The 56176-nt window shown below is 62.4% G+C and carries 56 protein-coding genes and 4 pseudogenes (2 of these 60 running past the window's edge); 25 read left to right on the forward strand and 35 right to left on the reverse strand.

The window, feature by feature from the left end:
• The 7 genes and pseudogenes from ABVQ20_RS30220 to ABVQ20_RS30250 form a co-directional block, all read right to left on the reverse strand.
• Nucleotides 1-289, reverse strand: the beginning of a protein-coding gene (locus tag ABVQ20_RS30220; protein WP_354463342.1) for a cytochrome P450. It extends 1055 nt beyond the left edge of the window; only the first 289 of its 1344 coding nucleotides appear in the window; the start codon lies at nt 287-289; its stop codon lies off the left edge, out of view.
• 8 nt (nt 290-297) lie between these two features.
• Entirely contained in the window at nt 298-1143 is an 846-nt protein-coding gene (locus tag ABVQ20_RS30225) for an SDR family oxidoreductase (protein ID WP_354463343.1), read from the reverse strand.
• Complete coding sequence (locus tag ABVQ20_RS30230; protein ID WP_354463344.1) at nt 1130-1438, reverse strand: ferredoxin; 309 nt, start codon at nt 1436-1438, stop codon at nt 1130-1132. Before ABVQ20_RS30230 ends, ABVQ20_RS30225 begins: the two co-directional genes overlap by 14 nt.
• Nucleotide 1439: 1 nt before the next feature.
• A complete protein-coding gene (locus ABVQ20_RS30235) occupies nt 1440-2729 on the reverse strand; it encodes a cytochrome P450 (protein ID WP_354463345.1) in 1290 nt (429 codons plus the stop codon).
• 94 nt (nt 2730-2823) lie between these two features.
• Nucleotides 2824-4026, reverse strand: a complete 1203-nt coding sequence (locus ABVQ20_RS30240) for a cytochrome P450 (protein WP_354463346.1) — start codon at nt 4024-4026, stop codon at nt 2824-2826.
• 98 nt (nt 4027-4124) lie between these two features.
• Nucleotides 4125-5501 (reverse strand): annotated as a pseudogene (locus ABVQ20_RS30245) (M16 family metallopeptidase).
• 4 nt (nt 5502-5505) lie between these two features.
• Complete coding sequence (locus ABVQ20_RS30250) at nt 5506-6861, reverse strand: M16 family metallopeptidase (RefSeq protein WP_354463348.1); 1356 nt, start codon at nt 6859-6861, stop codon at nt 5506-5508.
• Between the two features lie 1122 nt (nt 6862-7983).
• Between ABVQ20_RS30250 and repC the strand changes: the two are divergent.
• Together repC and ABVQ20_RS30260 are read left to right on the forward strand one after the other, a co-directional pair.
• Nucleotides 7984-8274 (forward strand): annotated as a pseudogene (repC, locus tag ABVQ20_RS30255) (replication initiation protein RepC); the annotation flags it as partial.
• Between the two features lie 189 nt (nt 8275-8463).
• Complete coding sequence (locus tag ABVQ20_RS30260; protein ID WP_354463468.1) at nt 8464-8652, forward strand: cold-shock protein; 189 nt, start codon at nt 8464-8466, stop codon at nt 8650-8652.
• A 32-nt stretch (nt 8653-8684) separates the two neighbouring features.
• Here the strand turns inward: ABVQ20_RS30260 and ABVQ20_RS30265 are convergent, their stop codons facing one another.
• Nucleotides 8685-8903, reverse strand: coding sequence for a hypothetical protein (locus ABVQ20_RS30265; protein ID WP_354463349.1), 219 nt, complete (start codon nt 8901-8903; stop codon nt 8685-8687).
• A gap of 287 nt (nt 8904-9190) precedes the next feature.
• Here ABVQ20_RS30265 and ABVQ20_RS30270 point away from each other — a divergent pair.
• Together ABVQ20_RS30270 and ABVQ20_RS30275 are read left to right on the forward strand one after the other, a co-directional pair.
• Nucleotides 9191-9441, forward strand: a pseudogene (locus tag ABVQ20_RS30270) (hypothetical protein); the annotation flags it as partial.
• A gap of 214 nt (nt 9442-9655) precedes the next feature.
• A complete protein-coding gene (locus ABVQ20_RS30275) occupies nt 9656-9940 on the forward strand; it encodes a Y4lK-related protein (RefSeq protein ID WP_354463350.1) in 285 nt (94 codons plus the stop codon).
• A gap of 72 nt (nt 9941-10012) precedes the next feature.
• On the opposite strand, the gene ABVQ20_RS30280 is transcribed toward ABVQ20_RS30275, so the two are convergent.
• The 4 genes from ABVQ20_RS30280 to ABVQ20_RS30295 form a co-directional block, all read right to left on the reverse strand.
• The gene (locus ABVQ20_RS30280; protein ID WP_354463351.1) at nt 10013-10681 is read right to left on the reverse strand and encodes a hypothetical protein; all 669 of its coding nucleotides are present in this window, start codon (nt 10679-10681) and stop codon (nt 10013-10015) included.
• A gap of 799 nt (nt 10682-11480) precedes the next feature.
• A complete protein-coding gene (gene groL / locus ABVQ20_RS30285; RefSeq protein ID WP_354463352.1) occupies nt 11481-13136 on the reverse strand; it encodes a chaperonin GroEL in 1656 nt (551 codons plus the stop codon).
• 65 nt (nt 13137-13201) lie between these two features.
• Nucleotides 13202-13498, reverse strand: coding sequence for a co-chaperone GroES (gene groES, locus ABVQ20_RS30290; RefSeq protein ID WP_006203049.1), 297 nt, complete (start codon nt 13496-13498; stop codon nt 13202-13204).
• 324 nt (nt 13499-13822) lie between these two features.
• The gene (locus ABVQ20_RS30295) at nt 13823-15019 is read right to left on the reverse strand and encodes a DUF1173 domain-containing protein (protein WP_354463353.1); all 1197 of its coding nucleotides are present in this window, start codon (nt 15017-15019) and stop codon (nt 13823-13825) included.
• Nucleotides 15020-15387: 368 nt separating this feature from the next.
• On the opposite strand from ABVQ20_RS30295, the gene ABVQ20_RS30300 reads away from it, so the two are divergent.
• The 14 genes from ABVQ20_RS30300 (at nt 15388) to ABVQ20_RS30365 (ending at nt 31053) form a co-directional block, all read left to right on the forward strand.
• Entirely contained in the window at nt 15388-16584 is a 1197-nt protein-coding gene (locus tag ABVQ20_RS30300; protein ID WP_354463354.1) for a DUF932 domain-containing protein, read from the forward strand.
• 180 nt (nt 16585-16764) lie between these two features.
• A complete protein-coding gene (locus ABVQ20_RS30305) occupies nt 16765-17142 on the forward strand; it encodes a DUF2958 domain-containing protein (RefSeq protein ID WP_354463469.1) in 378 nt (125 codons plus the stop codon).
• A 174-nt stretch (nt 17143-17316) separates the two neighbouring features.
• Nucleotides 17317-17868 (forward strand): hypothetical protein, encoded by a 552-nt coding sequence (locus ABVQ20_RS30310; protein WP_354463355.1) that lies wholly within the window; start codon nt 17317-17319, stop codon nt 17866-17868.
• A gap of 2 nt (nt 17869-17870) precedes the next feature.
• Nucleotides 17871-20024 (forward strand): ParB/RepB/Spo0J family partition protein, encoded by a 2154-nt coding sequence (locus ABVQ20_RS30315; RefSeq protein ID WP_354463356.1) that lies wholly within the window; start codon nt 17871-17873, stop codon nt 20022-20024.
• Nucleotides 20025-20097: 73 nt separating this feature from the next.
• The gene (locus ABVQ20_RS40695) at nt 20098-20574 is read left to right on the forward strand and encodes a UCP036055 family protein (RefSeq protein WP_494337957.1); all 477 of its coding nucleotides are present in this window, start codon (nt 20098-20100) and stop codon (nt 20572-20574) included.
• An 85-nt stretch (nt 20575-20659) separates the two neighbouring features.
• Nucleotides 20660-21052 carry a hypothetical protein gene (locus ABVQ20_RS30325; RefSeq protein WP_354463358.1) on the forward strand — a complete coding sequence of 131 codons (393 nt, stop codon included), beginning with the start codon at nt 20660-20662 and terminating at the stop codon, nt 21050-21052.
• A gap of 90 nt (nt 21053-21142) precedes the next feature.
• Entirely contained in the window at nt 21143-21775 is a 633-nt protein-coding gene (locus ABVQ20_RS30330; protein ID WP_354463359.1) for a DUF1419 domain-containing protein, read from the forward strand.
• A 216-nt stretch (nt 21776-21991) separates the two neighbouring features.
• A complete protein-coding gene (locus ABVQ20_RS30335) occupies nt 21992-26530 on the forward strand; it encodes a strawberry notch-like NTP hydrolase domain-containing protein (protein ID WP_354463360.1) in 4539 nt (1512 codons plus the stop codon).
• A 12-nt stretch (nt 26531-26542) separates the two neighbouring features.
• Nucleotides 26543-27613 carry a DUF7146 domain-containing protein gene (locus ABVQ20_RS30340; RefSeq protein ID WP_354463361.1) on the forward strand — a complete coding sequence of 357 codons (1071 nt, stop codon included), beginning with the start codon at nt 26543-26545 and terminating at the stop codon, nt 27611-27613.
• Nucleotides 27614-27858: 245 nt separating this feature from the next.
• Nucleotides 27859-28800 (forward strand): DUF2493 domain-containing protein, encoded by a 942-nt coding sequence (locus ABVQ20_RS30345; RefSeq protein ID WP_354463362.1) that lies wholly within the window; start codon nt 27859-27861, stop codon nt 28798-28800.
• Between the two features lie 296 nt (nt 28801-29096).
• Nucleotides 29097-29234 (forward strand): hypothetical protein, encoded by a 138-nt coding sequence (locus tag ABVQ20_RS30350; RefSeq protein ID WP_354463363.1) that lies wholly within the window; start codon nt 29097-29099, stop codon nt 29232-29234.
• Nucleotides 29235-29384: 150 nt separating this feature from the next.
• Entirely contained in the window at nt 29385-29630 is a 246-nt protein-coding gene (locus tag ABVQ20_RS30355; protein WP_354463364.1) for a hypothetical protein, read from the forward strand.
• Nucleotides 29631-30340: 710 nt separating this feature from the next.
• Entirely contained in the window at nt 30341-30664 is a 324-nt protein-coding gene (locus ABVQ20_RS30360) for a DUF736 domain-containing protein (protein WP_354463365.1), read from the forward strand.
• Nucleotides 30665-30723: 59 nt separating this feature from the next.
• Nucleotides 30724-31053, forward strand: a complete 330-nt coding sequence (locus ABVQ20_RS30365) for a hypothetical protein (protein WP_354463366.1) — start codon at nt 30724-30726, stop codon at nt 31051-31053.
• A gap of 182 nt (nt 31054-31235) precedes the next feature.
• Here the strand turns inward: ABVQ20_RS30365 and ABVQ20_RS30370 are convergent, their stop codons facing one another.
• The 3 genes from ABVQ20_RS30370 to ABVQ20_RS30380 form a co-directional block, all read right to left on the reverse strand.
• Nucleotides 31236-31511, reverse strand: a complete 276-nt coding sequence (locus tag ABVQ20_RS30370; RefSeq protein ID WP_354463367.1) for a WGR domain-containing protein — start codon at nt 31509-31511, stop codon at nt 31236-31238.
• A 214-nt stretch (nt 31512-31725) separates the two neighbouring features.
• Nucleotides 31726-32067, reverse strand: coding sequence for a hypothetical protein (locus ABVQ20_RS30375; RefSeq protein ID WP_354463368.1), 342 nt, complete (start codon nt 32065-32067; stop codon nt 31726-31728).
• Nucleotides 32064-32801, reverse strand: coding sequence for a ParA family protein (locus ABVQ20_RS30380; RefSeq protein ID WP_354463470.1), 738 nt, complete (start codon nt 32799-32801; stop codon nt 32064-32066). Before ABVQ20_RS30380 ends, ABVQ20_RS30375 begins: the two co-directional genes overlap by 4 nt.
• Nucleotides 32802-33084: 283 nt before the next feature.
• On the opposite strand from ABVQ20_RS30380, the gene ABVQ20_RS30385 reads away from it, so the two are divergent.
• On the forward strand, nt 33085-33495 hold the full coding sequence (locus ABVQ20_RS30385; RefSeq protein WP_354463369.1) for a hypothetical protein: 411 nt from the start codon (nt 33085-33087) through the stop codon (nt 33493-33495).
• Nucleotides 33492-35762: a relaxase/mobilization nuclease domain-containing protein gene (locus ABVQ20_RS30390; protein ID WP_354463370.1), complete on the forward strand. Its 2271-nt coding sequence runs from the start codon at nt 33492-33494 to the stop codon at nt 35760-35762. The genes ABVQ20_RS30385 and ABVQ20_RS30390 overlap by 4 nt, the downstream gene beginning before the upstream one ends.
• Before the next feature lie 133 nt (nt 35763-35895).
• Here ABVQ20_RS30390 and ABVQ20_RS30395 read toward each other — a convergent pair whose 3' ends face one another.
• The 15 genes and pseudogenes from ABVQ20_RS30395 to ABVQ20_RS30465 all read right to left on the reverse strand — a co-directional run bounded on the left by ABVQ20_RS30395 (nt 35896) and on the right by ABVQ20_RS30465 (nt 49800).
• Nucleotides 35896-36177, reverse strand: coding sequence for a helix-turn-helix domain-containing protein (locus tag ABVQ20_RS30395; protein WP_123170493.1), 282 nt, complete (start codon nt 36175-36177; stop codon nt 35896-35898).
• A pseudogene (locus tag ABVQ20_RS30400) lies at nt 36174-36496 on the reverse strand (type II toxin-antitoxin system RelE/ParE family toxin). The gene ABVQ20_RS30395 and the pseudogene ABVQ20_RS30400 overlap by 4 nt, the downstream one beginning before the upstream one ends.
• 263 nt (nt 36497-36759) lie before the next feature.
• Nucleotides 36760-39093 (reverse strand): type IV secretory system conjugative DNA transfer family protein, encoded by a 2334-nt coding sequence (locus tag ABVQ20_RS30405; RefSeq protein ID WP_354463371.1) that lies wholly within the window; start codon nt 39091-39093, stop codon nt 36760-36762.
• The gene (virB11, locus tag ABVQ20_RS30410) at nt 39071-40117 is read right to left on the reverse strand and encodes a P-type DNA transfer ATPase VirB11 (RefSeq protein ID WP_354463372.1); all 1047 of its coding nucleotides are present in this window, start codon (nt 40115-40117) and stop codon (nt 39071-39073) included. Before virB11 ends, ABVQ20_RS30405 begins: the two co-directional genes overlap by 23 nt.
• Nucleotides 40083-41348 (reverse strand): type IV secretion system protein VirB10, encoded by a 1266-nt coding sequence (virB10, locus tag ABVQ20_RS30415; protein WP_354463373.1) that lies wholly within the window; start codon nt 41346-41348, stop codon nt 40083-40085. Before virB10 ends, virB11 begins: the two co-directional genes overlap by 35 nt.
• 76 nt (nt 41349-41424) lie before the next feature.
• Nucleotides 41425-42261 carry a P-type conjugative transfer protein VirB9 gene (gene virB9 / locus ABVQ20_RS30420; RefSeq protein ID WP_354463374.1) on the reverse strand — a complete coding sequence of 279 codons (837 nt, stop codon included), beginning with the start codon at nt 42259-42261 and terminating at the stop codon, nt 41425-41427.
• Nucleotides 42258-42989, reverse strand: coding sequence for a VirB8 family type IV secretion system protein (locus tag ABVQ20_RS30425; protein WP_354463375.1), 732 nt, complete (start codon nt 42987-42989; stop codon nt 42258-42260). Before ABVQ20_RS30425 ends, virB9 begins: the two co-directional genes overlap by 4 nt.
• A gap of 13 nt (nt 42990-43002) precedes the next feature.
• Nucleotides 43003-43965: a TrbL/VirB6 family protein gene (locus ABVQ20_RS30430; RefSeq protein WP_354463376.1), complete on the reverse strand. Its 963-nt coding sequence runs from the start codon at nt 43963-43965 to the stop codon at nt 43003-43005.
• Nucleotides 43966-44069: 104 nt separating this feature from the next.
• Nucleotides 44070-44195 (reverse strand): hypothetical protein, encoded by a 126-nt coding sequence (locus ABVQ20_RS30435; protein ID WP_354463377.1) that lies wholly within the window; start codon nt 44193-44195, stop codon nt 44070-44072.
• A gap of 104 nt (nt 44196-44299) precedes the next feature.
• A complete protein-coding gene (locus tag ABVQ20_RS30440) occupies nt 44300-45013 on the reverse strand; it encodes a type IV secretion system protein (protein ID WP_354463378.1) in 714 nt (237 codons plus the stop codon).
• An 11-nt stretch (nt 45014-45024) separates the two neighbouring features.
• Nucleotides 45025-45906, reverse strand: a complete 882-nt coding sequence (locus ABVQ20_RS30445) for a hypothetical protein (RefSeq protein ID WP_354463379.1) — start codon at nt 45904-45906, stop codon at nt 45025-45027.
• The gene (locus ABVQ20_RS30450; protein ID WP_354463380.1) at nt 45903-48314 is read right to left on the reverse strand and encodes a VirB4 family type IV secretion/conjugal transfer ATPase; all 2412 of its coding nucleotides are present in this window, start codon (nt 48312-48314) and stop codon (nt 45903-45905) included. Before ABVQ20_RS30450 ends, ABVQ20_RS30445 begins: the two co-directional genes overlap by 4 nt.
• A 2-nt stretch (nt 48315-48316) precedes the next feature.
• Entirely contained in the window at nt 48317-48625 is a 309-nt protein-coding gene (locus tag ABVQ20_RS30455) for a VirB3 family type IV secretion system protein (RefSeq protein ID WP_354463381.1), read from the reverse strand.
• A 5-nt stretch (nt 48626-48630) separates the two neighbouring features.
• Entirely contained in the window at nt 48631-48939 is a 309-nt protein-coding gene (locus ABVQ20_RS30460) for a TrbC/VirB2 family type IV secretion system protein (protein WP_354463382.1), read from the reverse strand.
• A 12-nt stretch (nt 48940-48951) separates the two neighbouring features.
• Nucleotides 48952-49800, reverse strand: coding sequence for a lytic transglycosylase domain-containing protein (locus tag ABVQ20_RS30465; protein WP_354463383.1), 849 nt, complete (start codon nt 49798-49800; stop codon nt 48952-48954).
• A 56-nt stretch (nt 49801-49856) separates the two neighbouring features.
• On the opposite strand from ABVQ20_RS30465, the gene ABVQ20_RS30470 reads away from it, so the two are divergent.
• Both ABVQ20_RS30470 and ABVQ20_RS30475 read left to right on the forward strand, forming a co-directional pair.
• Nucleotides 49857-50429 (forward strand): hypothetical protein, encoded by a 573-nt coding sequence (locus tag ABVQ20_RS30470; protein WP_354463384.1) that lies wholly within the window; start codon nt 49857-49859, stop codon nt 50427-50429.
• Complete coding sequence (locus ABVQ20_RS30475) at nt 50429-51028, forward strand: thermonuclease family protein (RefSeq protein ID WP_354463385.1); 600 nt, start codon at nt 50429-50431, stop codon at nt 51026-51028. Before ABVQ20_RS30470 ends, ABVQ20_RS30475 begins: the two co-directional genes overlap by 1 nt.
• On the opposite strand, the gene ABVQ20_RS30480 is transcribed toward ABVQ20_RS30475, so the two are convergent.
• Together ABVQ20_RS30480 and ABVQ20_RS30485 are read right to left on the reverse strand one after the other, a co-directional pair.
• Nucleotides 50985-51269 (reverse strand): hypothetical protein, encoded by a 285-nt coding sequence (locus tag ABVQ20_RS30480; RefSeq protein ID WP_354463386.1) that lies wholly within the window; start codon nt 51267-51269, stop codon nt 50985-50987. The genes ABVQ20_RS30475 and ABVQ20_RS30480 overlap by 44 nt on opposite strands.
• Before the next feature lie 533 nt (nt 51270-51802).
• On the reverse strand, nt 51803-52144 hold the full coding sequence (locus tag ABVQ20_RS30485; protein WP_354463387.1) for a hypothetical protein: 342 nt from the start codon (nt 52142-52144) through the stop codon (nt 51803-51805).
• A gap of 543 nt (nt 52145-52687) precedes the next feature.
• Between ABVQ20_RS30485 and ABVQ20_RS30490 the strand changes: the two genes are divergently transcribed.
• Both ABVQ20_RS30490 and ABVQ20_RS30495 read left to right on the forward strand, forming a co-directional pair.
• Entirely contained in the window at nt 52688-53143 is a 456-nt protein-coding gene (locus ABVQ20_RS30490; RefSeq protein ID WP_354463388.1) for a helix-turn-helix domain-containing protein, read from the forward strand.
• Nucleotides 53144-53288: 145 nt separating this feature from the next.
• Nucleotides 53289-53621: a hypothetical protein gene (locus tag ABVQ20_RS30495; protein ID WP_354463389.1), complete on the forward strand. Its 333-nt coding sequence runs from the start codon at nt 53289-53291 to the stop codon at nt 53619-53621.
• A gap of 43 nt (nt 53622-53664) precedes the next feature.
• Here ABVQ20_RS30495 and ABVQ20_RS30500 read toward each other — a convergent pair whose 3' ends face one another.
• The 3 genes from ABVQ20_RS30500 to ABVQ20_RS30510 are packed head-to-tail and all read right to left on the reverse strand — an operon-like array spanning nt 53665 to nt 55721.
• A complete protein-coding gene (locus ABVQ20_RS30500) occupies nt 53665-54375 on the reverse strand; it encodes a hypothetical protein (protein ID WP_354463390.1) in 711 nt (236 codons plus the stop codon).
• 10 nt (nt 54376-54385) lie between these two features.
• Complete coding sequence (locus tag ABVQ20_RS30505) at nt 54386-55072, reverse strand: hypothetical protein (protein WP_354463391.1); 687 nt, start codon at nt 55070-55072, stop codon at nt 54386-54388.
• Between the two features lie 58 nt (nt 55073-55130).
• A complete protein-coding gene (locus ABVQ20_RS30510; RefSeq protein WP_354463392.1) occupies nt 55131-55721 on the reverse strand; it encodes a hypothetical protein in 591 nt (196 codons plus the stop codon).
• A 67-nt stretch (nt 55722-55788) separates the two neighbouring features.
• Here ABVQ20_RS30510 and ABVQ20_RS30515 point away from each other — a divergent pair, with 67 nt between their 5' ends.
• On the forward strand, nt 55789-56176 hold the 5' end (the start) of the coding sequence (locus tag ABVQ20_RS30515) for an acyltransferase family protein (RefSeq protein WP_354463393.1). The gene runs 683 nt beyond the window's last position; the window shows 388 of its 1071 coding nt (coding positions 1-388); the start codon lies at nt 55789-55791; the stop codon falls past the right edge of the window.

The raw sequence follows: 56176 nt of genomic DNA on the forward strand, positions 1-56176 counted from the left end.
ACGTTCCGCCAAGCAATTCAGGTGCGATCTCTTCGATCAGCGCCGAGGACACGTCCTTGTGCCGGAGCAGTGCGAACGCATCCGGATCCACGCAGGTCATCAGGTGTCCGGCAGGGCCGAAATTTAGCCAGAAGTGACTGCCCAGCGTCCGTTCCGCGTGCCGCAGCAGGCGCGGCAGGTCGCAGACGATGGCGGGAAGATGCCCAACCATGGGGAAAGCACCAGGCATGACCGGGATGTCGTGCCGCAGCCGGTGCCGACGGTCCAGCGGGTTGAGCAGCATGTCCATCAGCTCCATCAGCAGTGCGGCGCCGCGGCCGCTTCGGCGGTGTCGCCGGCAGGCCGCGCGGCGCGGCTGTTGCCACCGTCGGCGTACGTCGGCACATGCGCCAGCATGCCGCCGTCGATGCACACGACCTGGCCGGTGATGAACGCAGCATCGTCGGAAAGCAGGAACGCCACCAGCGCGGCCACGTCCTCGGGGCGGCCGACGCGCGGCAGGAGCTGCTGCCGGCGCAGATGCCGCTGCATGCACTCGTCCAGCTTGGCGAGGAGACGCTCGGTCATGATGAGACCCGGCGCAACCGCGTTGCAGCGGATCTGCGCATGACCGTACTGGGTGGCGAGCGAGGCCGACAGCATGTTCATCGCCGCCTTCGACGCGGCGTAGGACGTCTGCGCGGTGTCACCGCTGAGCCCCTGGCACGACGACATGTTGACGATCGCGCCACCGCCGCGGGCGATCATCCGTGGGATGGCCTGCCGGCAGCAGAGCAGCGTGCCGCGCAGATTGGTCGCCATGGTCTGATCCCAGACCGCCAGGTCCAGGTCGAGGATCGCGCGGTCGCGTGGGGTCAGATGCATGGCGCTCGCGTTGTTCACCAGCAGGTCGACCCCACCGAAGTGCCGCTCCGCCGACTCGAACAGCGCTGCCACCGCCTGCGCATCGGCGATGTCCATGGCCAGGGCCAACGCGTGGCCCGCTTCGGCCGCGATCCGCGCGGTGCAGGCGATGGCCGCCGAGCCATCAATGTCGGCCACCACCACTCTGCCGCCCTCGCGCGCGATGGCGAGGGCGCATGCCTTGCCGATGCCGGCGCCGGCGCCGGTCACCACGGCCACCTTGCCTTCAAACCGTCCCATCGTGTCCCCCTGGATTGCGTTGGTCCTTCGCGGCATGCCGCTCGGCATCCGCCGGAGAACGCGCAGGGTCGGCGCTGGCGCGCTCGTCATCGCCAGCGTCGCTTTCGATGACCCGAATGGCGGCGACCGGGCACTGGCTGGCCGCGAGCCGCACTGCGGCGTGCAGCGCCTGCGGGACGGTCGCCACGCACACTTCGGCCACGCCGTCCGGTTCGCGCTGGCGAAAGGTGCCCGGCAGCGTCAGCACGCACTGCCCGGTGGTTCCGCACAGATCCTGGTCGACCACGACGCGCATCTCAGCCCCCTTGCGCATGCAACCGCACCGGCAGCGCGCGGAACGTCCTAAGGAACGCGGAGGGCTCCCGGGTCGGCTGCTCGGCCAATGCCAGCGTGGGGAAGCGCGCCTGGATCCGCGGCAGGCTTTCGGCCAACTGCACCCGGGCCAGTTGCGCACCGAGGCAGAAGTGGATGCCGTGGCCGAAGCTCAGCATGATCTTCCCGTCGGTCGACATACCAGGACTGGTGCCGTAGAACCGCGCGGGATCGAAGCGGTCGGGATCGGCGAAGGCGTCCGGGTCGCGATTGCCGGCCGCGACCAGCACGCGCACGTCCGCGTTCTTCGGGATCACCACGCCGCCCAGTTCGATGTCGCGCTGGGCGATACGCGGAATGGAGCTGAACATAACGGGCGCGTCGCAGCGCAGGACTTCTTCGACGAATGCCTTCACCCCCACGGCGTCTCCCTGCAGCCAGTGCCGCTGTTCGGGATACGCCAGCATCGCCAGGACCGCATGGTCGATGGTCGCAGCAGTGGTGGCGAAGCCGCCCAGCAGCATGCCCCACAGCATGCTGATCAACTCCTCATCCGACAGCGTGTCGGCATCGTCGTCGTGTGCGCCGACCAGCATCGACACGATGTCCTGGCGGGGATCGGTGCGCTTGCGCGGTATGAGGTCGCCGAGGTAGGCCTGCACCCTGGCGCTGGCCGCGTCCGCCGCGGCGAGCTGGGGATCGTCGACGTGCGGGCGCAGGCCTTCCAGAATGGCGCCGATGCCGACGGCGAGCCCGAACATGTCGTCCTGAGGCATGCCGAACAGTTCGGCGAAGACCAGCATGGGCAAGGCCAGCGCGAATTCCCGATGCAGGTCCACCGCCTCCCCACGCTCCAGCGCGGGCGCCATGCCGTCCAGGCGCGCTGCGACGATGCGCGCGATGCTCGGCCGCAGGTTGTCGATCTGGTGCATGGTGAAATCGCGCGAGATCAGCCGGCGCAGACGCGTATGCGTCGGTGGATCCTTCATCGCTAGCGTGGACGCCAGCAGATTGAGTGACAGGCTGGTCGCCACACGCGGGAAATAGCGCGCCAGTTCGCCCGGCGCCGGTCCCCGAAACGCATCGCCCGTGGCCTTGAGCGCCCAGTAGATGTCGGCGTGGCGACTCAACAGAAAGAGGCCCGATGCCGCGCGATGCACCGGATCGTGCTCGCGCAACCACCGCATGAACGGATACGGGTCGTGGAGGCACGCTGGCGACGCCAGTTCGGCGAAGGCGTCCCGGTATGCTGCCGTCGTTTCTTGCACGTCCATCTTGGTTACCTCTTGGCTGGCTGATCTGACCGGCGCGCGTCAGGCGCGCCGGCAAATTGCACAGAAGATCGCAATTCCCGGCTGCGTCCGCGCATCACCAGAGCACCGGGAACTCCTCGAACCCGCCAGTGATGATCTCCTTGCGCAACTTCAAGTCTTCGGGCGCCACGGCCAGGCGCAGCGCGGGAAAGCGCTGAAAGATCGAACCGAACACCACCTTGAGTTCCAGCCTGGCCAGTGCCAGGCCGATGCAGTAGTGCGGCCCGTAGGAGAACGCCAGGTGCGGGTTTTCGTCGCGTCCGATGTCGAAGATTTCCGGGTCGTCGAAGTGGCGCGGATCGAACGACGTCGCCGGCAGGCCGACCAGCACCTTGCTCTCCGCGGGAATATGCACGCCTGCGATGGTCACGTCGGTCCTCGGATAGCGCATGATGCCGTCCCAGCCCGCGCCCGGCGGGTACATGCGCAGGATTTCCTCCACCGCCTTGTCCACCAGGGATGGATCGCCGACCAGGCGTTCGCGCTGTTGCGGATGGCGGAACATGGCCAGCAGGCCGAATTCGATCTGCGCGGCGGTGCTCTCGTGCCCCGCCACCAGCATGCCCGCCGCCAGGCCGATCGCCTCTTCCTCGGTCGCCTTGCCGTGGTCGACCGCCGCGAGCAGATCCGTCAGCAGGTTGTCGCCCGGATCCTGGCGCTTGTCCCGCATCTTGCCGCGAATGTAGGCGCGCAGTTCTTCCCAGGCCAGGCGCGACGCGCTGCGCGGACCGCTTTCATGCTGGTGCGTCATCACCTCGTCGGACAGCCCGGCGAAAAAGGCGTGATCCTCGTAGAGCACGCCCATCAGCGCGCTGATGACCATGGCCGGAAGCGGAAAGGAGAGGTGGCGCCGCAGGTCGGCGGGCTGGGGCTGGGCCGCCAGTGTCTCGAACAACTGCGCGGCGATCGCCTCGACCTGCTGCGCGAGCAGCTCCACCCTGCGGTTGCTGAAGGCCGGCGCCACGATCGTGCGTAGCCGGGCATGCTCGCCCCCCTCGTGCGAGACCAGCCACCCCGGCGAACCGAGCATCACCGAATCCGGGGTGAATGCCGCCGGCGGCATTCCGGCGGGCCGGAACGCCGCGTCGGACAGCACCGCCTTGGCCTCGTCGTAGCCTGTCACCCACCAGCCTTCGTGCCCGGACGGGAAGCGCACGCGGTGGATCGGACCGTTGGCGCGTAGCGCCAACATCTCGGGCGAGGGCTCGATGTGATCGACGCGCCACATCGGCAGCGTCGGCAAGGGTTGTTCGGACATGGTGGCACTTCACTCTCTAAGCGATGGAAGCCAAACGACAATCACGAGCCCGAACAGAACCGGTGGGCCGCCCGAACGGAGGCAAATGGGTCCTGGGCTCATCCTTTGCCCCCCAGCGGCGGGCCGACGACCATAATGGCGGGCTCGGCCGAAAGCAGCTTCTTCGCCGCTGCCTTCACCTGGTCGAGCGTCACCTGATCGATGAGGTCCGCGCGGCGCTGGATGTAGTCGATGCCGAGCTTGTCGAGCTGCCACTCGACGAGCGTGGCTGCACTCGAGCTGGAGGAACCCAGATTGCGGATGGCATAGGCGCCGATCAGATATTTCTTGCTCGCCTCGAGCTCGGACTCGGTCGGACCTTCTTCCGCCATCTGCTTCACCACCTTGCGCACCAGGCTGAGCGTCCCGGCGGCCCTGTCCGAACGCGTCGCCGTGGTGACGACGAGCGCGTTGGAATGCTGGTGGTCGACCAAGCTGGAATAGGCGCCATAGGTCCAGCCGCGCTTTTCGCGCACCTCCTCCCACAGGCGCGACGTGACGGGCGAGCCGCCGAGGATTTCGTTCAGCAGCTCCGCCGCGTAGAAATCTGGCGCGCTACGCTTCACGCCGGGATAAGCGAGTTGCAGCAAGGTCTGCGGAAGGTCGTAGTTCACCTCCACCTGTTGGCCGAGCTTGAGATCGACATCGGCGACGGGGGCGAGGGTCTGCTTCTGAGGCAAATCGCCGAACAGCTGGTCAAGCTTTTTACTCAGCGTCTTCGCATCGATGTCGCCGACCACCGCCACATGCAGGCCGTCGCGAGCGAAAATGGCCTTGTGGAAGGCGCCGAGATCGGCCGGCGTTATGCCGGCGAGGCTCTTTTTGGTACCTTCGCCCGGCCTCGAATAGGGATGCGTGCCGTAGATCGCGCGCAGCCATTTGCGCTGGGCGATCGACTCGGGGTCGCGCTCATTGGCGATGATACCGGAGAGGACCTGGGCGCGGATGCGATCGATCGGCTCCTGGCCGAAGCGCGGCCTGTTGACAGCGAGCCGAAGCAAATCGAAAGCGGCGTTCTGCTGTTCGGACAGCATGCGCATCGAGCCATAAATGCGGTCACGCTGGGCCTTAAAACTCATCTCGGCGCCGGCATCCTCGAGTTTCACCTGGAAGGCATCGCTGTCGAGATCGCCGGCGCCCTCGGCGAACAAGCCGGTCATCAGACTGGCGAGCCCCTCCTTGCCGACCGGGTCCTGCGTGGTGCCGCCGTCGAAGACGAAGCGGCTGGCGATGATCGGCACTGTATGGTCCTCCACCAGCCAGGCGTTGATGCCGTTTTCAGATCTCAACTCCTGGATGTTCAGGCGTTCAGCGCCGGCTAGAAGCGAAAGAGAATGGTGAGGAGAAGGGTCCCCAGCGGGGTGGCGGGGCGCGCTGCCCTCGCTTCTCCAAGGGGAGCGCGCCTGTGCAAACAAGCCACGGCGTTGGTGCGTCATCACATCACTTCTCCGTCTTGGGCAAGAGATAGCCGGTGGTCGAATGGTCAGGCAGGAGATAGCGGGCGGCGACCGCCTTCACCTGATCGGCGGTGGCCTTGCGGATGCGGTCCGGCCATTCCTCGACGTCCTGCACCTTGCCGCCGGTGGTAAGCGCGGAGCCATACAAATTTGCCATGTGGCCCTGCTTGTCGCGGGCGAAGATCACCGAGCGGACACGGCGGTCTTTGGCCTTGTCCAGCTCGTCATCGGTCACACCGTCCTTGGCGATGCGGGCGACTTCGGCATCGGCCGCGGCTTCTAGGTCGGCGAGCTTGGCATCGCCGCGCGGCGAGCCGTAGATGGCGAAGTTGGTGGCATCCAGCATGGTGCCCTGGAAATTCGCGCCGGCCTCCGCGGCAATGCCCTGCTTCACCAATAGCTGCTGGTAGAGCCGGCTGCGGTTGCCGCCGCCGAGGATATCGGCCAGGAGGTCGAGCGCCTCGGCCTCGCCACGTTCGGCCGTATGATAGGACGGCACCACCCATTGCGTCGAGAAGCTCGGGACCGACACGCGCGCGTCGGTCAGTGTCACCGTACGCTTGGTGTTCTGCTCCGGCTCGGCCGAGCGGATGCGCGGCGGCAGGGCCGGACCGCGCGCGACCTTTGCATAGGTCTTCTCGGCGAGCGCCTTCACCGTCTCCGGCTCGACGTCGCCAGCCACCACCAGCACGGCATTATTGGGCGTGTAATATTTGTCGTAGAAGGCCTTGGCGTCCGTGCGGTTTAGCTTCTCCATCTCCTGCATCCAGCCGATAACCGGGATGCGGTAGGGCTGGTTCTGCCAGAGTGTGGCGTCGACCTCCTCTTCCAGAACCGCCCGCGGATTGTTGTCGATGCGCGAGCGTCGCTCCTCCATGATCACGTCGCGCTCGGTCTCGATATCATCGTCGGTGAGGATGAGGTTGAACATGCGATCGGCCTCGAAGCTCATCATCTGCTCCAACGCCGAAGGCGCCACCGTCTCATAGAAGGCGGTGTAGTCGTAATCGGTGAAGGCATTGTGCGAGCCGCCGATGGCGGAGACGGCGCGGCCGAGCTCGCCGGCGGCATGGTTGGTCGTCGCCGCCTTGAACATCAGATGCTCCAAGAAATGGGCGATGCCAGATTTGCCCGGTGGCTCGTCGGCGCTGCCGATCTTGTACCACACCATGTGGGTGACGATCGGCGCACGGTGATCGGGGATAACGACCACCTCCATGCCGTTGTCGAGCTGGAAATCCGCCACCTCGCCGTCATCGGTGACGGCCAGAGCCGGAGCGGTCGACACCAGGGTGGTCGCAGCAGGCATGCTGCGCAGCCCGTCAGACAAAAGTTTCATCGATGGCTCCGGTTGTGGTGGTGGACGAGGGGCAAGGTTCGCGGCAAAGTGAGTTGTTCCTCACTTTGAAGACGCTGCGGCCCCGTCTCCCCCGATCGTGGGATAGGTGGATCGGGGCAGCGCCGAGCCGGATGAGCAACCGTCGTCATGTTGCCGGGCCTCACTCGAGCGTCACCCTTGGATGGATCGGAAGACCAGCGGCGCCGGTAGCTTTAGCTGAGGCGATCATGGAACAATTTCTCCATAGTCCGTGACGTGTCTGCGGATGACCGCGCATGTACCGTGCCAAATGAGAAAACCGTTTTGGCAATGTGATAAATCGGGCTCTGCTATGTTGCGTATCCGACATTGTCGGACATTGGACAGCGCCGAACGCGAAGCGCTTGCGGCTTGGGACGATATCTTGCCCGTGCGGAAGACGATCGAGCGTGCTGCCGCGGCGGGGGATAATATGCGCCTCGAACCGGCCGCGGCACTGAGAGGGTTGGAATGGAGTGGCGAAGCTGGTGAAGACCTGGAGACGATGGTGGTTACCGCGGAACGCTTCCTCGACAAGCAGGCCAGGGTCGCAACGAGCAGAGGAGTCAGGAGCGTGGTTGGCCGGAAGGGGAGCCGGCCGCCGGGCGACTCGCAGTGGAAGGGTGCTGCACCGCACACTCGGTATCGTGTGTGAAGAACGCATTGTCAGTGTTGGCCAGATTGAGCCGTGATGCTCTCGTAGAGGTTGCCCCCGTGGTTTTCGTCAGTGCAGATCGGGCGGAATTAGCAGCGCCAAAGGTTCGAGCGATTTTTAGATGCCAGCGTTTCTGCTTGCGTAATGACTTCGACAAAGGCGCATCCGTTTTTCGCATCCGTGAGATTGAGCGAGCGCCCATCGCCCAGCTCCCGTGCCGGGTCGTGTAGTCGCGAAAGAAGGCGGGTTAAAGCGCCGCGACGTTGATCCCGCAAATCCGGATCTTCCGTACTCCCGGCCCTCAACACTGACAGCTACGGTACGAGGCAGTGGGCGCCCCATAGGAAATCAAGGGTCTTGCTGACGCACACGGGAATGCGGTCGGCGGGGCCGCCGATACCATCGCAATGCTCGAGCGCCATGGTCAGCGCGCCGCGCGTGACCTTGGGCCATGGCTGGCTGACGCCATCGTCGCCGGTAGGCTCGGGTGGCCGCGCGCGGTCCCTTTGCTCGGCGCCTATCTGGGTGTCTCACCATCAGCGTATGAGGAGGCTTGCCATGTAATGGGCCAGGAAGTCGCCGCGATCGTGATTGCCTGCATCCTGCAGCGCGCTCAGCACATCAACTCGGCAGGCGATTGTCTGCGGGTGCTGACCGACAAGGCGAGGGCAGGGCAGTTCTCTGTCGGACCGATGCTGATGGCCGCGCTGAAAGCCAACGGGGCGACGGCGAGAATGACGGATGACCATCTTGGCGGAGCGATCTCGACCAAGCCGGCCGTTTTTATGAGTTTCGAGGAGGTTCTGGACGGACCAAGGCGTCCAGAACCTGGCTTCATCGCGAAGTTGCGGAGTGAGGCTTGGGTTTTGAACCGGGATGCCGGCGATCTTGGCGCGCTTGGCCGCCGCTTGTCGGCAAGGAATGCGCATATGGCGACTGGGACGGTGAGGTGGATCAACGCCTCCAAAGGCTTTGGCTCTATTCAGCCGGACAATGGCGGGCAGGACGTTTTCGTTCACATCTCGGCCGTGGAGCGAGCTGGCCTGAAGATCAATTTCGAGATCGAGCAGGAGCGACGAACCGGCAAATCGTCAGCTGGGAACTTAAGTAAAGCGTAAAGGCGAGCTTGATTCGACCTAGGTAAAATTTTCTAAGCTGGCGGCATTTCGAAGATCATTGACAAGCCTCGATTCGCCGCCATCTCGACGATCAGTTGTTCGATCGCCTGATCAGAGACGATCGACTGCGTCAGAGTCCGAACCTGCTTGACGAGATCATGGACCGGCAAAGGACCAACATCCGTGTCATCGAGCAGTTTGCCGATCTCGATCACCACATCCGCATCGATATCGCGTGGCAGGTCTCGCATGTGCTTCTCCTCGATGATAGGTAACATCGCGCCGTTTTACCTGGCTGTCGAGTGCGACAGACGAAACGCCTGCGTAACGGGAAAAGAGGTATTGATGCAAGTCGCGCCATCAACCGGTGATATATTGATGAAAATATGTCTGCCTCGCCTCGACTGTCGGCCGCAAGGCGAGATATGCGTGCATGTCTGAGATGACGACGTGCCGCCACTGACATCAACAGACCGACCGTTCATGGCTATTTTTATCCCTCCGCGACGCGAAGCTTCGCCTCCAGAGGAATGGACGACTGGAGCCCGATGACACTGTTGCAGAAGAACTTGAGAGAGCGGCCGATCGCATAACGGATATCCCGTGCGCAGACTTGCAGATTATCCTGCGCCGCGCTGCCCTCATGCTCAGAAACGTCGCCGGCGTGCATTGGAACCGGCGACCGAGGATGCCCTTATCTCCATCGCCGCTGAAATGAAAATTGGGAGATCGGATCTCATCAAGATCATTTTACGGGAGTGGTTGGAGACGAATGCCTATTTGCCGGTGGTCGATGAGGCGACACGGAGGGAAGCGCGTGATCTCGGAATTGCTGTGGCACAGGCTCGTAATATTTTTGACGTTGTATTAGCGCACAAGGGTTCAGAATCGCGCGCACGGACTTCCAGGTAGTCGGACTTCCGGAGCGAGCGCTACAAAGCTGGCCAAGGACCGGAATGAGCTTCGCTCGTGAGATAAGAAAGTCGACGAGAGGATGATCGTGATGACAAGTAGCATGCGGCCGATGAAGGCGAGTGAGATTCCAGCCTTCGTCGACCAAGTGATCGGGGCCGGCTGCGATATCTGCGCTATCGGCCACAGAGGCTATGTACTCGGTGACCTGGAGGAGATGGTGACGGCGGCGGAGGATCTCAAACGCATAGGCGAAGAGTTTGGCGATCGTGATTTTTTGCTACCGGAGATCGTCGCCTACCTGCGCTCGATTGGTCGGTACATAGAACCCGGCTCGCCAGCTTCGCATTGGTCCGAAAATCAGAAAACACAGTAGAGAAAGGCGCTCAGTCGGCAACCTACGACCGCTCGCTGTCACAGGGATCGGCTAGGGGGCGGTTCGCGGCATTCAGCGGCGGCCGAAGGCCAGGACCTCGGCTGTATAGGTCTCCACCACCAGGCTGAAGGGCTGGTTCGCCCCGGTATAGAGGATGGCCCGGTGCCGCAGCACCTCGTGGGGAATGACCAGCGCCCCCTTCCCCGCCGCCGGCAGCGGCGTGTCCATCTCCCATCCCTTGGGCAGCGGCGACCACAGCAGCTCGGCGCTAATGGTCTGGCGGCGGAAGTGCAGCGGCTGGACCACCTTCCCGAAGGGCTGGTCGGTGGTGTCGAGCACCTGGTTCATCTCGGGTGTGAGGCGCGACGGGACGTACCAGTTATCGGCCTCGGAGAGCACGAGCTCGCCACAGGCGAGCTGCACGCGGCGGTAGTGCACGGGTTCGTCAGCGCTGATGCTCAACGCTTGGCGGGCATTATCCGGCAGCAGTTTGTGGTCGCCCTTCACGCGATGGGCAACGATCTTCGCCTCCGGCGCCAGCCCGTGGTCACCACACCACCGTTCCAGCGTGAGCGTAGCGCTGGGGTGGCTGAGCAGGTCGGCGTTGAGGGTTTCCACCAGAGCCAGGGCTTGGATGCGGGAGGCGGTGTCGTTGGTGAAGGGGGTGCGGGCCTCGGAGGGTGACCCGACGGTCACCATCATGGCGAGGAAGGCTGCTACGATGAAATTTCGAATACCCATGCGATGAAATCCTTTGCGTTGTGTTACGAAGCGGCGTTTGCAAACGCAGCCTGTGCGCGAATTGAAAACATGGCGGCGCAGCCGCAACCACGAAACGCACCCTGCGCGCGACCGCTGTTCGCGATAATGCCGCAGCACCTGTTGCGCATCGCGAAAAGATGGCGCGCACAGGGTGCGGTCTTATAAGTAGCGCCGCTCTTACAGAGCCCTTCGCAGCCTGGGCTACCGCGCCGAAAAGTGTGCCGGCCGCGACTAGCAAAACTATGAGTGTGATTCTCCCTTGGCAACCCCCTGAGTGGCTCATGGGCTCAAACGGTGTATTTGGCGCAGGCGAGAGGGTTCTGCGAGCTAACAAAAAGTATTAAGGCCCGTTTACAGTCATAGGCTTTGCGAGGAACGCAGCGACAAGATTGACGAGGCCCGCAAAGCAGTCGTCGGCCTTCTTCGTAGCCCGGTGCGATGCGTCGGAATGCCTTGAGTGGCAGAAGGAGTTCTCCACCAGATGACGCCATCTGGGATACGCCCGGCCCGATCGGCCTTGGATCGGATGACCGCTGCGGCGCACAGCAGCCCGTCAACGAGACCGCGCCGTAGGCCATGGCGAGCGTGCCGACCACCGCTTGGCAAGAAAGCCCGCCCTATGGCGAACAGAATGAATTCAGTCATTGGCGTCCTCAATTGAAGTACCGCCGTATGGTGCCCTGGATCGGGCAAGGACGCCGGCCCCCTGTAGGCAAAAAAGGTTCGCCCAAAGAAAAAGGGCGGCACCGCTGCCGCCCTTTCTTGGGGTACGTGGGCCTTAGAAATCCATACCGCCCATGCCGCCCATACCACCGCCGCCCATGCCGCCAGGCATGCCGCCGCCAGCCGACTCCTTCTTCGGAGCCTCGGCGATCATGGCTTCGGTGGTGACGAGCAGGCCAGCGACCGAGGCCGCGTCCTGGAGAGCCGTGCGCACGACCTTGACCGGATCGACGATGCCCATGGCGATCATGTCGCCATAGTCGCCGGTCTGGGCATTGTAGCCGAAGGTCGCGCCCTTGTTGTCGAGGATCTTGCCGGCAACGATCGATGCTTCCGCACCGGCGTTGGCCGCGATCTGGCGGGCCGGAGCCTGCAGCGCACGACGCACGATGGCGATGCCGGCCGTCTGATCGGCATTGACGCCGGTGACGGTGATAGCCAGCGAAGCACGCAGGAGTGCTACGCCGCCGCCGGGAACGATACCTTCTTCGACGGCCGCGCGGGTCGCGTTGAGCGCGTCATCGACGCGGTCCTTCTTTTCCTTGACTTCGACTTCCGTCGCGCCACCGACGCGGATCACCGCAACGCCGCCCGCCAGCTTGGCGAGACGTTCCTGCAGCTTCTCCTTGTCGTAGTCGGAAGTGGTCTCCTCGATCTGCTGCTTGATCTGGGCAACGCGGCCCTGGATCTCGGCCTTCTCGCCGGCGCCGTCGACGATGGTGGTGTTCTCCTTGGAGATCGACACCTTCTTGGCGCGGCCGAGCATGTTGAGGCCGACGTTCTCGAGCTTGATGCCGAGGTCTTCGGAAATGACCTGGCCACCGGTGAGGATGGCGATGTCTTCCAGCATGGCCTTGCGACGATCACCGAAGCCCGGCGCCTTGACGGCAGCGATCTTCAGGCCGCCACGCAGCTTGTTGACGACCAGCGTGGCCAGAGCCTCGCCTTCGACGTCTTCCGAGATGATGAGCAGTGGCTTCGAGGTCTGCACGACGGCTTCGAGGACCGGCAGCATGGCCTGCAGGTTGGAAAGCTTCTTCTCGTGCAGAAGGATGTAGGCATCTTCCAGGTCCGCAACCATCTTGTCGGCGTTGGTGACGAAGTAGGGGGAGAGGTAACCGCGGTCGAACTGCATGCCTTCGACAACTTCGAGTTCGGTCTCGGCGGTCTTGGCTTCCTCGACTGTGATGACGCCCTCGTTGCCGACCTTCTGCATCGCTTCCGCGATCATCTTGCCGACCGACTCGTCGCCATTGCCGGCGATCGTGCCGACCTGGGCGACTTCTTCCGAAGTCTTGATCTTCTTGGCGTTCTTGACGAGGTGAGCGACGACTTCGGTGACGGCCAGATCGATGCCGCGCTTCAGGTCCATCGGGTTCATGCCGGCGGCAACGGCCTTGTGGCCTTCCTGGACGATCGACTGCGCCAGAACGGTCGCAGTCGTGGTGCCGTCGCCGGCGATGTCGTTGGTCTTGGACGCGACTTCGCGGATCATCTGCGCGCCCATGTTCTCGAACTTGTCGGAAAGTTCGATTTCCTTGGCGACGGTGACGCCGTCCTTGGTGATGCGCGGGGCGCCGAACGACTTGTCGATGACGACGTTGCGGCCCTTGGGGCCGAGCGTCACCTTCACCGCGTCGGCGAGGATGTTGATACCGCGCAGCATGCGCTCGCGGGCGTCGCGGGAGAATTTTACGTCTTTGGCAGCCATTTTTTACTCCTGGGCATTTCGCCCGAAATTCCGATTGGATGGTGCGGATGAAAGGCGGCGGCGTGTCAGCCGATGATGCCCATGATGTCGGATTCCTTCATGATCAGAAGGTCTTCGCCATTGAGCTTGACTTCGGTGCCCGACCACTTGCCGAACAGGATGCGGTCGCCAGCCTTGACGTCCAGCGGGACGAGCTTGCCAGCTTCGTCACGAGCGCCGGAGCCGACGGCGATGATTTCGCCTTCCTGCGGCTTTTCCTTTGCCGTATCCGGGATGATGATCCCGCCGGCGGTCTTGGATTCGGATTCGACCCGGCGAACGACCACGCGGTCATGAAGCGGGCGGAACTTCGACTTTGCCATTTTTGGATGTCTCCCTGGTACGGATGTTGAATGGTTCTCAGTTGCCGGAGAGCGTTAGCACTCGACCCAAGCGAGTGCTAACGTGGCGGTGAGATAGGCCGTAGGCAGGGACTAGTCAAGACGGAAGGTCGGCCGTCGGACCCATGGGCGGGAATTGGCGCCGATATCAGGCCGCGACCGCGTCCTGGAACGCCTTGGCGAGGTCCGTCTTTTCCCAGGAGAAGCAAGCGTCGCTGCCGGCCTGCGGCCAAATGGCCGTAGGACGAGGTCTGGGCAGATCGGTTTCCGACAACCATATGCTCGTCATGTGAGGGGCACTCGGTCCTACCGAACAGGCAATGGCGGCATTTCACCATCGGCCGTCCGCCAGATCCAGGAATCGAACTCCGGTCGGGATGCGATCAATTCGCCCAGCGTTTCCTCATATGCGCCATCGGAAGAAGGAGGAACGACGTAAAGTCCAACCGTTCGTGGCGGAATTTGCAATATCGCGGCCACGGCCGGCTTATCCGCCGGCAGGTTGTAGCGCAGACTCTTCACGCTGCGCTCTCTTACCCTGGCGAGCGCATCGAGCAACTTCTTTTCATAGGCGGACTCGTAGGGCACCCAATTCTCCGCCACCACCATGACTGCCATTTCCTCGATCACCGCCAGCCCCGCCGGTGTCAACCCAAAGGTGGCAATGGCGATCAAATGCGATGCCTCATCTGCACCCCAGAGAGCCATCTCGTTTTCAAAACGGGTTTGAAGCCGACGATGAAGGCTCTCATCCAGCAAGAACACGAACCCCGGCATGTGCTTGACGATTAACTTGTGGCCGCTGCGAGCCGTGCCGAATTCTTTGACCTCGCCGACAAGGATCATCAGCTTTCTGGGACCGCTCTTCGGGGGCAGCGCGGAAGCAAGCGCCTCTGCGCGCCTTTGCTCGATCACCGTTTTGTCGGCGGACCGGAACGGCTCTGGCACGAACAGGATTTTGCTGAGTGGACCGCCCCTGACCGTCATCTGTCCGGCGGCTTCGACGAGGTGCCGCCGGATATTCCACCAATGGCGCTTACCAGCCCATCGCGACATCCAGACGGTGAGTTCGGCTTCATGCCAAAGGTAATGAAGTAGACTGCGCAGGGACAGTTTCTTCGTGTCCCCGACCACGCTGTCCGAGCCTCCGGCGCCCACAGGAGACGCCGATCGAGCGCCAACTTTCGAAAGACTGAAATCCAGCTTGAGCGCCGCCATCCCGGTCTCTGAATCGACCTGGATCGCGCCGCCCATGAGCATGCCAAGGCCGGAGAGCTCATCTGGCGGCTCGTAGGCCGAGCAGGAGGGATCATGCCCGTCGCCCGAGAGCGGCATTCGCTTGACGATATACTGGTCGCCGACCTGTGCGATGTACATCGCCACACCCGGCTCCTTGCACAGGCAGAGTGGCCGACTCTTGCGCTGGTAGGCATCCGCCAGCACGACCTGCAGGTCAGACGCCGATTCCTCTATGACCTGGTCAGCAATTCTGAATCGTCGCATCTCCATGCTCCGGACGCCGCCGCATCCCCTTGATGCGCATTGATTCATGGTTTCGCGATTGAGGCAACCGCCATTGTTCTCGCCATCGGGCGAATGCGCCGGCGAGGGCGTGGCTTGGCTTATCCCGGTGGTGACCAGCCACTGGGAATACTGGGGCGCGTCTCGCCGCAGGACCGGATTGCGGTTGCGCTGGGGCCGGCCTGCGGCCAGTCCTCACCTTTCGCGCAGATCTCTGACGCAATAGCTGCCGCAGCGACAGCGCTTGTGCCTGGCTTGGCCGGCGCCGGGAGGGAGAGGGTGGAGCGGAATGCTGGCGGCGGGTGAAGGCCGGGAGAGAGGCTCCTGGCACCCGCCGCGGAGCAAGAGCTATGACCCAGATGGAAATTCAGGCGCCGAACCGGATCGGGAACAATGGTTACAAGGTGGATGTCAGCCGCGGCCAGCGCATTGGCCGCGTCTCGTCTGAGTGGTTCAACCGCCCGCCGGACGAGCGATATCTTTCGTTGGCCGATCTCCACAACTCGGTGAAGCAGCGATCCGATCGCAGCCGTACGCGCATCGTCGAAAGCGAGGCAATCCGCGTCGAGGCCAGCCGCGACAATCCCGAGCGCCTGACACTGATGCTGCCGCAGGCAGACACTCCCGTCGCCCCGACCCACTGGAGCTTCGGGCAGCTCGCCGGCCTCGTCGGAGCGCCGGCGAATTACCTGCGCCAGCTTCCGGCGCCGCTCGCCGGCATCAACCTGCAATTCGGCCTCACCTCACATAGGGCCGAACAGGTGAAGACGCTGGAGATCGAGAACGGCCGCCTTGAGCTTCGTGCCGTCACCGGGCCCGACTATGGCAGGATTTTCGACCATGAGCTGGTCGAGGCCGTGCAGAAGATTGCCGGCAACGGGACCGGAGATACGCGCTGGAAGGTGCCGGGCGTACTCGAATGGTCGACGGGAATCTACAACCCCAATGTCGACATCTCCAAGGACACGACGACGCTTTATGCCTCGGACCGCGACATATTTGTATTCTTGGTTGACGACCTGAATCCCATCGAAGCCGGGCGACTGCCGAACGGCGATCCGGATCTTTTCTTCAGGGGCTTTTACGCCTGGAACAGCGAGGTCGGCTCGAAAACCCTTGGAATTGCAAGCTTTTACCTTCGCGCAGTGTGTTGTAACAGAAATCTCTGGGGCGTCGAGGATTTTCAGGAAATCACCATCCGCCACTCCAAATACGCCGCCTCGCGCTTTGCACTCGAAGCCGAGCCGGCACTGATCCAGTTCGCCGAATCCTCGCCCATGCCCTTCGTCAACGGCATCAAGGCAGCGCGCGAGCGCATCGTCGCCCGGGACGACGACGATCGCACGACATTCCTGCGCAAGCGCGGCTTCTCGAAGGGTGAAACCACGAAGATCATCGAAGCCGTGCTCAGCGACGAAGGCCATCCGCCAACGTCGGTTTTCGATTTTGTGCAGGGCATCACCCGTGTTGCTCGCGACAAGCAGCACCAGGATGTCCGGCTCGAACTGGAAGGCAAGGCCAAGAAACTGTTCGACCTCGCTAACTGATCCGGCTCCTCGGCAAAGCGGCTCATCGCACCGTCGGCTTTCCGATCATCGCCACTCCAAGGCGCCGCTCCTCCCAGCCAGGAGGACGGCGCCTTTCGTTGTGACGGGTCAGGAGGTCGTAGAGGACTTACGGCCGCCCATCGCGGAGCAAGCCTGATGAGTAAAATCGCCCAGAATCCCATGCCCCTGCTGACGCCTAATCAGCGTGAACAGCTCCTCGCCAACGGCCGCCGGAGCGGCCGCGACCATGTCCCGGTGGTCAGGTTCTTCAATCCGGTCGACATCGGCACCTGGCTCGCCGCCGAGCTCGACGCGGACGGCGACATCATGTTCGGACTGGCGCAGCTGAACGAGCCGCCGGAACTCGGGTCCTTCAGCCTCGAAGAGCTTGCCACGCTCGAGCTGCCGTTCGATATGCATATCGAGCGCGACATCTTCTTCGCCAGCCCATATCCGCTCTCGGCCTATGTAGAAGCCGCGCGTGAGACCGGCAGCATCGCCGTAGCCATCCGCATCCTTTCCAATGGCGCGCGGGCTGGACGCCGGGAGGGTGCCTGATGCGCTTCCGTCCCTGGCCGAGACCCGAACCCTATCGGGACACATCGCGCAAACGCGCGGCCTTCAAGCGCAAGCAGCGCCTTGAGCGCGAGGCACTGCCGCTCTTCGCCGTAATCATCGCCGAAGGGCAGCATAGCGTCGACGAGGAAATGGTCCGCCGCCACATCTGGTGGGATGAGCGCGAGCGCGAGCAGCGCGCCCAGGCGCTCCGCCCGCTGGCGCGAGGCCCGTGCGCGGCTGTTCGCGCTGCACGACGGTCTCCGCCGCACTGTCCGAGAACTCTGGCGGGGTTGTCCCTATCCCGCTGATCCCACCTATCTGCTCGATCTGCTTCATCAGATCGCCGTCGGCCGCGTCGATCCTCAGCGACCGCCCTGGGTCTTCCACGGCAAGCTGATAGCGCGCACCACGCCTGATCCGTCCAGCTTTGACGACGCCTTCCGCCAGATCGGGCAGCGGAAGATCGGCGGCAGCCCGAAGACCACGCCGGCCGTCGAGTTCCTGTTTTGCGGCAATCTCGGTTCGGGCATCCTGTTCCTGCGCACCCGCGTCCGGCTCAACGATCCACCTGAGAGCTACTACACCCCTTCCAGCCACCGGCTGCGCGACTCCCATGCCAGCCGGCGCTGGCGCGCGGCCGGCAGAGGCAGAGGGCGGAGGGGAGGGTTCCTGACGGGTTTGGAGGTTCGGGGAGAGGCCCCGCACCGCCCGTCATGGAGACCCTGACCATGGCAAAGGCCAATCAGAAGATCGCAATGAACCCCTCGGAGAATATTGCCTACGACAAGCTTGTGCTGTCGCAGCAGAATGTCCGCCGCGTAAAGGACGGCATATCCATCGAGCAGCTCGCCGAGGATATCGGCCGGCGAAAGCTCCTTCAGAGCCTGAACGTCCGTCCTGTGCTCGACAGAAATGGAGAGGAGACCGACACCTTCGAAGTGCCGGCGGGCGGCCGCCGCTATCTCGCGCTCGGCATTCTCGTCAAACAGAAGCGTCTGGCAAAGAACGAGCCGATCCCCTGCATTGTCAATCGCAGCGCAACGACGTCGGTCGAAGAGGACTCGCTTGCCGAGAACGTGCATCGCGAGAACCTTCATCCGCTCGATCAGTTCCGGGCTTTCAAGGTTCTGAGCGACCAGGGCCTTGACGTCGAGGAGATCGCCGCCCGATTCTTCGTGTCGCCGGCGACCGTCAAGCAGCGCCTGAGGCTTGCAACGGTCTCTCCAAAGCTGCTCGAGCTCTACGAACGGGATGAAATCCGTCTTGAGCAGATCATGGCGTTTTCGATCTCCGATGACCATGCACGTCAGGAGCAGGTCTGGGAGCGCATCTCCAACAACTCGAACATGCAGGAGCCCTACTACATCAGGCGCCTGCTGACGGAGACTACGGTTCGTGCCGACGATCGCCGGGCGGTCTATGTCGGCGCCGAAGCCTATGAGGCTGCGGGCGGCGTTGTCCTGCGCGATCTGTTCGAGCAGGATTCCGGCGGCTGGTTCCAGGATGCAGCTCTTCTCGAGCAACTGGTTTTCGACAAGCTCAAGGCAGATTCCCAGGCCGTTCGCGCCGACGGCTGGAAGTGGGTCGAGGCGGCGATCAGCTTCCCCTACGGCCACACCTCCGGCATGCGGCGCGTCTACGCCGAACAGGCGAAGATGAGCGCCGAGGAGATCACCCGTTACGACGCGGCGAAAGCCGAGTATGACGATCTCGACGCCAAGTATGCCGAGATGGAGGAAGCCGACGAGACGATCGAGTCCAAGCTCGATCAGCTTGGCGCCGGACTCGACGCTTTCAGCGATCGTCCCCAAGTCTACGATCCGGCGCAGAAGGCCATCGCCGGTGCGTTCATCACGCTGGCCGCTAGCGGCCAGCTGCAGATCGAAGCCGGTTTTGTCCGTCCCGAGGACGAGGCGCGGGTCGAGACGGACGAGGACGACGAAGAAGCCGACGGTGAGGATCGCGACGTGTCGCATGCAGACGATGACGGCGCCAATCGCGTCGTCGTCAACGGCCGGCTCGTGAACGGGGCATCCGACGGCGCAGAAGAACCCGAGGATGAGGGCATCAAGCCGCTGCCTGATCGCCTCGTCTTCGATCTAACCGCGCAAAAGACGCTCGCGCTGCGCAACGCGCTGGCGAGCGACGTCGACATCGCCTTTGTCACGGTCCTCCATGCCCTCGTGCTGCAGGTGTTCTACCGGTTCGCCAAGGATAGCTGCCTGGAGGTCATCCTGACGAGCAACAGCTTCGGCCAGGTCCAGGGTCTCGCCGAGACGCCCTGGGCGAGGGAGATCGCCGAGCGTCATGAGGCCTGGGACCGGGATATGCCGGACAGCGACAAGCTGTGGGACTTTCTACTTGGTCTCGACGAGGCGAGCCGCAAGGCGCTGTTCGCGCACTGCGTGTCGCTCTCGCTCAATGCCGTCGTCGAGCCGTGGAACAAGCGGCCGGGCGCGCTTGCCCATGTCGATGCACTCGCCGCCACGCTCCAGTTCGACATGGTTGCGGCCGGCTGGGAGCCCACCGTCGACAACTATCTCGGCCGCGTCACCAAGGCCCGGATCGTTCAGGCGGTGCGTGAGGCTTGCGGCGAGGACTCCGCACAGCTGATCGACCACATGAAGAAGGACTTGATGGCACGTGAGGCCGCCCGTCTTCTCGAAGGATCGAACTGGCTGCCCGAGCCGCTGCGTCTCGACGGCGACGACGCGGTTGTCGACGCCGGCGAGACCGTCAGCAACGATGTGGCGGATGACACGGCCCTCGACGGGGATGCCGCCGAACTGCCGGCCTTCCTCGCCGCCGATACGGATCCATCATCCGATGAGTCCGCGATCGGCGCCGGCGACGAAACCGACCACCTCCAGGCCGCCGAATAATCGGCCTCCCGCTCCGCACCCGGCTCGGCATCTCGCCGGGCCCCTTTTTGTTTCCAGACATGGAGAAATACATATGTCCGCACATACAATTTACGATTGCGCTTCTCTAGGGAGCGTCGTCCGTTACTACGACGGCATACCGAAGCCGCCCGCTCGTTTCAGAAAAAAGCTCTCCGCGTGGGAGAGCCGCAATGGCACCGGTTGCCTGGTCAGGAAGGAACCGCCGCGGTCGCGAGCGACCTATAGCTCTCCAGCATGCTTCACCTTGCATGAAGGTGATTTTGGCGGGAGCGGCGTCATCGTCGTCTCGGTCCGGCGCACCTGGTCCGTCGAAAGCGATCTGCGTTTCGACATCGTCGAGCGTCCGGCCATCGGCATGGTCCGGGTCCTGCAGGACCTCGGCGACAGCCCGGAGCTCCTGCATCTCGCAGAGAACCGTGAAGCGGCCGGACGCTGGCTCGCCAGCAATTCGTACAGCCGAGCCTATCTCGAGGAGGTCTCTGCCGACGAGGTCGGCGCTGATGTCATCGAGGACCGCGGGGCCGCCTGACGTCTTCACCGTTTAGAACCAACCGACACAGGCCCGGGATCGGCACAAGCGATCGCCGGGCCTGTTCCGTTTCATGGAGATCGACATGTTCGACTGGAACAGAAGCTGCTCCTATGACGAGCAGCAGAAAAGACGCTTTCACACGACAGCGCGTTCATGGCTGAAGAAACTCGCCGCGGAGCTGGCGCTGCCGCCGGGCAGCTATATCGTCCGATCCAACAAGGCCGGGGTTGCCATCTCGGGTGAGGTTACCCTGCACCACGACGGCGTCTACATCCAGTTCGGCCAGTTCGGCCTGTCCTCGGGTCACGGCATTCTGATCCGGACCTGCAAGGGCCGCAAGGACTATATCGGTGGGCCCAACCACTTCGTCGCGCTGACCATGCTCGACGATATTCCGGCCCTCGCCGCGGCCGTCCGCGCCATCACCGGTGTCGGTCGTGATGCCGCACTTTCCGCGGATCGCCGCGCCGCTTGAACCCCCGCCCCCGCCGATCCCGTCATCCCCCGACGGTCACTCGCCGCAGCGCAGCCGCGGCGGGTGGCCCGGCCATTCCGGAGAAACTTCATGTCCAACCATCCACCGTTCAGAAAAGTGTTCGAGGGCGTCGTGACGCGCGAGCAAATGTTCGCCCTCTTCAATCGCCACAGCGATACTCCCGGTGTCGATCCCCTGTCCGACAAACCATATGCGTCGGAATGGTTCGAAATCGAGGCCTCCTCGTACCATTTCATGCTCGGTCTTCTGCCACCGCTGTTTCAGCGAACCGGCATGTTCGGCATGTCCGAATATAAGGCGGGCTACGTAACCAGCGTCTTCTTCGCGATCAGGATCCGCAGCCGCGAACGGTGGTTCCATGGGTTCTGCGATCTCTCCGACAAGCGCAGTCCTGACGCCATGCGTGCGGCGATCATTGCTCACGAGACGGGCGCCATCGACAGCATGACGCGTGAGGAAAAGCTCGAAGCGATCTGGTCCGCGACGCATGCCGACTTCAAGAGCATCGCCGGCGAGGCCAATCCCGAAGCCTGGCCCGTCGAACACCACGGCAAGCGGACCATCCTGGTCAACGCCGGCGAACAGGGGACCGGCCTCAAGCTCCTGGAGGATCTGTCCGACGAAGAGATCGACAGCCGCATGTCGGCAGCCCGCGCACGACGCGTGAGAAGGGGAGGGGGCGACGATGCGGACCCATCGTAAGCGGCCACTCCAGGCGGGCAAGCGCACCCGCGAGATTCATCCGTCGTGGTCCGTGGCGCCAAAGAAAGGTGACGGGGAGCCGCTTGTTCGAGATCTCTTCGCCGCCCTTTCCTCCACGTCGCTGGAGGGAGAGCGGGGCCGGAAGGAATGCGGCCTTGCCGGGGCGCAGAGAGCGTGCCGGCGGGGCGGACACTCACTTCCGCGAAGGACATATCCATGAACATCGTCACGACCTCATCGGCCGTCGCCCCGACGGCCGCTCCCCTTGCCAACCCGACGCCTGACGCCATCGATACGGCGCAGGCGATCCACCAGGCGGCCACACAGCTTCTGCCCTTCCTGGAACAGGGCAAGCCCATCACCACCGCGACATTACGCACGGCCATGACCGACAATTTCGGCGGCACCGATGCACAAGGCTTCTGGATTTGGAAGGACGCCTACGAGGCGTTCGAAGCCGCCCAAGTCCTGTTTCTCCACCGCTTCGGATCCGCGATCCTGTCCCGATCGGCCTCGCCGCAGGCGACGCTGGCGATGATGAAACGCATCGCCGAACTCGTTCCCACCCACACGCGCCGCTCCGACGAGAGCCAGGCCATGCAGCAGCTGTCGACGCCGCTCCCGCTCGCTTTCGTCACCGCCCACGCCGCCGCGATCGCCGCTTCAGACCTCGTTCTCGAACCCTCGGCCGGCACCGGCCTTCTCGCCGTCCATGCCGAGATCGCAAGGGCATCGCTTGCCCTCAACGAGCTTGCCGCGACACGCGCCGATCTGCTCGGCCTGCTGTTTCCGCGGGTTCCCATTTCCCGGCATGACGCAGCCCATATCGACGATCATCTCGATCCCGCCATCGAGCCGTCCGTCGTTCTGATGAACCCGCCCTTTACCGTGGGCGCCTATGTGGACGGCCATGTCGCCGATGCGGCATGGCGGCATCTCTCCTCCGCGTTCGCACGCCTTCGCGCCGACGGCCGTCTTGTCGCGATCACGGGCACCGATCTTTCGCCCGAAAACCCCAAATGGCGGCCCGCCTTTGAGCGGCTACAGCAGCAGGGCAGGATCGTCTTTACCGCGGCAATCGACGGCCGCATCTATGCCCGCCATGGCACGACCGCCGAAACCCGCCTGACGATCATCGACAAGACCGCCGCCGCCGACCCATCCATGTTCGTCACCTCGCCGGGCAAGACTCCGAATGTCGAGACGCTGCTCTCCTGGATCTCTGACCTGCCGCCCCGGACACCGGGCGGCTTTCGGGACTCGATCGGCGCGCTGTCGAACGGGATCCTGCGCAAGACAGCAATGCAGATGGCCGGTCGGTCCGCGGTAAGCATCGCACTCATCCCCGCCTCGGCGGCTGCCCCGAAGACCATCCGGCCAGCCCACCCGGTTGCCCGGACGAAGCCCGCCCGACCAGCCATGGCCAGCAGCGCGCCTGTCCTCCCGCTTGCCTATAAGCTGCGCGACTGGATGCCGGAGGAGGGCGGCCGGCTCATCGACACGATCTATGAGCCCTATGCGCTCCAGTCGATCCACATCTCGCGCGCCAAGCCGCATCCGACACCGCTGGTGCAGTCGGCGGCCATGGCCTCGGTCGCGCCGCCGAAGCCGTCCTACCGACCCCTCCTGCCTGATGCGATCATCGACGACGGCTTGCTGTCCGACGCCCAGATCGAGAGCGTGATCTATGCCGGCGAAGCCCACTCCGGCCATCTCGCAGGAGCCTGGACTGTCAACGAAACCTGCGATGTGGTCGCGGCCGCCCCTGAAGGCGCCGAGAATGCGGTCCGCTTCCGCCGTGGATGGTTTCTTGGTGACGGAACCGGCTGCGGCAAGGGCCGACAGGTCGCCGGCATCATCCTCGACAATTGGCTGCAGGGCCGCCGCCGCGCCATCTGGATTTCCAAGTCGGACAAGCTGCTCGAAGACGCCCAGCGCGATTGGGCAGCACTTGGCCAGGAACGTCTCCTCGTCCAGCCGCTCTCGCGCTATCGGCAGGGCACGCCCATCCGCCTTGCCGAAGGCATCCTCTTCACCACCTATGCGACGCTCCGCCCGCAGGAGCGCGATGGCAAGAAGTCCCGGATCGCCCAGATCCTCGACTGGGTCGGCCAAGAGGCGGGGAGGGCTGCAGGCCCGACTGGGACTGAGGAAAAGGTAACGAGGAGCGGCGAGGCCGCGACAGGGACCAAAAAGCACTTTGATGGCGTCATCGTTTTCGACGAGGCGCACGCCATGGCGAACGCAGCCGGCGGCAAAGGCGAGCGTGGCGACGTCGCCCCGTCACAGCAAGGCAAGGCCGGACTGCGATTGCAGCACGCCCTCCCAGACGCCCGCGTCGTCTACGTGTCGGCGACTGGAGCGACGGCGGTCGAGAACCTGGCCTACGCCCAGCGGCTCGGCATCTGGGGCAGCGAGGACTTTCCGTTCGCCAACCGGGCCGAGTTCGTCGCGGCCATCGAGGACGGAGGCGTGGCAGCAATGGAGGTCCTCGCCCGCGACCTCAAATCGCTCGGCCTCTACATGTCGCGCTCGCTCTCCTATGACGGCGTCAAATACGACCTCCTCGAGCATGAGCTGACCGAGGAACAAATCCGCATCTACAATTCCTATGCCGACGCCTTCCAGGTCATCCACAACAACCTGAATGCCGCGCTCGAGGCCGCCAACATCACCAGCGATTCCGCAACGCTGAACCGCAACGCCAAATCGGCGGCGCGGTCGGCCTTCGAGAGCACCAAGCAGCGCTTCTTCAGCCATCTGATAACCTCGATGATGACGCCGACGCTGATCGGCGCCATCGAGCAGGACCGCGCCGAAGGCCATTCGGCGGTCGTGCAGATCGTCTCGACCGGCGAAGCGCTGATGGAACGGCGGCTGGCCGAGCTCCCGACCGAAGAATGGGCGGATCTGCATGTCGACGTGACGCCGCGCGAATACGTCGGCGGGTATCTGATGCATTCCTTCCCGACACAGCTGTTCGAGGAATATTCAGACGCCGAGGGCAACGTCTATTCGCGGCCGGTCCACGATGCCGACGGCAACCCGGTCCAGTGCCGGGAGGCAGTTCGCCGGCGCGACGGAATGATCGAAAAACTCGCATCGCTGCCGCCGGTCGGCAGCGCACTCGACCAGATTCTCCACCATTTCGGTACCGACACCGTCGCCGAGGTGACAGGCCGCTCGCGGCGGATCGTCAGGAAGACCGGCCGCGACGGCGTCGACCGGCTTGCAGTCGAGAACCGTCCGGGCTCAGCCAATCTCGCCGAGACGCAGAGTTTTATGGACGACGACAAGGGCGTGCTGATCTTTTCCGACGCCGGCGGCACCGGCCGCTCTTATCACGCCGATCTCGGGGCTCGAAACCAGAGACTGCGCAAGCACTATCTGCTTGAAGCCGGCTGGCGCGCCGACAACGCCATCCAGGGTCTCGGGCGGACCCACCGTACCAATCAGGCGCAGCCGCCACTGTTCCGGCCCATGGCCGCCAATGTGAAGGCCGGCAAGCGCTTCCTGTCGACCATCGCGCGGCGGCTCGACACGCTGGGTGCAATCACGCGCGGCCAGCGCCAGACCGGCGGGGCAGGGCTGTTCAGGTCGGAGGATAATCTCGAAAGCCCGTATGCACGCGCCGCCCTACGCCAGTTCTACTATCTTCTGCATCAAGGCAAGATCGACGGCTGCTCGCTCACGACCTTCGAAGCCGTCACCGGCCTGTCGCTGACGACAGACGAGGGCGGCTTGCGCGATGAGTTGCCGCCGATCACGACCTGGTTGAACCGCCTGCTGGCACTGCGCATCGAAACCCAGAACCTTTTATTCGAGGTGTTCGAGCAGCTGATGGCGGCGAAGGTCGAGGGCGCAATCGCCGCAGGCAACTACGACAGGGGTCTGGAGACGATCACGGCGGAAAGCATCGCCGTCACCAATCGGCGCACCGTCTATACGTATCCGGTCTCGGGCGCGCAGTCGCATGTGCTGACCATCGCGCGCAAGGACCGCATCCGGCCGCTCGGTCTGGTAGACGCGCTGGCCATTGCCCGCGCGGAACCGCAATCGGTTCTGCTGGTCAACACCCGGTCGAACCGCGGGGCAATCCAACTGGCGACAGCAAGCCTGATGCTCGACGACGGCGCAATAGAACACCGCGTACGCCTGCTGCGGCCAACCGACGAGCTGCGCTTTGGCCTCGACGCCCTTGCCGAAACCCATTGGCAGCCGGCTGACAGAAAACTGTTCTGCGAGCTGTGGCAGGCTGAAGTGATCGCCGTCCCGGAGTTCACCACCAGCACATTCCACATCGTCACCGGCCTTCTGCTGCCGATCTGGCGGCGGCTGCCGGACCATGACTGCCAAGTCTACCGCCTCCAGACCGATACGGGCGAACGCATTATCGGGCGCCACGTCGCGCCAACGCTGGTCGCGACGATGTTGCGCAATCTCGGTCTCCACGATGTGCCGACGCTTGCACCGGACGAAGCTTGGAAGGGTCTGGTCGACGGACGGATAGGGTTGCAGCTTGCCGACGGCCTGGTCCTGCGCCGCAGCCGGGTCATGAACGACTACCGTGTCGAGCTGATCGGCTTCACCGACGCGATGGCCCCCCGGTTGAAGGCCTTGGGCCTGATCTCCGAAATCATCTCCTGGAAGCTCAGGCTATTCATTCCGACCTCTACGCAGGGCTCTGCCATGCTTGCTTCGCTGCTTGAGCGCCATACGCTGGTTGGGGTCACCGATCGCACAGCCGCGGCGTGAAGGGAGGCGAGCATGACAGGCTCGGCCTCCGAGCTGGCGCGCCGTCTCGGCGACGATGCCGAGGCGGTGTGCCGCGAATATCTCTCCAACGGCCATCGCTCGGGCAATCACTGGATCGTCGGCGATGTCCGCAATACGCGCGGCCGCTCCATGCATGTGCGCCTGAACGCCAACGCGAAGGGCCCGGCTGGCAAGTGGGTCGACGAACAAAGCGGGGAACATGGTGATCTGCTCGATGTCATCCGCGAAAGCTGCGGCCTTGTCGATTTCCGCGATGTCGCGGATGAAGCGCGTCGCTTCCTTACCATGCCGCGAGCACAGTGGCCGACCTCCCGCGCGCAGCCCCAGCGTGCCGTGGCACGCGGCTCTCCCGGCGCCGCGGGTCGCCTGTTTGCCATGTCGCAGCCGATCGCGGGCACGCTTGCCGAACGCTACCTTGCCCGTCGCGGCATCCTGCTCGCCGCGCGCGAGCGCGCTCTGCGCTTCCATCCCGGCTGCTACTACCGGGATCTCGTGACCGGCGAGACGCAGACGCTTCCCGCCATGATCGCCGCCGTCACCGGCCTCGACGGGCGCATCACCGGCCTGCAGCGCACTTACCTGTCCCCTGGCCTCTCCCCTGGGCTCGACCCGAGCGGCAAGGTCGGCAAGGCGCAGCTCATCGATCCCCGTCGCTCGCTCGGTCATCTTCTCGGCAACGCCATCTGGTTGGGCCTCGAACCCGGTGCCCCCATTCCGGTCATGGCCGCCGGCGAGGGCTTCGAGACGATGGCCTCGTTGCGGACGGTGATGCCGGCACTGCCGGTGGCCGCGGCCACCTCGGCCAATCACCTCGCCGGCCTGACCTTCCCGCCCGGCTGCCGTCGCCTCTACATCGCGGCCGATGCGGACGCCGCCGGCCGGCATGGCATCGAGCGTCTCAGCCAGCTCGCAGGCGAGGCCAGGATCGAAGCTCTCGTGTTGCGGCCGGAGCTCGGCGACTTCAACGACGATCTGCGCCATCTCGGCGCGGACCACCTCGCCGCATGGCTGCGAGATCAGCTCTTTCCGGAAGATGCCCGTCTGTTCCTGCCGTCCGGATGACCGGCTCGGGCCGGCAGGCGGGCAGGGGCGGCGTCACTGAAAGCCTCGCAGGCATGGAGGTGGTCCGGCGGGAGGCCGCGCCCGCGGCCTGCCTGAGAGGCGATCCCTGCCACCCCCCGGTCACGGCCGCAACGGCTGCGCCGTCCTCCGCTTTGCTCCGGCCTTCGGTGCGGCCGCGCCCAGGGCGCGGCCGGGTTTCGCTGTCAGGCCGCGATGAGCGCGGCCGCAACCGACGGAGACACGCCATGACCTACGAGCTTCCTTTCGACGACGCCTACGAGCCCTACAACGCCTCCTCGCCGACCGATCGCGTCATCCTCGAACTGCAGATGTACGGCCACCGTCCGCATCAGGACGAGCCCGATCCTCGCCCGCTGCCCGACGACGAGGTGATCCGCGCCGGCCTCGCCGGAATCGTGGAGACATTCGCCGGCATGCTCGGCGATACCAGGCTCGAACCCGACCTCGACGACCTGCTCTGGAGCTTCGCGAACGTCTTCCACCGCGCCGCCGAGCGCGTCGCTCGCAGCCTCGATCGCAATGAGGAGGCCCAGCGCTCGAGCCAGAACGAGCAGGATGGCTCCGAGGTGAAGTCCGTCGAGCTGGAACGGCTCACGGCCGAGGGCATCACCTACATCGAGCGCCGCAACGTTCTGGAAATCATGCGCGACGAGGCGGCCGACCTCTACGAGGCACAGACGGGCTCAGCATGGCGGCCGCGCACCGGTTCCAAGGTTTCCCATCAGGCGATCACCGCGGCGGTGATCGACAGCCGGGACTTCCTCGCGGCACGCCGTCGCGCCGAAACCGAGGTGCTGGTCCCGGCCGGCACCAAGATCGCCTTCGCTGGCGGTCTCGACTGCAACGAGCACGACAGGATTTGGGAGGCGCTCGACAAGGCCCGCGAGAAGCACTCGGACATGGTCCTGCTCCACGGTGGCAGCCCGCGCGGCGCCGAGCGGATCGCCGCCTGCTGGGCCGAGAATCGCAAGGTCACCCAGATCGCCTTCAAGCCGGACTGGAACCGGCACGCCAAGGCCGCTCCGTTCCGCCGCAACGACCAGCTGCTCTCGGTAATGCCTTACGGGCTGATCGTCTTCCCCGGTTCCGGCATTACCGAAAACCTCGCCGATAAGGCCCGCCGCCTCGGCATTCCGGTCTGGCGGTTCGCGGAGGGTGGCGCGTGAGCGCCCCCTTCCTTTACCACGTCGAAGAACCCGACCGTTCGCGGTCGGGTTCTTCGTGTGCACACATCCGTTCCAGCCGCCGAATTCAGCGCGGCCAGGCGACAGGTGCGCCAGATGCTCATTTATCTTCCGACCGGTCCGGGCGCGCCGGCCTGCGGCCGACCGGGCTCTACTCGCGGCGTGCCGCCGCTCCCCGAGCCGGCTTCGCCGTCTTGGCCTTCGGTGACGATCCCGCGCGCGAGGGGGAGAGCTGGGCCGGAGCGGGGCGGGGTGCATTGAGAGAAAGGAAAGCGACCATGGCGATGATATTCCTCGGCGGTTCACGCGACATCTTCGAACTGCCAGTCCCCGCGATCGAGCGTATCGGCGGAATCGTCGCGGCCGAGCACGGCGTGCTGATCGGCGACGCGCCAGGAGCCGATGCCGAGATGTAGGGCCTGCTCGCGGGCTACAATTACGAGCATGTCGGCGTCTTCCATGCCCGGGCCGAACCGCGCAACAATCTCGGTGATTGGGCCGCTTACCACGTTCCTCCGCCGGGCGGCGCACAAGGCTTTGCCGTCCACGCCGAGAAGGACCGGGAAATGGCCCGCCGCGCCCAGTTCGGGCTGATGGTCTGGGACGGCGCGTCGCCGGGCACCTGCCTCAACATATTGCGTCTCGCCGTGATCGGCAGCTCCTGCGTCGTCTACGACATGATGCGCGGCAGGGTGGCGACCGTTCAGAACACCGCGGACTGGCGCGCCATGCTGCACATTGCGGGCCCTGACGTTCTCCGCGAGGTTGAAGCCCGCATGACGGCGGAGGACCGCCTGGCACTGCCCGCCTGATCGCCGCGAGCCCGCCGGCACTGGGCGGCGCAAGCGCCCGCTTTGACCCGGCCGAAGCCGACCCCGGCGCTTGTGATGACCGCGGCGATCGTTGCTTGCTCCTTTCGAAGCCAGCCCCTCGCGAGGCCGGCCCTTGCGGCCCCCGGCAATCCTCAGGAGCATCCTGCCCGTCTGTCGCGCCAGGGGCAGGGCAGTTGCGGATCAGGCAGGGCATTCCCGGCTGCCGCGCCTGACCGGGCGAGCCCCGCCCGTGTCGGAACAGAGCGCCACCTGCCGGCTCCGATGTCGAAACCGGGCGCATGACGGAAGACGGGGCAGGGGACCTCCTCGATGGATCGTGGGGTCCGGAGGGTGATGGAGAGCAGATCCGCAGGCGGGGCAAACGCTTGACTGCGGCCGCCGCACCCGGCGTGATGGATCTGCGATGGTGGCCGGAGGCATCGCCTTCGCTCACATCCGGACCAATCCCTTGTCATGTCGCCTTTGTAGACGACCGCCTGCTTTGTGCGGTCAACCCCCGTTGGGGGTACACTCGGCGAAAATTCAGGAAAATTCGATTTCTGTTTTTTGTCCGCGGACAGGCGAAGGGCCTGCCCGCTGTTTTCGGCAAATAGAATTTTCCAGAATTTTCGCCGAGATGACCGCAGCAGGACGGCCCTCTCCTTTGGCGCCATCGGGAATGGTCCCGATGCAACCGAAGGAGAACTACCATGGCCACCACGATCGCAAACCTCACCACCAAGGCCGACGGCTCGATGGAAGGCGTCTTTGCCACGCTCCGGGTCAACGCCCCGATCACGCTCATCCCGAACACCAACAAGTCGCGCGAGGATGCACCCGACTACCGCATCGTCAACAAGCGCACGGGCTTCGAGATCGGAGCCGGCTGGAACCGCATCTCGCAGCGTTCGGGCGAGGAATACCTCTCGGTCAAGATCGAGGCCCCCGAGATCGGCGTGATCTTCGGCAACCTCGCCCCCGCCCCCGGCGGCGACGAGAGCAAGAAGGTGATCCTCTGGAACAACCCGCAGTGAGCTTCGGGGGCCGGTCTCGAAGGGCCGGCCCTTCCTTTTCAGACGATCAGGAGGTTTTAATGAGCCGCTACACCATCACCGTCACCGGCAAAGGCCGCTCCGATCCCGACGCCATCATTGGCTACGATCCGCCGCTGCGGACCCTCTTCCTTCAGGCTTTCCCTCACGAGGTGACCGACGATCCTGCGCTGTGGCTCGGCACGAGGGACCGCGAATATGAAACCGTCGACGCCCTGCGTGCAGCAGCTCTTGCCAGAGGCTTCGACTTCATGCCCCTGCCGGCCGCCCTCGCCGCGAAACTTATCGAGGACAAAGCCGCAGCGGCCGGCTGGGCGCCACGCGATGGGCGTCTCGCTGAATTTCTGAAACGACTCAACCTGTCCGACTAGACGGACGCACCATTCACAGGGCCGGAGGCGGAGCGATCCGTCCCCGGCCCTTTTTTTGTATGACGACGATCATGAACACCAATACCCGCTTGACCCAAGCGCGACAGCTCCAACCAGACCGAGGACCCGGACAGTTTCCGTTCCAAGCCTGGCTCCCGTCGCCCCAGCGGCTACCCTGTCAACTAGACGGGATCGCTTCTGCGCGTCGGGTAGGCGGATCGCGGCTGATAGCCGCGCATCCGCTTGGCGCGCAGAAGCTCGAGGAAAAGCTCGACGGCTTCGCCCTCGGTATCGAAGGAGTGCTGTACCGTGCGGCCGGTGGTTCCGATCCGGCCCCAACGGCGGACCAGGCAGGTCTGGCCGAACAGGGTCTCCTCGATCGACAGCGCATAGAAGCGCGCCATGTTCCGATCCGCGTCGCGGCGTTCGATCCAGAGGCGATAGAGCTGCGCGATCATTGCGGACAGAATCGCGCAGCCGGACGCGCGCGTCCAATGAATGGTTTGAATCAGCGGACGCAGATCGATTCACTCTCGTGATGGATAGAACCGAACGTTAGTCGTTCAGCAGCGTCTTTGATGGCCTTCCCTGGAGAGATGTAGCCAATCCTCGTTGGGCCCGAGTCATGGGCGGTCGGTCGTAACGAAAATTGACGCTGATTGGCGCGTCTGGCTACTTCGGCTGCCGAGCAAGGAATTCCGTTATCAGGCCCTGCACCACCTCCTGCATGGTTGTTCTATTGCGCGCGCAATGGACCTGCAGCTCGATCATCTGCGATACCGGAATGCGTGTATGCAGCCGGGCTGTCCCGCCGTCTGCCTTTGGCCTTTCGAGCTTCGCTTTCGCCGCTCCGGCAGACTGGGTTCTCGTCTGCTGCTCGAGGCTGTCCGTTTCGCTGATGCTGGACTCCACTATGGCAGCCATGTTGCGTGAGAACGGATCATCCGAACGGGCACGCGGTTTCAAGGCGGGCAGCGGCAGCTGGTTTGCGGTCCGATCGCTTTTCTCGTTCATTGGGGGGTGGCTCCGTTCAGTTTGCTGATGATCTCGGCGGTCAGGGCATTCGTCTGGTCGCGAGCACCCTGCACGGCCTTGTTCACAGGCTGGACTTCGTAAAGCGTCCCGGCGGTTGCGATTGAGGCGAAGGTCGGCCGCTGCGACAAAAAGGTCTCAAGCACGCTGGCATCAGCCTGCCGCAGCAACTGGATCGCTGTGCGGAAGGCCATCGTGTTGTGCTCGATCCCGGAAACCATGTTGAGCATCACCGCGTAGGGAATTTCGCGGTGGCGTCCGCCAAGCGAGCGGATGTGCCGGATCAGACCGAGGCATTGCTTGACATCGAAGACGTGCGCTTTCGTCGGGATCAGCACGAAGTCGGCGTTGGCGACGGCCGGTCCGAGGGCGGCCACGGCCGTACCCTGGACATCGACCAGCAGCAGGTCCTCGGCGTCGGATTGCGCGAGGCGATCGATAAGTTCGTCGGTCGAGCTGATCGGGATGACGTCGATGTTTGAAAGAGCGTATCCCGCGCGGCGGCTGTTTTTGCTCCATTCCACCGCGGACAGTTGCGGATCGGTGTCGAGCACCGTCACCCGATGACCCGCGGCGGCGAACTCGCCAGCGAGCAGGATGGTGGTCATGGTCTTGCCTACCCCGCCTTTGGGAGAGGCCACTGTGATTTGCACCGCTCGTTGTTCCGGCATTGTTTTTTCCCAATGTTCGCGTTCGACTTTGGCGTCAAGGCACATAGGCGATTTGGCGCCAAAGTGACTTTCTTGCATTATGCCTATGCGCCGATGCAACAAAGTGCGAAGGCGCATAAGTGCCTATGTGATAATATGAATTTGCGCATCGGTGCAATGTTCCCGGATGCATAATTGGTTCCGGACTGGCGAGTCATCGGATCAGTATAATGTTGCATGGTGAATTGACAAGATACGCAATTTGGGTCCAAATTGGCTGAGCAGGTCATCGCTTCGCTTTGACCTGGACCGTCTTCGACGGGAGGCCCATGCGCCATAGCGAGGAATTTTGGACACCAGCGCCGCCCACAAGGACACCCGAAAGCGCTCCCGGATCGATATCGGGCCGGAGACGGGCGCGCTCCTGGATGAGGCCTGCAAGGTGTTCCAGCTTGACCAAGCGGAGACGTTGCGGCGCATTATCCGGGCCAGTCTGGATGTCGGTCCCGCTCTGTCAGCTGAGAATTCACGCACTGTCGCGGCGTTGGCCTCGCAAGTCCGGATGGTCGGCCGAAACCTCAGCCAGCTTCTCCATGCCATTCATTCCGGCCACGCTGCCCCCATGGAGGCGGCGTTGCCGATATGGGAAGCACTGGATGAGAGGCTGAAAGCTGTCGACGCCGAATTGACGGCGATGACGATCGCGCATGGCCTGAAACTTCGGAAGGCGGCGCATCTGCTGGATGGTGAGAACGCGTGATCCTCGACGAGTCCTCTATACAGGCTATCGCCGATCGGATTCGCGCGAGCGCAGCTTTTGAAGACGAGAACCGCAAGCGCCGGCATCAGGCTATGTTGTCCTTTGCTGGAAATGACGATGATTGGTTGCTCAAGACGATTCGCGGCCGGAAGGGGGAGGGCGGTTTCGGGGCAAGCCAACCACCTGAGCCGGCCGTGCCGCGCTCGTCTCCCGGGGAGCTGGAGCCGCCGCGCGGTAAAGCCGGGCGACTAAACCTCGCCCTGCCAACGAAGCGGCGCAAGCTCGCCGGCGGACCTGCACCGAGGGCCGCTGCCGACAAACTGGCGGCCGGGTATCAGCCGGCCGTTCTGAAGGTGATTTCCTACGGGCATGGCGTCACAAGGGCAGCCGCCATCGGTCAATATATCCAGAAGGAGGGCGTCGCGCTCGAGACGCATGACGCGCGTATCCTGGCAACGCAGGGAGCCGTTGCCGAGGAAATGAAACAGTGGGGCAAGGGTTTCGACAAGCGGCGGGAGAGCGAGGATGTGGCGACGTTTCAGCTTTCGCTGGCAGGGCAGGAGAATGCCGAGCGCCTTTCACAGGCAGTTCAGGCAGGTTTCGCCGGCCACGGTTTCGCCTATCGTATCGACACACTGCAGGACGGATCGAGCGTCGCGCGCGTCGTCGCGACCATGGCCGGACACAGCGTCGTGAAAGGTGAGAACGGGGACGACAAGGTGAAGCATCGGTTTCACCTTTCCGATCGGCGCCAGCAGGATCGCCAGTTCTCGGCCCCCACCCGGGTCATGATTGCCTCGCGAATCTCCGAGGCGCTTGGGGTCAAGGAGGATGCCGTTTCGGTGAAGCCAATTGGGGAACCCAGCCACGGCAAAGCCGGTGTCGTGTTCCAGCTCTCGCGCCTTACCCATGACGGAGCGGCGATCGACGCCGACGGCGCCGCGATCGCGTCTGAGGAGGCGGTTCGGCAGACCGCGCAGTCCTGGGACAAGACCCTGAATTCCTACAAGCCTCGCGACACCATGCACATGATCCTGTCGGCCAAGGCGGGCGAGGACAGGCAAGCTCTGGTGAGGGCCGCACGTGGGTTCCTGCATGAGCAGTTCCCCAATCACAAATTCGCCTTCGGCATGCATGCCGATATGGCCGATGAGGGCGGCCATATTCATGTGCATGCCATCGTCGCCGTGAAGGGTGAGGACGGAGAGCGCTTGCGACCAGGCCCGGCCCAGCTTCGCGAATGGCGAGCGCTCTATGCCCAGCACGCACAAGCTCAGGGCATGAAAATCGTCGCGACTTCCGCGGCTTATCGGGCGTCATCGCAAAGCTATGGTCCGCGCGACAAGCCGATAGTGGCCACGGCCGAGAAGCCGCGGCCGGGCAGGGAGGCGCGGGACCGCGCCTACGCCCGTGCAAACCCGCACGTCATCGAGAAAGCCCGCCAGCGGATCAACTACGCAAAGGCCAACCCGATAAAGATTCCGATTTCGGCGCGCCAGCTGCAGGCCACCCAGACAGGCCTTCAGGAATGGCACTCGGTCGCCGCATCTCAGCCGGATAACACGATAGCGAGTCACTTCAATGATCGGATGACGCAAGCCGTCCGATCCGGTACTGTTGTGGTCGCTATCCGAGATGGAAAGGGTGTTCAAATGAGTTCAGATGCCACCGCGGACCAGATGCGGGAAAACCTAAAAGAGATCAACGAGACCGTTAACAAGACAGCGGCCATGATGAACGGCCAGACGAAAGCGGAGTTCTTACGGCGCGCAGCGCCCACCATGGAGCTGCTTGCGATCCGGACGGATCTCAAATCCCTGCAGGAAGGTGGCGTCACGCATGTCAGTGAAGACCAGGCCCATCGGGTTGCCGGCGCGCGCGCCGAAGCTTTGATCCATCGCGCCCAGGAGATCGAGGCCGCTGAGCGGCTTGAGGCCGATCGCGCTCGCGAGATCCGCAACCGCGCCATCGAGCAGGAGATCCGCGACGAACGAGCTGGATCGGCTGATCCGACCTCGCTTGAGCAGGTCGCACAAGACCGCGAAATGGTGCGCAACGCCGAAAGCATCGCTGCGAAGGAAGCCCGCGAGGCACAAGCCGCAAGCGAAGCCGTGCGTTCATTGGCGCAGAATCCTAACGAGCGGCTTGATCCCGAGATCGTCAAAGGCGAACGGCTCCAAGAACTGCAGCGCCTGCAGTCGAGGAGCATCAACACCGCTCCGGTCGAAGGCGAAGAGCCGGATTCACAGAAGCCGCAAAAGCAGTAGTTGCCTCGTCATGCAGCACTGCGTGGGCTCGTTGTTCCCTAAGCCGGGCTCTGGCTGGGCTCCGTTCGGCACTCGCTCGCGTCAAAACGCAAAATGTGCTCCGAGGAAAGACGAGGGATTTGACACTTCGTGATTATGCAGCCTCTTTTACCCGGATTTCTATATCCAGGTGTGCGGAGGCCGCGATGTTGACAAGTGCGTCAAGCGAGAATTTGGCGAGCTTACCGCGCAGCAGATCATTGGTGCGAGGCCGCGTCAGGCCGAGCCGCTTGGCGGCTTCCTCCTGAGGAATGTCCCAACGCTGGACTGCCTTACGGATTTCGTAGAGCAGCGCCGAGCGCGCTTTAAGGTTTGCTGCCTCCTGTTCGGTGTCCGCCAGGGCATCCCAAACGTTCTCATAGATTTCTACGTTCATCGTTCTGCCTTCCATCGTTTTAGCCGTTGAGCCGCTAGATCGAGGTCTTTCCTGGATGTGGCCTGTGTCTTCTTCTGGAACGCATGAAGCACCAAAACACGGTCCTCTAGTGTTGCCAGATAGATGACGCGAAACGCTCCCGATGCCTCCCGAACCCTGATTTCCCTGACGCCGGCCCCTACGATCTGCATAGGTTTCCAGTCGTCGGCATCGTCGCCGCGCTGGACAAGTTCGAGCTGCCAGCCGGCCTCTATCGCGCATCGTCAGGAAACGCTCGAACATCCGCTCTGCTGCTTCCAAGCCATTCAATCACCTTCATCGCGCGCAATGTATCGGTATTGATACAGGTTGGCTAGAGTGAAAATCAATCGCATTTTACGGACCAGCAATCAGCTCACGTCCCCACCAAGAACCGGATTTGCCGATCCTGCCTGATCCTCGCCAGCGGGCTCACACATACCACCGAGGACTCAAGGAAACCGTTCGATGCGCCCGTAATATCGGATAGGGAACCCTTCGTTTTGTTCTCACACTCGACATCGGCACCGAACGTACGAATCGATCTTAGTATTCAACTGAATTTCACGTTCGGCGATCGCCGTGACGTCTAATTTGATCCTGCAACGCCTCAATAGCGGCTGACGGCACCCCGTCGACATCTTCGCTATCCACTGACGGCGACAGTGAACGAGCGTCGGCCTCCACCTCCTGATCGAGCGATGCGAGCAACGCGGTGATAGACATGGGCTTGTTTCCCGGCCGGACTTGGAATTGCAAGACACCGGCGTTGCCCACAGACGCACTCGGGTCGGACGTGTTTGATGCCGCCGGCGCCGATCGCCGGCCAAGGGTGGGAAGCGGCCGCGGCGCATCATCGGCCGTCTGATCGGTCCGCTTCGATTTCAACTCCGTAGCATGAGCGGTGTCCTCACTCTTTGCTTCAGCCTCACCACCCGCTCGACGGCCTGGGCTTGGCAGCGCCCGCGGTGCGTCCGAGCTGTCGCTATTCACTTTCGGCTTTGACTCGACAGGATCAACCCCTTTAGCCGCCGCACCAGTCGCCGGCGGCACCGCATCGGCATTGGCTGTATCGCCCGAAACCGGCGCTTCGACGGTATCGGGTTCCCGCAACTCGAAAGGCGCCGCTGGCGCGGTGTTAGCCGCCGCTTCGACGTCCGCCATGGAGCGCAGCGGAAGATCCTGCCATTGGGAGAGAGGCGGAACCTTTAAGCGCCGGTGCCGAAATTGCTGATATGTCGCCTTATATGGCGCGTCCTGATAATAGGTCACCTTGCGCACCATGAAACCAGGTGCGCTCGGGACCAGAACCACGGCCTGCTTCGCTGGCATCTGTCGAAGCTCTGCCGCCGTCCGCAGCGGCCTTTCCTGATAACTCAAACTCTTGTCTCGGGCGCCCAATATACCTTGACCGGCTCTGATAATCGGTGTGGTCACCTCGATCGTGGTCGGTCCCAGCATTACAGAGACATATTCCGACGTCTCCACGTCGTTTATGCGGATGAAAAGCTTCACCTGGCACGCGGACACCGTGGTCTGCCGCGTCGCTTTTCCATAGACCTCGTCGAGCTGGGCGAGGTCCTGCAGGACAAGGACCATGCGAAAGCCATACCCCGCGTTGATCGCCAGCTTGGACACGATAGACTCCATTTTGCCGAGCTGGCGAAACTCGTCGATCATCACCAGGACCTGATAGGGCTCATCCGGGCCAGGCAAGGAAGCCATCAGCACATCATGGATTTGCTGAACCAAGATTTTGATGATGGGCCGGAACACGTCGAGCTGCGCCACCGAGCAGCCGATGAAGAGAGCCGTCGGGTCCTTGCGAAGCTTCGAGATATCGAAATCCGTCGACGCCGTAGCGGCCGCAACGAGGTCATTGGTCCAGGGATTGAGAGCCGCCGTCAGGTTGAAGTAGGCCGAGTTTCGCGTTTCCTTTTCCAGCGCAATGAACTGGTTGAGCCCCTGCACGACCCACGAAGGCAGATATTTTTCCTCGTCATTGCGGATATTCGTCAGCACCCTCAGAAAGTCTACGCCGGTCGAAAGAAGCATCGCGACGGCGCGCAAATGACGCTGCCCCTCATTGCGTGGTGACGTCAGCACATAGCCGATCATGGCCGAAAGCAGCTGCCGGCCGGCGCGCGCCCAGATCTCGGAACTTCCTGTCGCCTCCGGGATGATGAAGGAGGAGACCACCGCGCAGTCCGTCGGCATGCGGGCATCGCGCCGGATGAAATCCAGCGGATTATAGCGATGCGAATCCCGCTCGCCGGGAGAAAAGAAAAAGACCTTGTCGCCGAGAGCCTGCCGGTGTGCACCGAACGCCTCGAAGTTCTCCCGCTTCGGATCGAACCACACCGAGGATCCTCGCCACATATAACCGTTCGGAATCACAAAGCTGACGCCCTTGCCGGATCGGGTCGGCCCGACCACCAGGACGTGCGCGGGATCATCCGAGCGGATCGTCGCCCCACCCATCTTGCCGAGGATCAAGCCTTGCTTTGCCAGCAGGTTTTTCTTTTCGGCGTCCATGATCGTGCCGAACCGCGCATCGCCGTAGTGCTTTGGCTTGCGGTTGATCAGGCTTGCAAAGATCAGGCCGACGCCGATTGCCACGACAACCGCGGCCGCGATCGCGCCGCGGATGATCGTCTCGCCCTGCGTGGGATGATAGGCCAGGCGCTGGCTGAAATGCTGCCAGGCAACGAACAGGCCGCTTAGGCTGCGTTGCGCGTTCTGGTACTTTAGAAGCCCCCAGCGTGAGGCGCCTTCAGAGGGGAGGGCGGGATTCCACCGCCATGTCGCCACCAACTCGTAGGCCAGGCTCCAAAGGGCGAAGAAGGCGAGGAGGGCGATGAGACCGAGGAAAAGCCTATAAGCGAATACGCGAGACATTCTGGGGAACCTTTCTGGCGGCTCTCCATTCGGTCATACGGTTGAACCAGATCGCCGAAGTACCGCGCCAGCCGCCCCGGCGCGTCTGTTGGATCACAATGGGCAGGACAGACCGCACGTAATCGATGATCTCTGCCTTGCTCAGCCCGAGCCCAGCCTGCATGACCATCAAGGCTAGCTGCTCGAACGCACCGGTCGGGCTGTCCGCATGGATCGTCGTGATCGATCCCGGATGGCCCGTGTTGACGGCGCGCAAGAACGAATAGGCTTCCGCTCCCCGGATCTCGCCCAGGAAGATTCGATCGGGCCGCAACCGCATGGCCGCCTGCAGCAGCGTTTCAACGGTCACGCGCGCCAGGCCCTGGTCGCCCTTTGACGCGACGAGGGGCAGATAGTTGGGCTGGTGTGGTTTGACCTCTCGCGTATCCTCAATGGTGAGGATCCGCTCATCCGAAGGCACCTCGTGCAAAATCGCGTTCAGAAAGGTCGTTTTGCCCGACGATGTGCCTCCTGAAAGCAACATCGAATACCGTTCCCGCACGGCCAAGCCGATGAAATCCTCAATCTTGCCGGCGTCGAGATATTCGCAAAGGGCGCTGTCGGTCTCGCTCAATTCGCCGGGATCCTGGACGGAGATCGTATCGAACGCCCCCCGTTTCCGGTAATCCTCAAGGCGCATATCCTTCACGACCTGCTTGCGGATCGCGAAGGCGCCCCCTGTCGGGGTTGCCGGCGCAAGCACGCCCTGAAAACGTTCGCCGTCGGGGAGGGCGGCCGAAAGCAATGGATTTTCCTCGCTGACCGATTGCGACGATGACGCCGCTATACGTTCCATGAGGTATGTGATCGCGGCGCGGTCCAGCTCGGGCACGTCGAAGGGCTCCATATGGGTGGAGCCGACGATTTCGACCCACACCCGTCCAGGGCCGTTCGCACAGATTTCGACCACGCGCTCGTCATCGAGCCAGCGCCGCACTGGCTCCAGCGCCCTATTTAGAAAGACGGTTCTTTGCTGCCCGCTCACGTCGTATCTCCGTCAACGCCTCGCGTACCGGGTCCGGATAGAACTCGGAAAAATCGAGGTCGCGGCGCACGAACACCATGATCCGCGACCCCTGATCGACATGGATCGTGGGCGCGATATTGATCGAATTGCGAAGCGCCTCTTCAGCAATGCGGTTGAGGCTTTGTGAGACCTGTTGCGCGCCGATCTGGCGCGCGTTCTGCATGTACTGGTTGGGTTGCGTCTGGATTGTCACCGTCTGTCCGGTCTGCGGATCAGTATCGGTCTGATTGGTGTTCGACCCGTTCTGGTCGTTGCCAAGGTTGGCGATGAGCTGCGTCGCGCCACCCACGACACTTAAAAGGATCGCCGAGCCGAACCGCTCGAAATAATGGTTGTCGACCTCGCCCGGCATGCCGCTGCGACCGAGCTCGTCGGTGCCGGTCGAACCGAGCTGCACCGACATGCCGTCCGATCGAAGCAGGCGTGTCCACACAATGAACACCCGCGTTTGGCCGGTTGCGAGGCCACTGCGATATTCACCGATAAGGCGGGAGCCACCGGGGATCAAAACCCTGCGACCGTCGAACGACCACACATCCTCCGACACGACGGCCCGAACCATACCGGCAAGATCGCTCTGGATCGCGGTCTCGATTACGCCCTTGATCATCGTCCCTTGGGCGACCAGAGCGTCCGTGCGCGGGTTCATCGTGGCCTTCGATGTATCCGCTCCGCTCTGGCTCGCCCGTGCCAAAAAACGCCGGTTGGGATCCTCCTCGCCCTCGCTTGTGTTCCCGGCCGCCGTTGCATTCGTTCCATTGCCGCCCAGTGCTGATGCACTGCCAGGCGCATCGCCGCTATCGACGACGAGTTGCTTGGCGCGCAGGCGCTCCCATTTGCGCCGCTCCTCTTCTTCCTGCCTTCGTCGTTCTTCCTCAGCCAGACGCCTTGCTTCGGAATCGTCCTGGACCTGCGGTGGAGCTGCAGGCGGTTGCAATGCTGGCGGAGGCGGAGGGGGAGCCTCAATCGTTGACGGCGGCTGCGCCGGCGCGGCCGGCGGCTCCTCGGGAGCCGTCGGAATTTTCAGGGTCCCGTTATCAAGCTGGGGACGCGGCGTATCGAGCCCAGGTGCGGGAAACTGTGTGGTGTGAAACTCCTCGCCATCCGACGCCGTCAACAGCGGCTTGTCTGGCGCACGCGTCGCCGCATAGATCATCCAGCCGGCGAAGACCACCGCGCCCAGCGGCACCGCGATCTTGAAGAATGTGCTCGCCCCGAATTTTGGCGCGGCGACCGCCGTGCCTTCCTCAGCGAGCATTCTGTACTCATTGGGAGATGGCATCGGGTCCCCTCACTTTCGGAACAGTCCCACCGCCGACACGCTGTGGCTCGTAAGGTTCAAGCCCGGTCGGTTCGTTCACATTGTTCAGTCTCAGATTGAAGACGCAGGTTGCTTCGTCGCCGTTGCGCAGGGTCCACTGATAATTGACCTTGTCGACGACGATGTACGCGCCCTCGCGGCGATAATTCACAAGGGTCTCATTGCGCTCGCTATCGACGACATAGATCGCCGGCACTTCCCTTGCCGGATCGAAGCGGAACCAGGTCTTCACGCCGTCGTCGTAGATCACGAGCGGCTTATTTGCCGACGACCCCTTATAGGCATAGGACGAGTTGGCGTTTTCGGCCTTGAAGCCTTGCCGGTTCGGTTGTGCTGCCCTGGCCCGGGCTTCGTCCATCAGCGCCGCGTCCGAAGCCTCTTCGGGATAGCGGAACTTGATCGCATAGACTTGTAGCGCAACCGGCCGAAACTCGCCTTTCAGGAAGAACACATAGCTGCGCTTGTTCGTCAGGACGTTGAGATTCCCTCCCGCATTCTTCTCGATCGGCTTCACAAAGAGCACGTTGCCCTTCTTGTTGGGCTCGATGCTCCAGGCCGGGACGTCGCCAGCGCCGAGGGTTTCGATTTTCTCGTCATCACCGAATTCGATCATGGTCGAGGCGCCATAGCTGGCCGGCACCGACACCACATCGTCCTTCTGATACCAGACGAAGCGAATGCGGCTGTCACGAGATCCCGCCCGAGGGGTCTGTTCGGCAAGGGCAGGCTGGACCGCGCAAACGGCGAGCCCGATTGCCGTCAGGATGCCAGCGACCTTCATTGCGGGCTCTCCGGGGTGGGTGCCGGCGCCGTCTCCTGATCGCGCCGATATTCGAGCACCTGGAAACCGAGCGGATTTTGAAAGCGGATCTCGTTTTTGGCTGGCGCGCCGGTGTAGCGGAACCGGATCAATGACACCCAATGCCGCTGCACCGTATTAGCCTGGCTCTTTTCCTCCGTCATGAACCGGACCAGGGCGGTCCTTTGGTTGGGAAATGTCACGGACTTCACGGTCACAGCCACGACGGTGTTTCGCCCGTAGAGCACGACGGGGTTCGTCACCTTGTTCGCCGGGCTGAAAAGCTCGACGAGCTCCCTCGAGGCATCGCCGGTGCTCAGCAATTGCGCGAGATCGAAGTTGTCCTTCAGCGCCTTCGGATCGTAGGTCTCGCGAGCCTTCACATAACGGACGATATCGAACATCCCCATCGACTCGTCCTGCTGCAAAGGACCGTCAGCCAGCGGCCGCTTCACCTCGACAAACCCCGTGGATTTGTCGACCACCACCATGTAGGGCTCATAAGTCTTGAGCGGCAGCGCAAGGATCAGCGCTCCCACGGCTGCCACGGCAATGACCGAGGCGACAGTTGCCACACACCACGCCAGAGATCGCGACCAGCGATTGCGCCGCGCGATATCTTTTTCCCAGATTGCCGCATCCACGTAGTACGGCAATGGAGACTCGATTTCCTTCGCCGGTCTCCCAGCGCTTTCCTTCACATCGCTCATTGGTGCCCCAAACCTATGCGGGATCCGTCAGCTTTCGAGAAAGCCGCGCATATTCCGCTGAATTCTCGTACTTTCTCTGTGCGAGGCTCACGCGCGCCCGCTCGCGACCCGCCAAGCGTTCCTGCCTCGTGCTCCAGCCCAAGCGTCCCATCAGCGTCCGCTGACCGGCTTGGCCCATTGTTCCGAAAGCGCCGCCGTAGAACCGCCCAAACGAGGGCGTTCCAATACCAATTCCGCCTGCGAGCGAGGCGGCAACGTTCGTGATTTGCGACAGCAGCAGCACGCCGACGAGGCAGATCAGGATCAACGGCGCGGCTTCAGTCAAAGTCGTTGTCGCAGCACCGTTCGACCGGTTGACCGCGTCGAAATAGGTCTGGGTGATCGAGATGAAGAAGGCGCAGAAGGCGTAGACCAGAATCTGCACACACATGTACTGAACGATCGCGGCTATCCAGCCAGCGAAGAACCGGGTCGTGTAGCCGAACAGCATGAGAATGATGAACACGGGCGCGAGCGCCAGCAAAAGCCAAAGAAAGATCTTGGACAGGATGATGAGGAAGATCGCATAACCGATGAGCAGCGCGCCGACGACAAGGATGATCGCCGCCAGCACGTAGCCGCCGAAGTTCAACACCCCAAGGCTCTTGATAAAGGCAGACGTGGAATTGGCGAGCGAATCCCAGATGTTTTGCAGGGCCGTCTGCACGGAGTTGACGGAGTTCAGCCCGGCTGATGTCCCGGTCACATTGGCCGAAACGCTCGTGAGAAGGCTGTTCCCGATCGCGGCAGGTGTCTCATTCGCGAACGAATAGGCATATGTTTGAAAGTCCCCCCAGCTCGTCGCCAGAGCGTAGATGACGAAGGCGCGGAACAGGCGCCAGACCATCTCTTTTCCCGATCCGGTCGAGGTTCCCTGCCAGATGCTGATGGCCCAGAATATCACGTACAGCGTCAGCATCAGGCCGGCGACACCCACCTGTCCCCCGCCGGTCAGGGCCGACGCGAGGTTCTGGTAGGCTTGCGATACATAGTTGTTGCCGAACTTGTCGACCTGTTGCAGAAGCGTCGTGATATTGAAGTTCATTTTTTCGCCATCCCATCTGGAAACAGAGATGGATCGCTATTGAGTGCCTTCATCGGGCCACACTCGAATGGCTTCGCCGCTTCTGTTTTTGGGTCGAGCGCCGCGAACGCCAGTGGCTGCATCGGTCCCTCCTCACGAGAGCACGGAGCCTTGAGTGGCTTGTGGCTGCATCCCGAGGTCGCGACAGCGCCAATAATGGCGGCCGCTGATAGAAGAAAGCGCACCGTCATTGGCCCGACTTGTATTCGAGCCCCCGCGAGGCCTGCGTGATCAGGTTCATACGATCGATGTTTTCCTGATTGGCTGCAGCCGTAGCGGTGTTCACCGCGCCGATCAGCTCGTTCACGGTCAGACCGGTTTGCACCATGATCTGGCTGTTCTGATCGATCGAGCCCTTGATGTCCTGTGCGGTGCCGATCCGCTGAGCGCCCGACTGAAAAGCGCTGGAACGGGTCTTCACCCCGTTTTGCGAGGAGTCCACCAGCCCGGTGACCGTGGCCGCGACGTTCACCAGGGCGCTGTAGTTCTTATCCATCTGCGTCGTCTGGCCATTGATCAGACCCGAAATGGTTTTCACCAGCTGCAAGCCGTTGATCATGTTCGAAACGATGCCCTGCGATCCATTGCCGAGGCTTGCGAACGACAACGAGCCGCCCGAGATCACGCTACCAAGCGAAGGCGCGCTCCCCATTGAGAAGCCGCCATTGCCCAAGGCCATCTGCGCGAGCTGGCCCGCCTGGCTCGACCGGTCGCCCGTGACGGCCTGGAGCGTCTTTTGCGTATAGTTCATGATGTTGCGGTCGGTGCTGAGGATCTCGCTCGTGGCCGATGCAATCTGCCGAGCCTGTTCCAGATTAGCCTCGTCGATCGTAGGCACCTGCGCAAAGGCGATGCCGCCAAGGCCAAGCAAGAGTGCCGCTGTTAACGGAATTCCACGCATAGCGCTTTCTCCTATTGAGCCTGATATTGCTTGACGGCCGACCTCAGTTCGTCGGTCGTCATGGTGACGGGGGCGCTGTTCGCGTCCCTTTGGATTTGCGAAAGCATGGGCGAGACGTTTTCAACCGTGTCGGTCGTGCGCGGCGCCGTGCATACGCTGTCCGTCGACGGGCAGCACGAGTTGCCGGCCGTGCCGCCGCCGCTCGTACCCCCGGGGCAGCTCGTCGAGCCACCCGAGCCAGGCGGCGGGGGCGGGGGAGTGGGCACCACCAGGCCGGAGGATCCCCGACTTGTCAGTGTGGCAGTGCCGATGTTTCGCACGTTGAAAGCTTGGGCGAAGAACCCGGTTGCCTGGATCACCTCGTTGAAGGTCAGCCCGCCTTGGGCGCGAATCCCGCTGTTGCGGTCGAAGGCTTCCATGACCGTTTTGTCGGTCCCGATATCCTGACCCATGGTCTCGAAGGACTGCTTATTGGGGGCCACCGTTGACATGCTGCCGTTCATGCCCCCTAGAACCTGACCGATGATATCCAACTGGCCCCTTTCGCCGGCATTGCCGCCGACAGCGCCCGATCCCGACCCGGTCGAGGCGAACGCTGAAGAGCCGTTGATGTCCGGATTGGCCTGTTCCAGGGACGCCCTGCCACTCGCCGGATCGACCGAAGCCTTCGGGCTCTTCACATTCTGCGCCTTTTTGGGTGTCGTTACCGAGCAATTGACGCCCTGCATGGCGGACTTCGTATCCTCCTGGATGAGCTTGATCTGAACCTTGTCGGCCTTGTCCTCGCTCCGCTGCGACAAGATCGGGCTGTCAGAAACCGGCACGGCCGCCATGGCCGTCGATGCCGCGAAAATCGTCACAAGGGCGACCATCGCGCCCATGATGGTCTTCATTCCGGGTCCCTCCCAAGAAAGATTGGCAACCAAACCTCGGGATCGTCGCCCACGCGCGCGCGCAACGCGTCGAGCTCCTGAACCGTCTCAATTCGACCGGAGAGGATCTTGATCGCGTCAGGCATCGCGCCCAGATTGAGGCGCGCAATGACGCTGTCCTGATCATGCTTAATCAGGAATTTGCGGGCTTCCGGCGGGGTTTCACGGATCCATTTGATCTCACGCTCCGACAGCCCGAACGCCCTGTGCGATTCCTCGTCGGCCTTCGGGTTGGGGAAAAAAATATTGGTCGGCGTCTGTTCGATCAGCGTGTTGGCGATCGATGACTTCACAATATCCGCCGCTGACTGCGTGCCGAAGCCAATGATGCCATTCAACTTACGAATGGTTTTCAGCTTGTCCTTGATGAAGTAGCTGAAAATATCATTGTCCAGGAGCTTCCAGCCTTCATCGAGGAAGATCATGACCGGTTGCCCGTCAAGCAGCTCCTCGATGCGATGGAATATATAGAGCAAGGCCGCCGTACTGGTCGTTGCGTCGCTCAACACGCTCGTCATGTCGAAGCCGAAAATGGACGACATCGAAAACGAGTCTTCCGCGTTGTTGAACAACCAACCTCGCTGATCCGGCCTCATCCATGGCTGAAGGCGCGAATAGAGGTCGTCATCGCCGGCGCGCATCGCACCGCGCAACAGCTCCGCGAACTCCTCCATGGTCCGACCTCCGGGCGGCGCGCTCGCCACCTGGGCGATCGCGTTGCGGATGACTTGCTCCTCGCGCGTCGAGTGCGCGTGTCCGTCGGCTCGACGCAGCATGAAACTGAAAAGCTGGAAGAGAAATTCCCGATTGCGCGGCATATCGGGCAGGCGCAACGGATTGAAGCCGGAAGGCTCACCGGCCTTCAGAACCTCATAGCGGCCGCCAAGCGCCCGCACGAAGATATCCAGGCCCCTATCCTTGTCGATCATCACCAGCTTGGGGCGCGGCGTGATGCGCTGCGCCTGTGCGGCAAGAAAGCCGAGCAGCACCGTCTTGCCCGAGCCCGAGGGACCGTTCAGGGTGAAGTTGCCGAGGTCTCGAACATGGAAGTTGAAGAAGTAGGCCGTTTGCGACGTCGTCTCGAGGACGCTTATCGGCGTCTCCCAATGAACCCCGCCAGTCCGGCCGCTGGGATAGTTATGGAAGGCCGAGAAGCCCGCCATGTTCTTTGATGAGATCATGGACTTGCGCGCCACATAGGCGAAATTGCCAGGCAGGGTGGCCCAGAACGCAGGTTCACAATTCAGGTCCTCGCGAACCCACAGGGCGGACACCTCCGTCAGTGCCGTGCCGACATCGGTTACGCAGCGTGCCACGTCGTCCATGGTTTTCCCGAGGCACAGCACCGTCAGATGATGCAAGCCGTAGAGCGCTTCCGAGGACAGAAGCTCATTGCGCGCTTCACCGAGCTGATCACCCACGATCGAGCCTGCTTCATCCGACATGTCGATCTTGCGCCCGACCCGCTCCATCTGGGTGAGCGCCTGGGGCTTGTCGATGATGGCGAAGGATTGCGTCACGATGAATTCGTGCGGCACCTTCAGCATTGGGTTGAGCATCCCCGGTCCCGTAATGGAGGGGTACTCGCCTACCGAAATGATGGCGCCGTATCGCGTTTCGCTAGGGAACGCCCCGCGAATTTCCAGTGCATTCGGGCCGAAGAACACCCGCTTCGTCGCCAACGCCTCCGCGAGCTTCATGCGCGGCAGTGCCATCGGCCGCGGAAACCCGCCATTCACAAGTTGCACCAGGAATTCCAGCGGCTCGGAATGCCAAACGTCATTGCGCTGGACGACGGAGAGAACCCGCGCGCCATACGCCTGCAGGCTCTCTCGGACGGCTTTCATCACGTCGGTGAGTTCGATCAGCGCCCGCTCCTCGCTCGAAGAGCGACCGTCCGCCGCCCTGCGTCCCAAAAGCTTGCGGATCACAAGATCCGCTGTCCCGACCGTGCCCTGCAGCTCGCGCCGCACGATCGTCAGGTAAATATCGTTCACAAACATGCGCTGTGTGCGAAGGGCCGCCGTATATCGCGCGTCCAGCTCTTGGCAGAACTTATTTTCGAAGCTCGACTCGATCGCCGGCTTCACCTCGCGGCGCACGATGTGCGAGTAGATCGCATAGCGGGAATTCGCCAATCCCCGGATAAGGTCGTTGCGGCCGAGCAGGCGCGAATTGATCTCCGCGATATCGATCGTCTCGAAGCACAGGCCGCTCATGTGAACGAAGGACATCAACATGCCGTCCTGCGTCTTGACCACCTCGTCGGATATATGCCGTGAATAGGGTATGTGAGCCGAAACGGGGTTTTCCCGACGAGATACGGCCCCGAAACTCAGTTCATCACGAAGAGCCCGCGCGATTGCCACGGTCACACCCGATAACTGCGCGCACCCCAGAAGCTAGCGCTTCGGGGCGGCGTCTTTCGTGAACGGATGAACATGATCTCGATGAACATGGGATCGCGCATGATCGCGATCCTGGCGACCGCATAGAGCGGCCCGCAGATACAGAGCATGACCAGATTATGGGTTGCGAGGAACACGACGGCCGTCAGCACGCCGATGAACCCCGCAAGCTCGTAGGGAATGCCGAACACCGTCGGCGCTCGGGTCAAGCCCTTGACGAGCGGAGTGATCAACAATTTGGGCTCGCCAGGATCGATCCGGCCGTCTGCCATCCCGATCACCTACCGACCGCGGATTGAAAGAATTCGACGATCTGGGCCGAGCCGAAGACCAGCACGATACCCAAAACCCAGCTTCCGGCCACAAACCATGACAGGCGTGCCGCCCAGGCCATAAAGCCCATGAAAATGCAGAACAGAACCGCCAAAGCCGTCGCGATCGGACCGGTCAAGGTCTGCACCAACGTCTGCAGCGTGCTTTGCACCGGCTGGAGATTTCCGCCCCCGGCTATGGCCTGCGTTGCCAAGAGCATGAGCGGCATCGCCAAACCGGCGCTGCGTGCAGCAATCATCTTCAACAAGGTCATCAAAGCTTCTCCTCAGTCAAAATTTTGCACCATCCCGCCCTGCCAGACCGGCGCCGTCGCTTCGCGAGACTTCGTGGTGCTGCCATTGCGGGAGTTGATGCGGGATGTCGGATCATTTCGTTGATCCGCTGCACCGGCCGCAGCCGATCTGGCCAGGTCAAGGCTTACCGCCCCTGCGGGCATCACTGCCTCAGACGCGACCGATGGCCATTGGTAGAAATCATTGATGACGTTAGCGACGTAGCCGACCGTCTCGGAGTAGGGCGGCACGCCCTTATATTTGAGAACCGCGACCTCGCCGGCATTGTACGCGGCGAGCATGTATATCGGGTTCGGAAACTTGCGATGCAGATCCCGCAGAAAGCCTATCCCACCTTTCACATTATCCGCGGGATCGCAGATATCGACACCGTAGCTTGCTGCCGTGGACGGCAGAAGCTGCATCAGGCCATAGGCCCCTTTGGGCGATAGAGCACCGGAATCAAAGCGGCTTTCGGCCCGGGCAACCGCGAGAACAAGCGGCGGGGCAAAGCCTTGCTGGCGCGCGACCGTTTCGACGATCCGCTGTCCTTCTTCCTTCGAAAGGGCAGCGACGCCGGGGCAGGGGTTGTCAGCCTTGGTCGATTTCACCGTAGCGGCCGCGCCGTCAGTGCTTTCCGCCGTACCGATCCGTTGCACGTCTTGGCTCTCAACCTGATAGGCCGGCATCACCCGGCCATTCACGTCGACGGCAGCATTAACGCTGCGCGTGGCAGGTGCCGTAACTTGGTCCTGGAATTTCTGCGAAGCTTCCTTCGCAAACGCCACTTGGCACACCACCAGGGCCGCCGCCGCCAGTACCGTTTTGCGGGATCGAATCACTAAAATAATCCTGCGCCGTTGCCGATTTTACGATATCGAATTAATACAATGATTCGATGAACTGCAATCCCGAAATTGAGGCTGGCACAATGAAAATGAGCAGGGTTCTTCCCGTTGTGGTGATTTTGCCGACCTTGGCGGCTCTGTCCCCGGCGCCGGCCTATGCTGATGATTTTGGCTGCAAGGTCTTGCTGTGCATCCTCAACCCGCAGGGTTGGGCGAGCGTCGGGGAATGTGTGCCTCCGGTCGAGCGCGCTTTCCGTGTGGTCGCGCATGGCGAGCCCTGGCCTCAGTGCCCCGAGGCCGGCAGTTCCGGTCGTATCGGATATGAGGAATTCAAACCTTGCCCGGACGGCACGATCGCCGTCTCGCCCGATGCGGAATCGAGCGGGAGCGACAACAGCTCTCGCTCACAAACTGTCTACAAGCCCGACAGCAACGGCGCATTCTGCGCTCCGCGGAATGCGCTGAATGCCTCTTGGGGCACGAACCCGAGAGGTTCGGGTTACGGAACGCGTCCAACATCGGCCGTGACGCCGCGTGAGCAGAGGACGGAGCCAAACTATCTCGATCTCACGACGACCGACGGCAAACAACGGTTCTGGTTCAATCTGAGCAGGTACCAATAATGCAGCCGGGCTTCACGGCCGTTGGCATTCTCGCGGCCTTCCTCGCCAGTGTTCCGGCACTGGCCGAGGACAAACCCAATCCCTGGTTTCCGATCCCCGCCACAGCATCTTTCAGCACCGGCGACACCTGGACCTATACCGGCGAGACCCACCGTCTCTACGGTGTTCAAGCCTGCTTGCGAGGCACTTATTTCACAAATGGGGCAGGGGGGCGTGTCGATTGCGGGGAGGCAAGCCTTGCCATGCTCGTCTCTTTTATCAGGGATCTCAAACCTCAGTGCTACACGGCCGCCTGGCAGGCCGCGACCAAAACGCGCTTCGTCGTCTGCGTCGCACAGCCTACTTCAGGATCCGCGGCCGGTTCTCGCATCGATCTCGGCACGGCGCTGATCTCGACCGGCTGGGCGTTCGCCGCCGTCACTCCGAACGGCGCTCCGGTCCATGCTCCCTATATCGTCGCGCAGGAGGTCGCTAAAAAGCAGCACCTTGGCCTGTGGCAGTTTGCCGACGTGCCCGATCCGAATGCCATCATCCTCCGCGATATCCGAAACGCATCTAACCAGGCTGGTCAGTCTTCGAATCCGCCTGCAAATCGATAACCGGTCCCCGGCGCGTTGGATCATACTGTACATTCTGCAGAGGCCGTCGCCGGACCACGAACGCGACGGCTAGCGCAATCGCCGAAATCAAGCCAAGGACAATAGCCGAGATCAGCCCCGGCTCTCGCCAAAACGATAGACTGTCCCACTGGTTCAAAAGCCGGGCGCCGGACAGCACCAAAATGAGGACTGTTGCGATGACAATGCCCGTTCCCGGATCCATGTCGAATTTCTTCAGCATCGCTTCCTCCTTTTCGCACTCCCTGGTCACGGCCCCGGTCAACGGTCGCTTCTAGCGCAAACACCGGCGCCAGGCGCAAGCCCCTAGGCTCAGCCTGCCCTCTGGGTACGCCAGCCGTCGCCCGCGCTTCGTCGCTCTCACGGACCCTCGCCAACCGCATCCAATCATTGCCGTCATCTGGTCTTTCGCTTGCTCACGTTTTTTATTTCCTGGCTGGGTCCAATTACTGCGCAGCCCCGCACGCGCTTCGGCTTTTCAGTTGTTCGGTCGATATTCCAAAGCCTGCCTGCCGGGCGGAGCCGAAAGCCGCTGCTGTTTGCCCGGTAGCGCCGGTCGGGATTGCCAGGCGCCAGTGGTCGTTGACGATGAGCCGGCAGTGGTACTGGGCGCATGAAGCCTTTTGGAACTCGGGACGTCGCCTTGCGCAAAAGCGTCCAATCATTTGCGTTACCTATCAGGCAGATCGCAGACCTGATGAAACAGGCGGACGGTCTGTGCGCGTGATTGAGCGGTTCCTGGCGCGGTGGGGACTGTTAGAGTTTGAAGCGGCCAAGGCGCCGATCGTTGAGGCGGTACTGCCAGATGAGGTTCGGATCCTTGGGGTTGACGCCGGATGTCGACCAAGGGGAGCGATCGGGCTTTGCAGCGTCATGTAAAGGAAGATCGTCATCACAGCGCGACAGCTGTAACGAGGGGGGAAGACGATAGCGTCCTAGTTTGTGCGTCAGAAACGCGATGACGCAGACTCCGGCGAGGGACAGGATCAAGAATGCTGTGGAAAAGCCGAGCATGTGAAGGCCAGCTTCCTGATCGGGCAGGGCGAAGTAGGCGAGCACGCCGCCGGCAAATATTGTGAACGCTAGCTTCATGAGCATGACAATGGCTCCTCCTAATTCCCGACGTTGATCATTATAATACCCCGAACGGAAAGTCATTATAATGATCAGCGGGGACAGGATGGCGCCCGTATGTATCACGCGTTTTGTGACTGGGGTATGGTGCCGCTCTTAGTGGCATCAGATCAGAGTGCGGCATAATTTGCCCGGCGTGGTTTCGGGCTCGAAAAGGACAAAGATTGGGTTCTCGCCGACTCTGCGGGACGAAGCCTTGTCGGCTCGTTTTGAGCGTGATCGGCAGTGCAAAACGCGAGTTTTTGCCGCTTTACCTAGTTTGCCAGGCCGCCGCAAGAGGCCGGCTCTTGAACCGAGGGTGTTGTGGCGCCTTCAAGTTTCGCTATGGGGCGACCCAGCGGGGGACCAAAAGCTATATGTTCACTTTTTGGAGGGTATTAGGAAGGAGCCGCGACACTTTGATGGCGTAGCGCGCCATCATCTCGTCCGACTCAGGGGCCAGGCCGACCACTGGACTTTTTAATAAAATTTGGGCTTTATCCTGGTCGAATAAGGCAGGAGTGCACCGTGCCAATTTTTAAAAACAAGACAGAAGACAGCGATGGTTGGCTTTCGATCCTACTCGCGCTGCGACTTCGCCAAATCGAGAACGAATACGCGGACTATGCGAGTTTTGCCGACGCCACTGGGCTCTCACGTGGCACGCTCTACCAGTTGCGGACGGGGAAGGGGAACCCGACGTTCGTTACTCTTGAGCGTCTGGCACGGCATCTGAAGGTGCCGGTGTGGACGCTGATCGGTCGGACTGGTGACGACGACAGCGTGAAGCGGGACATCGAGACGTTATTCGGCTTCAACTTCAACGAGATTGCGCGGCATATTGAGGCCACGCGTGCTGTGAAGCGCTCAATGACGGAGTTCAGTGGTGTACTTTCTTTGAAAGAGGCAGCCAACCCCGCTGGGGCAACCTCCCAGAAGAAGCGGCTACCTCCGGCCAAAAAGGGACGCAGGAAAAGCCAGTAGCATACGAGAAAAGTAGAAGATGCTAAACAATGGGCGTAGATTTATTTGCTACGATAAGCAGCAAATCTATTTTATATTTCTTTGACGGGCATCAGAAAATCCACCAGCGTCGATGCAGTGGCATCATTTTGCTGAAGGGTCCACGATGCAGGCGAATATCTGGCAAGTGGCAGGAGACGACGCGCTCTATAGGGAGGCGGCAGCGTTCGTCGATTGCCACCCGAAACCATGGGTTGAAGAGGTTTCGGAATTTCTGCGGACGAAAGGCAAGCCCGAGACGATCACGTTGGTGATCGGACAGTTCATCGTGGCGGCTCTGTTCGAAGGACGACACGCGGATCTGTTGTACTGGTCGTTGGTTGCGGCCGAAGTGAACTGCGTTGCGATGGAGCAATGGCCAGATGATGTGCGCCAGGAGCTGGCGAGCCATCTGAAACGGGGATTTGGCAAGCTCTCGTCGCGAAATCTCTCTCATTGAAGGCTGCGGCCGGATGGCGTAGCCTTCAAACGGGAAGATGGGGTTACACCTGACCAGAGGCGACATTGATATCGTTGCCTGTCGGGCCAGGAGCGGCAGAGGCGAGTTTTGTGTCGCCTCCTGTATTGAAATCCCCCGGCCCCAAGCACGCGGCCGTTTCACCTTCCTGGCAGCTGGCGTCGGCCATGGAGCGGGCATTCTTCGCCATGTCGCAGATCGTTGTCCCGTTACTATCGGAGAATCCGCTACAGCGGCCTGAGCGAACCATCTGCTGGCAATTGCCAGTCCCCAATTGAATGCAGGCGGCAATAAATGAGGCATCGACCTTCTGACCGTCGAAGGTCTCCATCTGGATGAGCTGCTTGACGGGCGCGGAGTTATAGCCGTCGTTTGTAAGCTTGGCCCAGGTGTCAACCTGAAACTGGAGGGATTGGCAGCCAAACTCGGAACGCGACATGCCTGCGTAGTTTTTGATGTTGGTATTGTTCAGCTGGAAAATGCCGGTGCAGCAAGAGCCATTGTAGACGCCTTTGTTGCCGCCGGATTCGAAGCGGCCGAGGCCGCCGAGGCTGCACGATGTGGTTTTCAGCTCGTCGTGCAGGGACGAATTCTTCACGGCATCTGTGATGTCCTGTGCGGAGTAGTCGGTGCGCTCGCAATATTGTGCGCCGGCTGCATATACTGCCGCCACCGAATTGCAGACTAGAAGGCCGGCGGCAAGGACGCGGCTGAGTTTGGAATAGAGACGATGCATAGGATGTGCCTCACGGAAGCTTGACGCTGGTTGTGCATCGAGGCCAATTCGTGCCGCCGACGAAGGAACGAAAATGGATCTCTTTGGCGTTCGCTTTGACGTCGATTTCGGTTCGATCGTCACGATTGGCCTGGGGTCGATCGTCATCGGACAGATCGACGTAGCATGCTTCCGCGCGTGCAACGATTTTGCCGCTGACTGGATCAATGATGCGCGCCTCGCATAGGCCAGGCTCTATGGAAGAGCTGGCGTTGTTTGCGCCAGTCTCGCATTTGCGGGTCGAGGCGATCGAGACGATGAAGGTATGCGATCCGACTTTGATGGGCTTCGACAGGATATCGAGTGGCGGTATCTGCCCGGCCGGAATGGTTCTGTGCAGCTCGTCACGCCAATAGGCAGCATTCGAGGCGATGATATCGGACCATGCGGTCTGTATGGCCGGTTGCGCGTCTGTGGTCGTGAGCGACTGGTAGCCTAGAGGCTCCCATGCGTGTGCGGAGATGGCAGACATGGGGATAATCGCGAGGGCGGCAAGCGTGGACATGGTAAACCTCCTGAGCTTCACACCGTCGTGGCCGCCGCCAGGAGCCGCGGTCAAGGCCGCGCATCGCGCGCCGCCAGGGAAGCATTGATCCGTTGGCGATGGCCGGTGGCAGGCTGGTGTCCTGAATAACGTCAGGTTCTCCATGTCGATCATGATTGCGCTCCTTCGGGATATCGAGGTTGCCGAAACACAATGGCGTGGGCTGCTTCCTCTAGGGTTGCGGGACAGGGACCCGGAATTGGCATTCCGGGGCGATTTCACCTTGGAATACGATGCCAGCGCGAATGGTTTTGGCCTGAACATCATATGCACCCATCGCACCATTCCGAGCGAGGTCGGGGCGGACGTTGTTCGGTTGCGCGCCATATTCGATGAAACAGCCGGAGCCAGCGTCGGCGACCGTGGATCGGCCATTCTGATAGATCGCCAAGCGCATGGGGCATCGTTTTAGCGTGGCATTGCCGACGGGGTCCGTGCGGATGGGCGAGCAGCCGGCAAGCGTGTGCAGGACCGAGAGGACGACGGTTTTCGTCGGGCTGCGCACGACGATGTGACTCTCGGAAGCCGGCGCGTTGGCGACCACAAAGCGCGTATCGCCTTTGGCCGCGTAGACGTCGTTGTTCTTCTTCAGCCGGTCGGCCCATAGCGAGGCGTAGGGCACAGCTTCCGAGTTCGGGAGCTCGAGATCGGCATAGGCAACGGCGCGCCAGGCGTTCGGATCATGCGTGAGCGACTGAGCCGAAGCGTGGGGCGCCAAGGTAAGGGCAGCCGCGACTACGACAAATGTCAGGCGTTCGTGCATTCCTTGCCTCGCTTTTGTCTCCTATGATTAAATCAATGTATCAGTAATTGTCGAGCGTGATATTTAGATGAAACAAGAAACTCGCCTATCGGGGCTGGATGAATTGCGAGGTCTGGCGATCGGGCTGGTGGTGCTGTCGCATGTCGGGCCGGTCTTCGGAGAAGGCGGGACGGCCGCCCCTCTGTTGTTTGCGCCGGCATGGAGCGTCGGGGTCGACCTGTTCTTTGTGATTTCCGGCCTGGTGGTGGAACGCTCATTACAAAGCCTGCGGCATGAGCGCGGAGCGCTCGAAGCAGCCTCGGCCTTCTATATCAGGCGTGCCATGCGGATCGTGCCACTGGCCTGGTGCGTTGGCACCATCCTCTCGATCGGATTGATCATGCCGGGAAGCGGCATTGAGCCTGAAGATGCGAAGGCGGCCTTCGCGTTCATCTCGAATTTGCATTGGGCGCGCT

Origin of the sequence: Mesorhizobium shangrilense, assembly GCF_040537815.1 — a bacterium.
In the GTDB taxonomy this organism is placed as follows: Bacteria; Pseudomonadota; Alphaproteobacteria; order Rhizobiales; family Rhizobiaceae; genus Mesorhizobium; species Mesorhizobium shangrilense.

Excerpts from the sequence above, each read along its gene's own strand:
- ABVQ20_RS30370 (WP_354463367.1), bottom strand. The coding sequence starts at position 31,511 with ATGATCGCGCAGCTCTATCGCCTCTGGATCGAACGCCGCGACGCGGAT.
- groL (WP_354463352.1), bottom strand. The coding sequence starts at position 13,136 with ATGGCTGCCAAAGACGTAAAATTCTCCCGCGACGCCCGCGAGCGCATG.
- ABVQ20_RS30355 (WP_354463364.1), top strand. The coding sequence starts at position 29,385 with ATGGCCCGCCGCGCCCAGTTCGGGCTGATGGTCTGGGACGGCGCGTCG.
- ABVQ20_RS30240 (WP_354463346.1), bottom strand. The coding sequence starts at position 4,026 with ATGTCCGAACAACCCTTGCCGACGCTGCCGATGTGGCGCGTCGATCAC.
- ABVQ20_RS30275 (WP_354463350.1), top strand. The coding sequence starts at position 9,656 with ATGACAAGTAGCATGCGGCCGATGAAGGCGAGTGAGATTCCAGCCTTC.
- ABVQ20_RS30380 (WP_354463470.1), bottom strand. The coding sequence starts at position 32,801 with ATGTGCCTTGACGCCAAAGTCGAACGCGAACATTGGGAAAAAACAATG.
- ABVQ20_RS40695 (WP_494337957.1), top strand. The coding sequence starts at position 20,098 with ATGTCCGCACATACAATTTACGATTGCGCTTCTCTAGGGAGCGTCGTC.
- ABVQ20_RS30445 (WP_354463379.1), bottom strand. The coding sequence starts at position 45,906 with ATGAAGACCATCATGGGCGCGATGGTCGCCCTTGTGACGATTTTCGCG.
- ABVQ20_RS30475 (WP_354463385.1), top strand. The coding sequence starts at position 50,429 with ATGCAGCCGGGCTTCACGGCCGTTGGCATTCTCGCGGCCTTCCTCGCC.
- ABVQ20_RS30435 (WP_354463377.1), bottom strand. The coding sequence starts at position 44,195 with ATGCAGCCACTGGCGTTCGCGGCGCTCGACCCAAAAACAGAAGCGGCG.
- ABVQ20_RS30405 (WP_354463371.1), bottom strand. The coding sequence starts at position 39,093 with ATGTCTCGCGTATTCGCTTATAGGCTTTTCCTCGGTCTCATCGCCCTC.
- ABVQ20_RS30250 (WP_354463348.1), bottom strand. The coding sequence starts at position 6,861 with ATGAAACTTTTGTCTGACGGGCTGCGCAGCATGCCTGCTGCGACCACC.
- groES (WP_006203049.1), bottom strand. The coding sequence starts at position 13,498 with ATGGCAAAGTCGAAGTTCCGCCCGCTTCATGACCGCGTGGTCGTTCGC.
- ABVQ20_RS30510 (WP_354463392.1), bottom strand. The coding sequence starts at position 55,721 with ATGCACGAACGCCTGACATTTGTCGTAGTCGCGGCTGCCCTTACCTTG.
- ABVQ20_RS30335 (WP_354463360.1), top strand. The coding sequence starts at position 21,992 with ATGAACATCGTCACGACCTCATCGGCCGTCGCCCCGACGGCCGCTCCC.
- ABVQ20_RS30495 (WP_354463389.1), top strand. The coding sequence starts at position 53,289 with ATGCAGGCGAATATCTGGCAAGTGGCAGGAGACGACGCGCTCTATAGG.
- ABVQ20_RS30310 (WP_354463355.1), top strand. The coding sequence starts at position 17,317 with ATGAGCGCGAGCGCGAGCAGCGCGCCCAGGCGCTCCGCCCGCTGGCGC.
- ABVQ20_RS30470 (WP_354463384.1), top strand. The coding sequence starts at position 49,857 with ATGAACTGCAATCCCGAAATTGAGGCTGGCACAATGAAAATGAGCAGG.
- ABVQ20_RS30485 (WP_354463387.1), bottom strand. The coding sequence starts at position 52,144 with ATGCTCATGAAGCTAGCGTTCACAATATTTGCCGGCGGCGTGCTCGCC.
- ABVQ20_RS30225 (WP_354463343.1), bottom strand. The coding sequence starts at position 1,143 with ATGGGACGGTTTGAAGGCAAGGTGGCCGTGGTGACCGGCGCCGGCGCC.
- ABVQ20_RS30260 (WP_354463468.1), top strand. The coding sequence starts at position 8,464 with ATGGCGACTGGGACGGTGAGGTGGATCAACGCCTCCAAAGGCTTTGGC.
- ABVQ20_RS30425 (WP_354463375.1), bottom strand. The coding sequence starts at position 42,989 with ATGAGCGATGTGAAGGAAAGCGCTGGGAGACCGGCGAAGGAAATCGAG.
- ABVQ20_RS30360 (WP_354463365.1), top strand. The coding sequence starts at position 30,341 with ATGGCCACCACGATCGCAAACCTCACCACCAAGGCCGACGGCTCGATG.
- ABVQ20_RS30330 (WP_354463359.1), top strand. The coding sequence starts at position 21,143 with ATGTCCAACCATCCACCGTTCAGAAAAGTGTTCGAGGGCGTCGTGACG.
- ABVQ20_RS30340 (WP_354463361.1), top strand. The coding sequence starts at position 26,543 with ATGACAGGCTCGGCCTCCGAGCTGGCGCGCCGTCTCGGCGACGATGCC.
- ABVQ20_RS30295 (WP_354463353.1), bottom strand. The coding sequence starts at position 15,019 with ATGCGACGATTCAGAATTGCTGACCAGGTCATAGAGGAATCGGCGTCT.
- ABVQ20_RS30235 (WP_354463345.1), bottom strand. The coding sequence starts at position 2,729 with ATGGACGTGCAAGAAACGACGGCAGCATACCGGGACGCCTTCGCCGAA.
- ABVQ20_RS30305 (WP_354463469.1), top strand. The coding sequence starts at position 16,765 with ATGCCCCTGCTGACGCCTAATCAGCGTGAACAGCTCCTCGCCAACGGC.
- ABVQ20_RS30315 (WP_354463356.1), top strand. The coding sequence starts at position 17,871 with ATGGCAAAGGCCAATCAGAAGATCGCAATGAACCCCTCGGAGAATATT.
- ABVQ20_RS30375 (WP_354463368.1), bottom strand. The coding sequence starts at position 32,067 with ATGAACGAGAAAAGCGATCGGACCGCAAACCAGCTGCCGCTGCCCGCC.
- ABVQ20_RS30345 (WP_354463362.1), top strand. The coding sequence starts at position 27,859 with ATGACCTACGAGCTTCCTTTCGACGACGCCTACGAGCCCTACAACGCC.
- ABVQ20_RS30230 (WP_354463344.1), bottom strand. The coding sequence starts at position 1,438 with ATGCGCGTCGTGGTCGACCAGGATCTGTGCGGAACCACCGGGCAGTGC.
- ABVQ20_RS30505 (WP_354463391.1), bottom strand. The coding sequence starts at position 55,072 with ATGATCGACATGGAGAACCTGACGTTATTCAGGACACCAGCCTGCCAC.
- virB9 (WP_354463374.1), bottom strand. The coding sequence starts at position 42,261 with ATGAAGGTCGCTGGCATCCTGACGGCAATCGGGCTCGCCGTTTGCGCG.
- ABVQ20_RS30480 (WP_354463386.1), bottom strand. The coding sequence starts at position 51,269 with ATGCTGAAGAAATTCGACATGGATCCGGGAACGGGCATTGTCATCGCA.
- ABVQ20_RS30500 (WP_354463390.1), bottom strand. The coding sequence starts at position 54,375 with ATGCATCGTCTCTATTCCAAACTCAGCCGCGTCCTTGCCGCCGGCCTT.
- ABVQ20_RS30300 (WP_354463354.1), top strand. The coding sequence starts at position 15,388 with ATGACCCAGATGGAAATTCAGGCGCCGAACCGGATCGGGAACAATGGT.
- ABVQ20_RS30265 (WP_354463349.1), bottom strand. The coding sequence starts at position 8,903 with ATGCGAGACCTGCCACGCGATATCGATGCGGATGTGGTGATCGAGATC.
- ABVQ20_RS30460 (WP_354463382.1), bottom strand. The coding sequence starts at position 48,939 with ATGACCTTGTTGAAGATGATTGCTGCACGCAGCGCCGGTTTGGCGATG.
- ABVQ20_RS30325 (WP_354463358.1), top strand. The coding sequence starts at position 20,660 with ATGTTCGACTGGAACAGAAGCTGCTCCTATGACGAGCAGCAGAAAAGA.
- ABVQ20_RS30350 (WP_354463363.1), top strand. The coding sequence starts at position 29,097 with ATGGCGATGATATTCCTCGGCGGTTCACGCGACATCTTCGAACTGCCA.
- ABVQ20_RS30455 (WP_354463381.1), bottom strand. The coding sequence starts at position 48,625 with ATGGCAGACGGCCGGATCGATCCTGGCGAGCCCAAATTGTTGATCACT.
- ABVQ20_RS30280 (WP_354463351.1), bottom strand. The coding sequence starts at position 10,681 with ATGGGTATTCGAAATTTCATCGTAGCAGCCTTCCTCGCCATGATGGTG.
- ABVQ20_RS30440 (WP_354463378.1), bottom strand. The coding sequence starts at position 45,013 with ATGCGTGGAATTCCGTTAACAGCGGCACTCTTGCTTGGCCTTGGCGGC.
- ABVQ20_RS30395 (WP_123170493.1), bottom strand. The coding sequence starts at position 36,177 with ATGAACGTAGAAATCTATGAGAACGTTTGGGATGCCCTGGCGGACACC.
- ABVQ20_RS30365 (WP_354463366.1), top strand. The coding sequence starts at position 30,724 with ATGAGCCGCTACACCATCACCGTCACCGGCAAAGGCCGCTCCGATCCC.